Here is a 57671-nt window from a genome sequence, read left to right as displayed (position 1 = left end):
GTGGAGGTTGTCGTCGATGAACTGGAGGACACGCTGGAGCATCGCCTGGGCGTGCGCCTCGGCCGGTGTCCGAAGCGGCTGCTCGCCCTGGGACTGGGTGCCGAGTCTTTGTGCCAGGCAAGCGGTGGCAAGGTCGAGGGCGACTGAGCCCAGGTGGCGCAGCTCGTCGGGTTCGCACCGGGGGCCGTGGTGGTGCAAGGAGTGCAGGAAGTCGGCGAGGATCTTGGCCATGCCTCCGCCGGTTCCCGCAGGCGCGGGGCCCGGCTGTGCGAGGATGCGGTCCACCCTGTCGGGCCGTAGGGGCAGGACCGTGCGAGGGATTTGTAGCACGATCGCCTCGACCGCCCCGTAGTCGCTGAAGCCGATGTTCTCCATCGGACGTGAGGTGTCCGTCAAGACGAGGCCACCCGCCACCACGGACGCATTGCGCAACCGGGAGATGTTGAAAGCGCCTTGCGTGGCAAGGGCCAGTTGATACGAGCCGGGATCCTCCCGCCGGACCGGGGTCGCCATCCGGCGTGAGCACACCCGTGAGAACGCGACCGATGCAACCCTCACCGGGCCGAGATCCAGTCCGGTGTACTGGGCGTGGGCGTCTGACGTGCGCTGAGTGCTGGGCGGTGTGGACGTCAGCACGCTCGGCACCATCTCACAGAACCAGCCCGACCCGTCGGCCGACGTCCTGGTGTCGGCAGAGACCGCGGACCGCCCCATGGCATCCCCCCTTGCTCGCGGCGCGACACCGCCCGGCTGACCACCGGCGGGCGCGCATCCACACTTCCGCACTTGCACTGGAAGCAAAGATCGTCTGCCAGGCATCAACCCCGTTGCGGGGCCCGGCATTCCACCCGCTCGGGGCGACACCCTCGACCGTTCACCGGTCACCGGTCGCGCGGTGCTCGTCCCGTACGGGTTCGTGCTTGCTTGCGGTATCCGTCCAGCACGTCCCGGCGCAGCAGGAATCGGAAGCCGGCGGACTCCAGGCGCAGACCCAGCTGGGCCTCGTCGATGCCCAGGCCCACCGCCGCGTCCGCCAGGTGCCAGTCATGGGCGGCAAGCACGCTCAGCAGGTGACCCCGTCGGACCTGGGTCTCCGACAGACGGAAGGTCTTGAGGTAGGCGATCCTGCCGCTGGCGTCGGTGATGGCTTCGCCGATGTGGTTCTCCTGCTTGGGGCGGAACTCCGGCAGGAAGCGGCAAAGCGTGAAGCCTCCCATCCGGTAGACCGTCTGCCAGGTGTACGCGGATTCCAGCAAACCGATTGCCATGGTCGTGTCGTGGAAGTGCGTCCACGCCCGCTCCTGTTCGGCGACGGCCGTACGCAGGTCGGCGAGGGAGCGGATCCGCGCGTCGGGGATACGGGCACGGAAGTCCCCCACCGGCGGCATCAGCGTGGCGTAGTGGTGGATCAGTTCACCGTACAGGTCCTGGACGAGCGTGGCGTGGAGCGCACGGTAGTCGTCCGGGTGAGGGACCACGAACGCGGCGGCCGGCGCGTCGGCGACGTAGAGCAGCACACCGCACTGGCCGGGGTGGATCTCGAAGACGCGCAGGGCGTCCGTGAGCCCGCGTACCTCACCGCCCACGTAGGCTTCCTCGACGCGCGGCGAGAGTCCTTGGCGGAGCGCGCGCTGTGACCACTCCTCCCAGGCCACGGACGGACCGCCGAAGTGCAGGGCCAGATAGCCTTCCAGCGCCAGGTGCAGGGGCAGGAACCGCAGCCGGTCCTTGGCCTGGCGGCGGGCCATCCGGTGGTGGAAGCGAAGGCCCATGGTGGCGGCCGGGGCCGCGTTGCCGTCGGCGGACAGATGGGTGCCGTAGGCGGCTGCGGGCGTGCCGTCCTCGGTCCACGAAGCAACGAATCCGTGCGGGATGTAGGACGTATAGGTCCCGCGCGCACCGAGGTCCACCAGTCCGGCCCCAGCTCCGTAGAGCTGCGCGCCCAGACGCAGGCCGTGGACGGGCTCGTCGCGTACGAGCGGCACCAGTCGCACGGCATTCCACACCTGGGAAGGGCGAGGAGTCAGCCCGTTCAGGTTCAAGGTGGTCATCGCGCCTCCTCCTGGGGGTGTGCCTGCGTCATGCGGGCCGCGCGGGTGTCCATGTACGCGATCAGTTCGGCCAGACCGGTACGGCCCTCCGCGAACTGGGCCAGTTCCACAAGGGCGGGAAGGTCCTCGGCGTCGCGGATGCCCGCGGTGGGCACCGTCGGTGACAGTCGGCGTACGTCGAAGTCGGCGGCGTCGTAGACGGGGTTGAGATGCACGATGCTGGTGCGGCGTTCGGAGTCGAGCCGGGTCCGCCAGATACGCAGCACCTCGGCGGCCAGGCCGGGAGGGGCGTTGTCCCAGCCGTCGGAGACGATCACCAACCGGGTCGGGGCGGTGTCCAGTGCGTCCAGGATGCGCCGTCCCACCGGCGACGGCCCGTACGGGTAGGTCAGCAGCGCATCCGTCCGACCGGACGTCCACAGCGCGATGTAGTCATCGGCAAGAGCCGCGAGCAGATAGTGGCAGGCCAGAGCCACGGCCAGGGGCCGACGACGCTTGTGCGCCGATCCGGAAGTGGAGAAGCTGTCGTCCAGGGCGGCGGTGACCTTCCCCCAGCTCCCCCGGTGGGAGCCGGCCACCCGGGCGGCGGCCGACTCCAGAGCACGGCTCAGCTCGGCACGCCGACGCCCGCGCTCCTCGAGCGGCAGCGACAGCACATACGTCGCCAGGCGGGTGAGCGGCATCCTCGCCAGATCCGCCTGCACCCCGGTGATCTCGCGAGCCCGCGCGGACTCCTGGAGCCGCAAGGTCTCCAGGCGCGTCAGCCGCGGAGTTATGCGCTCCAGGAAGACGTTCCGGGGGATGCCGTGCTTGGCGGCGAAGCCCTCGGCGACCGTATAGGGCAGCTCATAGAGGGCGGACTGCTCGTAGTGGGCACGGCGCCACGTCTCCAACAGGGGTGTCGCATAGTGCGCGTGGGCCGCCGGCGCGAACATGAACGTCCCCAGCTCTTCGGTGCCAGGGGTCAGGTGCGCATGACGAAGGGCTCGTTTGAGGCTGCCGCGGTACTTCACGGCATCGAACGCCAGGTCCTGGCGGGCGGAGAGCCAGTCACGCATGATCGCGCGGGTGCGTCGGTTGTTCACCTTGGCCCGGCGCAGGGCGTCGAACAGTTTGTAGACGCGTTGGGGCGGCATCCGCGCGAGGCGCGATGCGATGAGGCGGCCCTCGCTGCGGCGCTGGTCGGCCGTGGCCTCACCAGGGGTCTCCAGCAGCCCTCGGATGATGAGGACGGCGTTGTGGTCGTTGATGTCGAGCGCGAGGACCCCGGCATACAGGTCGCGGTAGTTCCCCAGCATGTACGCGTGGAGGAAGTCCAGGGACAGCCGCTGCCGGTCCGCGTCGCTGTGGAACTCACGCTGGCCGGTGGAGGTGATCGCCGCGTTGACGAAGAGCAGCACATCATCGGCTGCGACGAGGTCCCCGTACGACTCCGAGTCCATTCGCATCCTTCCCCCAGGAGTGCTGATGCCGGCCGGGGAAGGGGAGCACGAGCAGCGAATCATTGCTTTATAGGCAGGTTCCGGAAGTCGCACTGGAGTCCCGCGGCCGGCCCCCGAACCGTAACAGGCCAGGCCACACGCCCTCCACCGACTTATCCGTCGACTGACGCGGGCCGCAGCCCCTCAGCGGTGCGGGCCCCAGCCGGTGCGGGCCCCTGCCGGATCGACAGGGGCCCGCACCTCGGAGGGCACGAAAGGCCAAGAACGCCCCTCCGTGAGCCGCGTCCTCCCCCGGCCCGCCTTCCGCCGGTGTGGGCGGCCCGCCCGGCCTTACTTCAGGTGCCGGACCAGGAACTGGGCTGCCGTGTCCCCCGCGAACTGCGGGACACCGCTGTGGCCGCCCAGATTGGCGTGCAGTGTCTTCTCCTTGGAGCCGAAGGCGTCGAACAGGTCCAAGGCGGCCTGCCGGTCGTTGCCTTCGTCGTCCCACTGCAGCAGGACGTGCAGCGGGATCGTGACCTGCCGGGCCTCGTCGAACATGGCGCGTGGCACGAGGCTCCCGGCGAACAGCACGGCGGCCGCGATGCGCGGCTCGACCCCCGCCAGCCGGATTCCGATGGAGATCACTCCTCCTGAGTAGCCGACCGGGCCGCCGATGTCCGGCAGCGACAGGAGGGCGTCCAGGGCGGTCCGCCATTCCGGGACCGACCTCTCGACCAGCGGGAGGACGAGCCGGTCCACGATCTCCTCGCCGACCGGCTCCCCCGCCCGCATGGCCTGGCGCAGGTCCGCGCGGGCCTGATCGAGACCGGGCCAGCGGGGCCGGTCACCGCTTCCGGGCAGTTCGATGGTGGCCGCGGCGAGACCGTCCGCCGCGGCCTGCCGAGCCCGGCCTACCAGCCGGGGGTACATCTTCTCCAGTCCGAGCGGGGGATGGCCGAGGAGGATCAGCGGTGCCGGCGCGGATGCGGTGGCGGACGGAGGCGTCCAGAGGATGCCGGGGATCTCACCGAGGGTGAACGGGCGCTCGAGGACGCCGTCGTCGAAGCGCTGTTCGGAAGTGAAGTGCAGGGGCATGGTCATGCCTTTCGGGAGTGCGGAAAGGCGCTCCCGGACGACCTATCGCCCGACCGTGACCCCGGAGGAGAGCACCCACGTCGATACTGCGTTCACGGGTACCACCTCCTCGTTCTCTCGCACGGCCTCGGGCAAAGTAGCAGAGACCGCAGCGGCCCACCAATGGGTTTTCGCCCCCGCCTCGCCGCCGGATGCCAAGGCGTCGGCCACTGCTGAGCGGGCGTGGACCACGGTCCTTCTGCATCACCGTGGTCCCCTGGGCTTGCTCCGGGACGGTCGGGTTCCACCTCTCACCCAGCCGGATACGCCAGCAACCCCCTGTCCGTCTCCTCCCACGCCGACTTCAGCTCGCCCAGGAGCCTCGGCTCGTCCGCGGCTCGGTCGGCCTGCTCACGCTGGTCCTTCGACAGATCGAACAGGTGGTCCTGGCCGTTCTTGCCCTGGTAGTACTTCCACTTCCCGCGCCGCAGTGCACGCTCCCCGCGCACACGCCAGAACAGGTCACGCTCGGCGAGCGGCCGACCCTTCAGTAGATAGGGAGCCAGGCTGGTCCCGTCCAACTTGTACGCCGGGTGCGGGCGCGCCCCTCCGATCTCCAGAAGCGTCGCAGTCCAGTCCGGTGTGAAGACCGGCTCATGGCTGACCTGCCCGCCGTCGAGGCGTGCGGGCCACCGCACGATGGTCGGCACGCGGATTCCGCCCTCCTGGAGCGAGGCCTTGTTGCCCGACAGGGGCCAGTTGTACGAGAAGCGCTCACCGCCGTTGTCCGAGGCGAAGAACACCGCCGTGTCCTGCGCCTGGCCGGACTTCTCCAAAGCGCGCAGCACGACACCGACCGACCGGTCCAGGTCCTGCACCATCTGCGCGTACTTCTCGACGGAACCGCCGTCCTGGTGCCAGAGCGCACCTTTCGCACCCGCCTTGATCCTGCGGACGATCTCGGCGCTCTCCTCCTCGTCCCCCTCCGCGATCCAAGGCCAGTGCGGAGTGGTGAAGTTGAGGTTCAGCAGCCAGGGTCGGCCGCCGTGGTCGCGCTGGACGTACTCGCCGGCGCGCTCGGTGAGGATGCGCGTGTAATACCGCAGGTCCTTGTACTCGGCATCCCCTTCGTGTCTGTCGCCCGCGTACAGGTCGTACTCCCCGCCGAGCCCCAACTTCGAGTAGTACTCCAGGGCCCCGCCGAAGTTCCCGAAGAACTCCTCCCAACCGGACTTGGTGGGCGAGTAGTCGGGCAGATATCCGCAGTGCCACTTGCCGATGAGCGCGGTCGCGTAACCCGCCTCCCGCAGCAGCGAGGCAAGCGTGGGGTGGGAAGGGTCGAGCCCGACGGACCTGTCCGCGATCGGCTCCGCGAGACCACCCTTCGTACGTCCGGGCAGGCGCCCCGTGTACAGGCTGAACCGGGTCGGCGAGCAGGTGGCGGACCCGGCGTAGGCATCCGTGAACCGCACCCCCTGCCGCGCGAGCCGGTCCAGGTTCGGGGTCTTGATGTGCGGGGCGCCGTAGCAGGACAGATCGGCCCAGCCGAGATCGTCGCCGAGGATGAAGAGAATGTTGGGCCGCTTGGCCCGTCGGTGCGGCGCCGCCTTGAACGGCTGCTCGCGCTCCGGGGTTTGCGCTTGGGCGTCGGCGGCGGGCACGCCAACGGCCGCAGCGGTGACGCCTGCGGCGACAGCGCCGCCGAAGGACCGCCGGGACAGCGGGGACGATGGGGACGGTGGGGACGGTGGGGACAGCCGAGTCAGGGGGGAATCGTCGTACGAGGACACAGTGCGCTCCTGAGCAGGGCACGGCGCACCACGGCGTCACGTACCCGAGAGAGTCGAAAGAAAGGGAGTCGGTTCAGACAGCGCGACGACAGATGGCGCTCGCGACACGTACCAGGTCGACGTGGCGGCGCTCCACAAGCGTGGCCGTCTGGCCACCGGGCATCTGCATGGGTCAGGAGCCTCATCGAGCGCCTGTGTATCTGTCAACGAATGCGCCCACGCGTTCACAAGCGCTTCGTATCGGCGAAATCCTGCGCACACGCCCGCCCCGCGCAGGCGTGTTGGGGTGGGCGTGTTGGTGGTGGTCGCCACCATTTCTCGCACGCCCGGCCAACAGCCAGCTCTCGGCTCTCGGCTCTCGGCTCTCGGCTCTCGGCTCTCGGCTCTCGAACAAGGCGAGGCGGATCGGCGCCACGCCGCACCGGCTGGGCACGTGGCCAGGGATAGATCGCGGTACCAGGGGGAAGTCTGCTCCCGATCGCTACGGTCGTCCTGCGAGGGAGATCACTGACGTGCGCACATTGACCTTCGTCGTCGGAACAGGCCGTAGTGGGTCGACCGCGCTGTCGGGCATCGTCCACGCGCATCCTGATGTCCTCAGCCTCAACGAACTGCTGTCGTCGGTGCAGAGCCGGGGTTTCCCCGAAGGCCGCGTGAACGGTGAGGAGTTCTGGCGGCTGCTGACTGAGCCCAATCCGCAGTTCGAGACGATGATCCGCAGTGGGGTTCCGATGCCGGAGTTCCTCTATACGCGCCGTCCTGGACGCTTCGCGACCGAAAGCACAGGCATCCCCGCGATCTCGCTGATGGTGCTTCCGCACCTCACCGACCGGCCGGACGAACTGTTCGACGACCTGGAAAAGCAAGTGCGCGGGTGGCCGCCGCGGACTGCCGCGGACCAGTACGCAGCCCTGTTCAGCCTCCTGGGCAGCCGCGAAGGGCGCACTGCGGTGGTCGAGCGATCGGGCTACTCCCTGCACCGGGTGCCGTTGCTGCACAAGGTCTTCCCGCACGCACGTTTCGTGCATCTGTTCAGGGACGGACCCGATTGCGCGCTGTCCATGAGCCGGCACACGGGCTACCGACTGATCTTCCTGCTACGGGAAATCCTCGCCCGCAGCGGGGCCGACCGGATCGAGAACCTCACCGAGGAGCAGATCCGTGCTCTGCCACCCGCCCTGTCACCGCTGCTGACCGAACGCTTCGATTCCGCGCTGGTCCTCGACTCTGACCTGCCGCTTCCCGGCTTTGGCGCACTGTGGTCACAGCTCATCGTCCAGGGCGTGGCCGACCTTGCCGCCGTGCCCTCACCCCAGCGGACCACCCTCGCCTACGAAAACCTCCTTGCCGACCCCCGCAACGAGCTGACCCGCCTGGCGGACTTCATCGGTGTCGAACCACTCCCCCAGTGGCTCGACACCGGCGTCGCCCGCCTGGACGGCAGCCGCCAGGGAACCTCCCTGCGACTGCCCGCAGCAGAGTTGGCGGCGCTCCAGGCTGCCTGCGCCCCGGGCACACGGGCCCTGGCCGCCGACCAGACACCGACGACGTGACCGGGGCGCTGTCCCCGGGCGCTTGGCTCCGTGCGGGCCCGGTGCTTATTACGAGCGTCCCCAGTGCAGCTTTCCGAACTGCACGTACCGGGCCTCTTTGCAGCCTCGCAGCCACTCCTTCCGGTCTTCCGCACCGACGAGCACCGCGTATGCCTGACACCCGGCGGGCGACGGGTCGTAGATACTGCGGAGGTCCACGGAAGCCCCGGAGGGAACGGCGACAGACGACGCTGACGCGGACGCGCTGTACCCGTTTCCGTCAGACGTTCCCTCCCCGCTGTTCTTCGCCCATGCGTAGCCCTGGGCATATGCGGCGGCCTTGGAACCGTCGCTGTTGAAGACAGAGCCATCAGCCATGGTGACCACTACCGCGGCCATGACTCCAGACACGGCCGTCACCGCGGACATGCAGGCCAGCGTGGTACGAGTTGCGTTGCGCAACAGAAAAACCTCTCAGTCGTCAAGGGTGTTCAGCAGGTGAGTGCTTCTTGCTAGCAGACACCCAGACGACTCCCGGCTCATCCAAAGGGTTGTACTGACCGTGACGGACGAGGTACGGCATGAATGGCCGTCCGTGCCGGAGGCGCGCCCGCGGCGAGGACGCGGAAATCGGTCGGGGTGGTGCCGGTGTGCCGGCGGAAGAAGGCGCTGAAGGCGGTTGGGTGGGTGAAGCCGATGCGGTCGCCGACGGCGGCGGGGGGCAGGGTGGTGTGGACGAGGAGACGTTTGGCTTCCAGGAGGACCCGGTCGTCGATGAAGCGTTTGGCTCCGCATCCGGTGGCGGCGCGGGTGGACCGGGTGAGGGTGCGCGTGCTGTAGCCGAGTCGGGCGGCGTAGTCCTCGACGCGGTGGGTATGGACGAAGTCCTGCTCGACGGCCTCGCGGAAGCGGTGGAAGGGTTCACGGGCCGCGCCTCTCGCAGGTGCGGAACCCTCAAGGTGGGCGAGGCGGATCAGGAGGGCGGACAGCAGGTGTCGCATCGTCTCGATGTGGGCCGTCAACGGCAGGTCGGACAGGTGGGCGTAATCGTCTTCGAGCGCGCCGAGGATGCGGATCAGTGACTCGGCCTGCCGGGTGGCAGGCGTTACGCGGCCGGTTCGGGTGAGTTCGACGGCGCTGGTCAGCGATGTGGCGCTGGCGCTGAGGAAACCGGCCGGGAAGACGACGACGGTGCCCTCGGCCTCCTCCAGCGGGGCAAGGAACCGCAGAACCTGCCCAGGTCGCACCCAGAGCCAGTCGCCGGGCCGGATCGTGTCGGTACGGAAGTCGGCTGAGCAGCGCATGGTGCCGGCCCGTACGTGGAGGAGCAAGTGGAAGAACGGGCGGCTGAGGCGATAGGGGTCGATGCCGTGGCTGTGGGCGCGCTCGGCCAGGCGGTCGAACGGCACGACTTCGATTCCCGGCGGAGTGCCCGGCGTCGGACGGTAGGGGACGGCCGCGATCTCCCCTGGGGATGAGCCCCGCGAAGTGTGTCCGTTTTTCTTCATGGCGTGTCCCAAGTGTAGGGGCTCGGGGCAGCGCCCGGATCTAGCGTGGGTGGGGCGAGGAGCGCGCCGGGGCGACCCGAGGGGAGCGGCCGGGCACGGTCCATGCAGATGTCCGAAACCCACAAACGGGCCGATCAGGCCCCGGGCTCCTCGTGTGCCGCCGCCGGGGCGCGGGACGCGGCACCCCCGCGGCCTTGTCCGCCTGCCGTCCATTCCTTCCATGACGACCGGGAGATCGCAGATGACCATCGAGTACGCCACCCGCTACCGCACCCGCTCCCACATCCCCGCGGAGTCGGGCACGCCCTACTTCATCGAGAAGGGGCACGGCGACCGCGCCCACCTCTTCGGCGACCTGGTGACGGTCTACGCGGGCGGCGAACAGACCGAGAACACCTTCAACTTCTTCACTGTCGAAGGGCCCAAGGGCAACATCATCCCGGCGCACTCCCACCCCGACACCCACGAGGTCTTCTACATCACCGACGGCGCGGTACGCCTGTTCGTCGAAGACCTGCAGGGGAACCAGCACGAGAAGCTGCTGACCCCGGGAGACTTCGGCTTCGTACCCAAGAACTGCCCGCACGCCTACCGCATGGAACGCCACCACAGCCGGGTTGTCGGCGTGGCCGCCGGCCCCGGCGGCACCTTCGAGCGGTTCTTCGACCACCTCGGCGCCCCCACCCAGGAGCTCGCCCTGCCGCGCGAACCGGTCGTCCCCGAACCCGGCAAGTTCCGCACCAGCGCCCAGCACTACGACGTGACCTTCCTGCCCGACCACGAGTGGCGCACCGGGAGCTGACCCCCGCAGAGCCACACTCACCGGCAGACGCCGAGGTGATCAGACCGACCGCCCGGCGAGCACCAGCTTCCGCAGGGGTTCGGTGTCGGGCGTGTCGGCGACCGTGGCGTCCAGCGCCTGTTCGAGCTGGTCCTCGAAGTCGTCCGCCGGGTAGCGCAAGGTGGCCGAGTCGGACCAGGAGAGTTGCCAGCGTGCGGCGCCGCACGCCGTCAGTTCTACGGTGACCAACTGGTTCAGGGCGCGCCGCACGACCGCGCGGGCCGCCTCGCGGTCCGCGTGGCCGGTCGCGGCCGCTGCCTGTTCGGGCTTCGGGAGGCGGTCGGCCATCCGCCAGCGCACCGCCGGGTCCGCGTCAATCGTGTCGAGCACGGCGGTGAGCCCGGGGCCGGCGCCCTCGGCGGCGAAGGCGTCGCGAACCTCCTCCACGCCCTGGCTGACGTACACGGTCATCGACTGGTGGACGAGGTCCTCCCAGTCCACCCGCTGGAGAGCACGCGCCTCCGGGGTGAGGACGGCCTGCTCCACCGCGACCAGCGCCGCGTCCGCGTCGGCCAGCAGCTCCACCGCCGGGCGGGCTCTCTGCCCGGCGCGGCCGTCGTCGGGCAGGGCCTCGATGCGGGCCACGCGTTCGGCGAGCGCGGGGTGGGAGTCGTACGGGGAGGTGGGTTCGGTCGAGAGCTCCCGGCGCAGCTCCCCCAGCTCCTCCGCGCGGGCGTCGAGCAGCTTGCGCAGTCCGCCGAAGACCTGCCCGGGGCGGGGCAGCAGGCCGGCGCCGACGCCGAGGGTGGCGTACGCGCTCATGTAGTAGTCGAAGGCCGGGACGAGGGCGTTGATCTCGCGTAGGGCGGACGCGGCGGAGTCGCGGCCGGCCACCCGGACGGAGGCCACGTCGGCCGCGAGTTCCTGGCTGCGGGCGGTGGCGTGGGTGGTACGCAGGTAGAAGTTGCCGTACGCCGTGTAGATCGCGGCCATGCCGCGGTACGTCGCGCCCAGGCCCGGGGTGTCGACCTTCGTGGCCCTCCTGCCCTTGGCGATCCGCTTGGCGGCATGTTTCTCCTGCCTCGCGCGCTCGTTGGCGATCTTCTTGTCGGAGCGCTCGTGGAAGTGGGCGATGGTGCGGATCAGTTGGGCGCGTCCGCGGGCGATCAGGGGGGTGAGGCGGGTGTCGAAGTTGGCGTAGTGGCCCATCTCGTGGGCGAGCACGGCGCGCAGTTGCATCTCGTCCAGGCCGATCATCAACGGCAGGCCGAGGTAGAGGCGACGGGTACCGGGCCGCAGGCCCAGCAGCGAGGAGTCCTCGCTGACAGCCGCGTTCACCTTCTCCATCAGCACGATCTCGTCGGGCGCGCGGGTGCCGACCTGCCGGGCGACGTCGCGCACGGTCTCCCACAGCGCGGGCTCCTGGGAGTCGGTGACGCCGAGGGGGGTGCCGGTCGGCGCAGCATCGCCCTTGGGGGTGCGCAGCATGAAGAATCCGCGCACGATCGGGATCGCGAGGACGACCGAGCCGATGACTACGTCGTAGACGATCGAGCCGTGCAAGCGGGTGCAGACGGCGTAGTCGGCGCCCGCGAGGGCGGCGAGCAGGAAGACGCCGAGCAGATAGAAGCCGGCGAGCAGGACGAGAGCGCGCAAGGCGCGCAGCGAAGCGCCCATATGGACAGATCCCCCCACGGGATGAAAGCGGTGCCGACGTAGGTGGCGGGAGCCGCCTGCCGCATCATGAGGCCCGGCGGTCACTCACGGCAACTCTGCGAGCCGGGGATTTGGGTCAGCGAGTGAAGTGGCTGGGCCTTGGAACTGTGGCTTCGGTGGCGGGGCGGTGATGACTGGGGGTGCAGGGGGAAGAAGAACGGTCCGGAACTGAGGGAGGTCGCTGTGGGGCGTGATCGGATCGGGCTTGCGGACGTGCTGACGGCGGCGGAGGCTGCGGCGCCGGTGCGCTCGCTGGATGTCGTGGCGCACAATCTGCGCGAGCGGTTCGGCGCGCGTTATGTGTCGTTCCTGTTCGTCGATGTTGTCGGCAGACGTCTGCTGCGGGTCAATGAGGAGGGGGCAGCACCACGGGAGCATGGCGCTGACCAGGTCCCATTGGACGGCAGCGTCTACAACGAGGTCCTGCGCACCCAGAAAGTGGTCGTGAAGGCGAACGGCGCCCCCGAGCAACAGGTGTTCGCGCCCGTTTCCAACCGCGGCGACACGATCGGGGTGCTGGAAGTGCGCCTGGCTCACCTGACCCAGGACATACTGGAGCAGGTCGAGGAGGTCGCGCACGCGCTCGCGTACATCATCGTCACCGACCGCCGCTTCACCGACCTCTACCACTGGGGCAACCGCACCGCCACGGTCACGCTGGCAGCGGAGATCCAGCGTCAGCTCCTGCCCTCGGCGCCCTCGTGCGAGTCCGCGGAGTTCGCCCTCGCCGGTGCCCTGGTCCCGGCCTCCGACATCGCCGGTGACACCTACGACTACAGCCTCGACGAGAACACGCTGCACCTGTCCATCACCGACGCGATGGGCCACGACGTCGACGCCGCCCTGATGGCCACCCTCCTGGTCAACGCCTCCCGCGGCGCCCGCCGCGCCGGTGCCGACCTTGCCGAACAGGCCCGCCAGACCCACCAGGCCCTCCTCGACCACGGCCGCCGCACCTTCGCCACGGGCCAGCTCCTGCGGATCGCCCTGGACGGCAGCGGTGCCCAGCTCGTCAACGCCGGCCACCTCTGGCCGCTACGACTGCGTGAGGGCGAGGTCGAGGAGGTCAAGCTGCACGTCAACCTGCCGTTCGGCGTACCCGTGCAGTATCCGTATGAGGTGCAGGACATCGACCTGCGTCCCGGCGACCGCCTCGTGCTCTTCACCGACGGCATGCAGGATCGGAAGGCGGCGAGCGTCGATCTGCGCGGCCTTGTGCGTGACACCGCCGCTGAGCATCCTCGTGAGGCTGTGCGGGCCATGGTCGGCGCGGTCCGCGACGCGTGCGCCGGCCAAGTGCAGGACGACGCGACCGTCATGTGCCTGGACTGGTACGGACCTCAAGCCCACAGGGTGAACGCCGGCGCCTGAACCAGTAGGGACCCCTGTCGGCGCTGCCGGTCGGGGAGCCTCACCTGGCGGCGGGCATGCGGCGCCGAAGTTCTTCCTCCGGGACGTCTTCCACGTGGGTGAGGAAGACCCCCATGCGCGACTAAGGGTCATCGCCGCCTGAGAACGCCGCGCACAGCGGATGTTTCGCGGTTGCGCACCGCTTGCCCGGCCGGTCGCGAATCGGTTGCGTCGACTTCTGTGTCCAGCAGATCCCGGTGGCGGGTCTCGTCGGCGCAACCGAGAGCGATGATCGTCAGCAGAGCCGCGGCCATGACGTAGACGACGATCGGTGTGGGGCTGTCGTACTCGGAGAGCAGGGCTGTGGCGATGAGCGGGGCGGGGGCGCCGGCGGCCACGGAGGAGAACTGGGCGCCGATGGATGCTCCGGAATAGCGCATGCGGGTGGCGAACATCTCCGAGAAGAATGCCGCTTGCGGCGCGTACATCGCGCCGTGGAAGAGCAGGGCCACCGCGACGGCCGCAGTCATGGCCGCGAAGGAATGCCGGTCGACGAGCGCGAAGAACGGGTGGATCCACAGCCCCATGCCGACGGCGCCAATGAGGTAGACGGGGCGACGTCCCCACTGGTCCGACAGGGCGCCCCACAGGGGGATGGTGACGAAGTGGATGGCGGAGGCGATCAGGACGGCGTTGAGGGCTGTCTGCTTGCTCGCATCCGCGTGCTCGGTGGCGTACACCAAGGTGAATGCCGTGACGACGTAGTAGGAGATGTTTTCCGCCATGCGGGCGCCCATGGCGATGAGGACATCGCGCCAGTGGTCGCGCAGGACAGCGAGTACGGGCGGCTTCTCCCTCGCGGCGTACGGCGTCCTGCGGCTATCGGCCGCCGCGAGGGCCGCTTTGAACACGGGTGACTCGTCGACGGAGAGCCGGATCCACAGCCCGATGAGGACCAGCACGCCGGAGAGCAGGAACGGCACCCGCCACCCCCAGGAGTCGAACGCCGCGTCGGACAGTGTTGCGGTCAGCGCCGCGAGGACGCCCGTGGCCAGCAGTTGCCCCGCCGGCGCTCCGGTCTGCGGCCACGAGGCCCAGAAGCCGCGGCGTCTCGCGTCCCCGTGTTCGGCCACCAGCAGGACCGCGCCTCCCCATTCTCCCCCCAGAGCGAAGCCCTGGACCAGGCGCAGCGCGGTGAGCAGGAACGGGGCGGCCGAGCCGACGGCGGCGTGGGTGGGGAGCAGCCCGATGAGGAACGTTGCGCCGCCCATCATCAGCAGGCTGTATACCAGGAGCTTCTTGCGTCCCAGCCGGTCGCCGAAGTGGCCGAAGACGAGGGCGCCGAGGGGACGGGCGGCGAAGCCGACGGCGTACGTCAGGAAGGACAGCTCGCCGCGCAGCTTCGGCCGACCGGCAGAACCTGTCGACCGCCTGGACCTGCTCCGGTCCGTCGCCCGGAGTGACACGTCGTCCACCGTCACCCAGTGCCGCGACCGCGAGCTCCCTCGTCACCGCGATGACCGTGTCACGGTGCCCAGGGGCCGCGAGGTACCCCCAGTCGGTGAGTTGCTCAACGACGCGCGCCGCGACCTTCAACGGCGACCCGGACGCCAGCCCCCTGCGTACGCCGTTCGTTGAAGGACGGGTTCTTACCTGCTGCTACCCGATGGGCAATCCCTCGGACGAGGTACGACACGCCCCTTGCGGCCGTCGGTGAAGACGGCCCGCTGGGACGGAACGGGTAACGCCGGGCGGAGGTGTCGGTGACGGATCGCTGATGGTCACCGGCGGAGGCGGTCACGGGTGCAGCGGTCAGCAGCGGAAGCGGAGCCGGCAGACGACGGCGTTCGTGTCGCGGCGGACGGCGTGGGCGACGACCGCGCCCCGCTGGTTCTGCAGGGCTCGCTGCCACACGTGCTCGGGTTCGGCCTCGGGGACGAGGACGGTGACCCGGGTGCCCGGTTCGGTCGCCTCCAGTTCGCGTACGTACGCGGTGATGGGCCGGCCGAGCGAGCGGCGCTCGGAGGAGAGCCTGACGAGGGGCACGCCGGGACTCCACAACGCCCAGTCGCGTTCCAACGCCTCGGTCGCCTCTCGGTCCTCCGGATCCGGGTGACAGACCGTCACAGCCCTGACCTCGTCGCCGAGGGAGACGGCGGCGGTGAGGGCTTCGCTGGTGAGGCGGGTGAGGGAGGAGACGGGCACCAGGATGAGGGAGCGTTCGCGGTGCGGGGGCTCGGGGCTCCGGCCGATGCCGAGATTCTCGCCGATCCTGCTGTACGCCCGGTGGACGGCCTCGAAGGCGAGGACGAGGACCGGCAGGGCGATCACGATCAGCCACGCGCCGTCAGGGAACTTGGTAGCGGTGACGACCACTGCCGAGACGCCGGTGAGGACGGCGCCGAGGCCGTTGAGCAGGGCTTTCGCGGCCCACTTGGGTCCACGCTCGCGCTTCCAGTGCAGGACCATGCCGGTCTGGGCGATGGTGAAGCCGACGAAGACGCCGATCGCGAAGAGCGGGACGAGGGTGTTGGTGTCGCCGCCGGAGAAGACCAGCAGGCCGGCGGAGACGACGGCAAGCGAGACGACGCCGTGGCGATGCACCTGGCGGTCGGCCTTGAGTCCGAAGACGTGGGGCAGGTAGTTGTCGCGGGCGAGCAGTTTCAGCAGGACGGGCAGGCCGCCGAAGGAGGTGTTCGCGGAGAGGGCGAGCAGCACCGTGGTGGCGAACTGGATGAGGTAGAAGGCCCAGTTGTGTCCCAGGGAGGCGTCGGCGAGCTGGGCGAGGACGGTGACGCCCTCGACCGGTTGCAGGCCGAAGCGGGAGATCAGGACGGCCAGGCCGATGAGCATCAAGCCGAGCAGCGCGCCGAGCGCGACCTCCGCACGTATCGCCCGGCGGGCGGCCGGCGGGCGGAAGGACGGCACCGCGTTGGCGATCGCCTCCACGCCGGTGAGAGCCGAGCAGCCCGAGGCGAACGCCTTCAGCAGGAGCAGGGCGCCCACGGTGGTGGCGTTGTCGGCGAGGACGGAGGCGTGGCCCGCGGACGCCGCCGTGGAGACGGGGGTGTCACGGAGGAGACCGACGACGATCAGCACCAGGATCGCGCCGATGAAGACGGCGGTCGGGAGGATGAACAGGCGGGCCGACTCGACGATGCCCCGCAGGTTCACGCCCGTGATCAGCACGAGCACTGCCAGGCACATCAGCAGCCGGTCACCGTACAGCTCGGGGAACGCGGAGGTCAGGGCGGCGACACCGGCCGTCACGGCCACGGCGACGTTCAGGACGTAATCCAGGACGAGCGAACCGGCGGCGACCAGACTGGTCCGGCGGCCGAAGTACGCCTTGGCGACCGCGTACGAACCGCCGCCATCGGGGAACGCCGCGATGACCTGGCGGTACGAGGCGACGAGGACGGCGAGCAGGCCGGCGACGGCCAGCGTGACCGGGAGCGTGAAGCCGAGCCCGTATCCACCGGCCGACGCGAGGACCAGGACGATGGCCTCGGGGCCATACGCCACCGAGGCCATCGCGTCGAGCGAGAGAGCGGCGAGCCCGGTGACGGCCGTCAGCTTGTGGCGCGCCCCGGTGTCCGGGGGCTCCTCGACGGCGGACGCGGCACCGTTCTCGGCGGTCAGAGCAGACATACGGGAGTTCTCCTTCGTGCTGGTCCGCTCAGGGTGTGCTCCGATCAGCGTGTTCCCACCGTTCCTGGCGGGTTCTTGGCGCCCGACGCCGCTCTCTTCACATTTTCTTGACGCGAGCCCTCTCTTGGCGTGAGCCCTCAGGCCCCCCGGTCAGCGAGCATCCCTCGGGGCCCGAAGGAGCTGCGGTCATGCCAGGAACCGGTCAGGGCCGCGGATGAGCCCGGCCGGTGCATCTTGACGCTTTCCTGACGCGCCCGCCCGGATCGCTCGTTGACGCGTTGTTTACGCTGGCCCGGGCCGTCCACACGATGAGCGGAACCCGTTGTCCAGCAGCAGCTCAGGAGCACCATCATGGCCACCACACCGGACGCTCGCACCGGACGATTGCGCGCGTGGATGCTGGAGGGCCTCTCCGACATGGGGAAGGGCAAGCCCTCCCGGCCTGTGGAGTCGGCGCCGGACGCCGGACACCGGGGGCAGCGCTGGTGGCGGGTGATGTGCCTGACCGGTGTCGACTACTTCTCCACCCTCGGCTACCAACCGGGCATCGCCGCCCTCGCCGCCGGTCTGCTCTCCCCCGTCGCGACGATCGTCCTGGTGATCGTCACACTGGCGGGCGCGCTCCCCGTCTACCGTCGGGTGGCGGAGGAGAGCCCGCACGGCGAGGGCTCGATCGCGATGCTGTCGCGGCTGCTGTCCTTCTGGAAGGGCAAACTGTTCGTCCTGACCCTGCTGGGCTTCGCGGCGACCGACTTCCTCATCACCATCACGCTGTCGGCGGCGGACGCCTCCACCCACCTCGTGGAGAACCCCCACCTGGAGTCGGCGCTGCACGACAAGCAGGTGATCATCACGTTGATCCTGGTCGCGCTGCTCGGCGCGGTCTTCCTCAAGGGCTTCCTGGAGGCCATCGGCGTCGCCGTCGCGCTGGTGGGCATCTACCTCGCCCTGAACGTGGTCGTCGTGGTCACGGGTCTGTGGAAGGTCCTGACCGAGAGCCACCTCGTCACCGACTGGACCGCCGCCCTCACCCAGGAGCACGGCAACGCCTTCGTCATGATCGGCGTCGCGCTGGTCGTCTTCCCCAAGCTCGCGCTCGGCCTGTCCGGCTTCGAGACCGGCGTCGCCGTCATGCCGCATGTCCAGGGCGACCCCGGTGACACCGAGGACAAACCCACCGGCCGCATCCGGGACACGAAGAAGCTCCTGACGACCGCCGCGCTGATGATGAGCGTCTTCCTGATCTGCACGAGCTTCATCACCACCGTCCTCATCCCGCACAAGGAGTTCGAGTCCGGCGGCAAGGCCAACGGCCGCGCGCTCGCCTACCTGGCCCACGAGTACCTGGGCAACACCTTCGGCACCGTTTACGACGTCTCCACCATCCTCATCCTCTGGTTCGCGGGCGCCTCCGCCATGGCCGGCCTGCTCAACCTGATGCCGCGCTACCTGCCGAAGTACGGCATGGCACCGCACTGGGCGCGTGCCGTGCGGCCCATGGTGATCGTCTTCACCCTGGTCGCCTTCCTCGTCACCTGGCTCTTCGACGCCGATGTGGACGCCCAGGGCGGCGCGTACGCCACCGGTGTCCTGGTCCTCATCTGCTCGGCGGCCATCGCCGTGACCATCGCTGCCCGCAAGGCGGGCCAGCGCGGCTGGACCATCGGCTTCGGCGTGATCTCCGTCGTCTTCCTCTACACGACCGTGGTGAACGTCATCGAGCGTCCCGACGGCGTGAAGATCGGTGCCTGTTTCATCGCCGGCATCATCCTCATCTCCCTCCTTTCCCGCCTCGGCCGGGCCTTCGAGCTGCGCGTCACCCACGTCGAACTCGACGAGACGGCCGAGCGCTTCATCCAGGACATCTCCCGCCGCACCCCGCGCTTCATCGCCAACGAACCCGACCAGCGGGACGTCGCCGAGTACCGCGAGAAGATCGAGCAGATCCTGGCCGACAACGACATGCCGACCACCGAGGACTTCGTCTTCATCGAGGTCACCGTCACCGACCCGTCGGAGTTCGAGGCCGGGCTGACCGTCCGGGGCGAAGTCCTGCACGATCGCTATCGGATCCTGACCGTGGAGTCCTCCTCCGTCCCCAACGCGCTGGCCGCCCTGCTCCTCCACGCCCGTGACCTCACCGGCGTCCGCCCGCACGTCTACTTCGAGTGGACCGAGGGCAACCCCTTCGCCAACTTCCTCCGCTTCTTCCTCCTCGGCCACGGCGAGGTCGCGCCCGTCACCCGCGAGGTCCTGCGGGAGGCGGAGCCGGACCGCGACCGCCGCCCCCGCGTCCACGTGGGCTGACACCGGGTGCGTCGGACGGGTGCTCGAGATGACGAGAGGGGAGCAACCTCCCCGTTTCAGCGCCAAGCCCCCGACAACCCTCGGGCGACGACCGAGCTGAGGATCCGCACCCCGTGCGTGGAGCCCGGGCTGATGCCGGTGAGTTCCTGCACCCGGCGCAGGCGGTAGTCCAGGGTGCGGGGGTGGACGTTGAGTGCCGCCGCAGCCGTGCCGCGGTTCATGTCGTAGCCGTAGTACGCGTCCAGGGTGAGCAGCAGGTCCGGACCGGCCGCCAGGCGGCGGGCCACCATACGGAGCCACTCATCGGCGAACGGCACCTCCGCCACGGCGAGCTCGACGAAGACGTCGGCGAGCGTGTGCACCCGCAGGAGCGCGGAAGCGCGTCGCAACGGGGCCGCCCGGCTGATGCGCCGGGCCCGGTCGAGGGCGCCGGAGAGCTCGGACACCGGTGCGGTCGCGGTGCCGGCCGCACATGGGTGGCCGAGCGCTTCGGCGAAATCCCGTACGAGATCGAATACGGGGTCGGGGGCGGTGTGCCGCCGTACGGTCGCGGTGCCACCGGGAACCACGGGCACCAGGGGCACCAGGGGCACCAGGGCAATCAGCTCACCGCCCTCGCCCCCGTCCTGCGGGTGCCACACGAGGGGCACCTGGTGGGTCTTCGCCAGCGCCTCGATCGCTCGTTCCAGCTCACGCTTGTCGGCGGGGCCGTGCGGTACCCGGACCACCGTCACCGCGCAGTGGTCGGGCAGTTCCATGCCCACGGCTGCGGCGAGTTCCGTCGCCAAGGGGTCCGCGGCCAGCATCGATTCGGCCAGCAGGGCCACCTGTTCGACGTAGGGCAGGCGCCGGCGCAGCACCCGGACGAATCCCTGGCAGTAGGCGCCGATGCCGTGCACGCCCTGCGCGGCGAACCAGCTCATCATCTGCATGAGCTCGTCGACACCACCGCCGCGCTGGGCATCGGTCGCCTCGTTGATCTCGCGGAGCATGAGCGCGGTATGCAGCCGCAGCACCTGCTGCCGGGATTCCAGCGACATTCCCGCCTCGGCCCGTGCCTCGCCCATCGAGGCGATGCAGCCGAGGTCGTCCTCGCTCAACGCGCTGCTGCTGGGGGCGAGTTCGTTGGTGCGGTTTCTGAGCCACAGCGCGTACTCCAGTGTTTCGGCCCTGTCCCGGTGGTCCGCGTCCAGGTGTCCGAGCTCCGGAATCTCGTGGGTGTACGCCTCGACTTCCCGGCGCGCGTTGGCTGATGCCTGCCGGGCCAGTTCCGTGAAGAGGCTCCCCATGGACGGGAGCATGTCGTTCGTGGTGAACCTCCGGCAGTCGAAAACCGGACGACGTTCATCACTCCGCGTAAGTCCATGACGGGTATGTCGACGACACCCTTTGTCACAGGGGACAAAGTTCCCGGTGGATGGCGGCCTGGACGTTCCCTCTGCTTGTAGGGGCCCTGACAGGTGGGCTACACAGAAACCAGGTGCCCGTGCGTGCGTGGTACGCCCCGCACCGAACACCCGGATCGACTATCCGAAGTCAGTCGGTCAGCACGCCCCTCCGAGCACCACCTCCCACTTTTGCAGATCCGTATGCCATGCACTCACGCGAGTTCACACGGAAGGGAGACACAGTGAAGGCAGGAAGGAAAACCGGGGCCGGCACCAGGGTCAGGAGGACGGTCGCCGTGACCGTCGCGGTCATGTCCGTATCCACCACTCTGACGCTGGGGATGCCGGGCTCCGCCACAGCCGCCGCTCCCGGCCTGCGAGCGTTCGGGATCACCGGCGACGGCACCCTGATGGCCACGTTCACCACCGACCGGCCGACGGTGCTCGACTGGGTCAGAACCGTCACCGGGCTCACCGGCGACAGCAAGCTCATCGGGATCGACCACCGGGTGCAGGACGGCCTGATGTACGGCGTCGGTGACCAGGGCGGCATCTACACCATCAAGACTCCGCCGGTCACCCCGGACGTGGTCGTCACCAAGGTGTCGCAGCTCCAGGTCCCGCTGTACGGCACCACCTTCGACATCGACTTCAATCCGGCAGCCGACCGCCTGCGTCTGATCAGCGACAACGGCCAGAACCTACGGCACAACCTCAACGACCACACCACCGTCGAGGACGGCATCCTCACCACGCCGCCCGCCAACGGGCCGTCCCGGGGTGTCACCGCGGCCGCCTACACCAACAACGACCTGAACGGGGCGACCCAGACCACCCTGTTCGACATCGACACCAGAATGGACCAGGTCGTCATCCAGGCGCCGGCCAACAACGGCACCCTCTCCCCCACCGGCTCCCTCACCATCGACGCGGGGACCAATGCCGGCCTGGACATCTTCAGCGGCCTGACCAACGGCAAAGCCACCTCGAACACCGCCTTCGCCTCCCTCACCCCGTACGGCTCCAGCACACCGTCCCTCTACAGCATCAGCCTCCTCACCGGTGACGCCACCGCCGTCGGCCAGTTCCCCCTCAACATCACGGACCTGACCATCACCCTGACCGGAAGCTGAGTCCTTCCGGAACCCCTCACCGCGGGCCGGGCGCCCCGGTCCCGCGGCCCTCGCATGCGGGAGGAGCGCCCGGCAATGCCAACGGCCCGTATACGCAGCCGCCATCGGCCGGCTCGTCCTGCCCGCATCTGTGACGCGGCCCACAGACGCACAAAGACGCCCGGCCGGGGATGATCCCGGCCGGGCGTCTTCGTTCGTCAGCTGTTACTGGTGGCTCAGTACCAGTGGTGGGTCTGCCAGAAGTTCCAGGCGCCCACGGGGCTGCCGTAGCGGTCGTTCATGTAGTCCAGGCCCCACTTGATCTGGGTGGCGGGGTTGGTCTTCCAGTCCGCACCGGCCGAGGCCATCTTCGAGCCCGGCAGGGCCTGGACCAGGCCGTAGGCGCCCGAGGAGGTATTGGTGGCGGTGTGGTCCCAGCCACTCTCGTGGGACACGATGTTGTTGAAGGCGGCGAACTGCGCCGGGTCCTTGATCATCTGCTGGGCGATCGCCTTGGCGCTCGTCGGGGCCGCGGCCTGAGCGGGGACCGTGGCGAGCAGGGAACCGGCGGCACCGACGGCGACGACGGCACCCGCGAGGGTCTTCTTCGAAACGGCGATACGGCGGATGACAGCGTGGGACACGGAGAAACCTTCCGAAGGGGACGAGGGCGGTCGCCGCATGCCGAAGACATGCGTGAGCCACTCACGCGATGGAGAGGGGTTCGTCTGCGGCCGGGGAGAAACACCCGCACCGCTCGGCGACTCATCCAGTTCTACCGGCCACCCCCAGCCCTGGCAACGACCCCTCCTACTAGGCCGATTCGCAGCACAGGACCGTCGGCCCGAAGCGTCCGAGAAACGCTTCGCGCAGGTGAGAGGCGGCCTGAGGGGCCCTGAACGGGAACGGAGACCTACTAGTCTCATACGTATGTGACGTGGGCCCTATGGGACGAGTCACCCCAAACCCCCCTAAATGTCACTAAACGTAACCACCCATACCCCCGTGAAGTGCCGGTCGGGCGTGACGGGCGCCTGACAATCAGAGGGATATGACCCACTTCGTGCACCTATTCGCACCTTGTCGATCAGCTTGGGCGTGACGGCCAGCCCCACGTCGGTCCCACGACGGTCGTTCGAGAGCGAGTTCGCCGACAACAGCACCTGATCCTGGGCCCTGTGGTGCAATATGGGACATCTGCCCGGCACCGGGCCTGACGCCGGCCCTCGCGCGACAGGGGCGGAACCCTGAGAGTCAGCGAGCAGCGAGGAGCCACCGTGACCGTACATGGGCCGGACGGGAACGATGCGACTCGGCCCGACGGGAACGACGCGACTCCCCCTCATGCCCTGGAGAACGGGGGAGGCCGGGGCAGGGAGATGACCTTGGCGGGGGTGCTGGCGGCGGCGGAGACCGCGGCGCCCGTGGAGTCGCTCGACGTCGTCGCGCGCATGCTCAAGGAGCACCTCGGGGCCGTGTCGGCATCGTTCCTGATCATCGATTTCACCGGCGGCTCGGTGGTACGACTGGGGGCGGCGGGCAGCGTCGAAACCGATGAGCCCGCCCGGCACATCAAGGTGCGGGGCACCCTGTACGACGACGTGATCCGCACCCAGCGGCCGGCCGTGGAGGACACCGGCGACGGCGCGCTGGTGCGGGTCGTCGCCCCGGTGACCAATCGCGGGGACGCGATCGGGCTCCTCGAACTGTTCCTGCCCGCGGCGCCCGACGCGGGGGTGATGCGGGAGATCGGTGAGACCGCGCACGCCCTGGCGTACATCGTGATCGCGAACCGGTCCTTCACCGACGTGTACCAATGGGGTCGCCGCACCAAGCCGCTCAGCCTGGCCGCGGAGATCCAGCACCGGCTCCTTCCGGCGTCACTGGCGTGTGAGGCGGCACAGTTCGCGGTCGCCGGGGCGCTGGAGCCGGCCGACCACGTCGGGGGTGACACCTTCGACTACGTGATCGACCGCGACACGGTCCAGCTCTCCGTCACCGACGCCATGGGGCACGACGTCGACGCCGCGTTGCTGGCCACTTTGCTGGTGGGCGCCTTGCGCCGGGCGCGGCGGGCGGGCGCCGACCTCGCCGAACAGGCCCGCCAGGCCGACCGGGCCATGCGCGAGCACGGCCGCCAGGGGTACGTCACCGGCCAACTCCTGCGCATCAGCCTGCTCGACGGCAGCACCGAGTTCATCAACGCCGGCCACCCCTGGCCGCTGCGGATGCGGGACGGGAAAGTACAGGAGATCGCTCCGAAGGTCGATATGCCGTTCGGCTTCAGCGCCCCTCACGGCTATCAGGTCCAGTCCCTGGACCTGCGGCCGGGTGACCGGCTGGTGATGGTGACGGACGGCATGCTGGAGCGCAACGCCAACAGCCTCGACCTGTCGGATCTGATCGTCCGTACCCGCGCGCTGCATCCCCGCGAGGCCGCCCGCACCCTCATCGCGGCGATCGTCGACGCCAGCGAGGGCCACCTCCAGGACGACGCGACCGTCATGTGTCTGGACTGGCACGGCGTCGGCCAATCCCAGCGGGACGCCGACAACGGCGCCGACCTCGCCGACGCCTCCGCACCCTCAGGGGCAGGGACAGGGGCAGGGACAGAGCCGACCCTTCCCCAGCGATGACGCGAACGGCCCACGCGGCCCTCTTCAGCGGCGCTCGGACGGCCACTGCGGTTTCTGCCCCAAGAATGACCCCGGTCGGCGCCTGAGCCGTTTCCGCCGCACTGCACAGCGGACCAGTCCCCTGGGGCCTGCACAGCGGTTCGGGTGACACGCCGTCATGCCCCAGGGCGGTGCCGCCAGTCGTCGGATTTGGCCGCCTCTGGCTCCTCGCTCGGCATCAGGAGCCGGCCATCACGTCGTGTGGAAAGGCTGGTTCGTTGGAGCCGTACCTGTTAGCCTCCCGTCCCCCACCGATCATACGTTCACTCAGGCAATGTATGAATGGAGGACACATGCGGGGAGAGACAGCCGTAGTGCTCGGCGGCAGCGTGGCGGGGCTGTGCGCCGCGGGTGTGCTCGCGCGGCATTTCGACACGGTGATCGTTCTGGAGCGGGACCGGCTCCCGCCGGACGCGGAGCACCGGCGGGGCGTGCCGCAGAGCAAGCATCCGCACTTCCTTCTGAACTCCGGGCGCCGCGCGATCGGTGAGATCTTCCCTGGTTTCGAGGAAGCGCTGATCGCCGCCGGCGGGATGCATCTGATGCCGTCGATGGACGCGGCCTACTGTGAGAACGACGGATGGGCTCCGCGCAAATCCGGATCCATGACGATGATCTACAGCTCGCGCGTACTCATCGAGCGGGTCCTGCGCGACAAGGTCCGCGAGCTGCCGGCCGTCGAGGTCCGCGAAGGCGTCACCGTCACCGGCCTCCGCACCAGCGGCGGCGGCGGTGGCGGTGGCGGTGGCGGCACCGAGCGAGGGTGCGTCGTGGGAGTCGAATATCGCGTGGGCGACGACCCCGGCCGGTTGGCCGCCGATCTGGTCGTCGACGCGCTGGGGCGCGGGTCCTCCGTCGCCGACTGGCTGGTCGAGGCGGGCTGGCCGCCGCCGCCGGAGAAGACCCTCGACGCCAAGGTCACCTACACCTCGCGGTGGTACGACCTGCCGCCCGCCGGGCGGCGTCCGGAGTCATGGTGGTGGAAGCACCTGGTCGTCACTCCGACCCAGGACACCGGGGACCACCCCGAGGAGCACGAATTCCTCAGCAACTTCTTCCCGATCGAGGGCGACCGCGCCATCGTGTGCATGGGGGCGTGGGGCATCAGGATGCCGCGCGAGGCCGACGCCTTCGAGAAGGCCGTGGACCGCGTGCGGGCCCGCGCCTTCGGACAGGCGACGCGTGCCTGCACGCCCACCTCCGAGGTACACCTGACCCGCTCGACCGGCAACAAGTGGCGCCGCTACGACCTGCTGGAGCGGCCCCCGCTCGGGCTGGTGTGCGTCGGAGACTCGATCTGCGCGTTCAACCCGTTCTACGCTCAGGGGATGAGCTCGGCGGCTCGCTCCGCGCTCGTCCTCGCCGAGCTGCTGCACGGCCGCACCGCTCTCGACGCCGCCTTCTTCCGTGACTTCCTCGACCGGCAGAAGAAGTCGCTCGACGTACCGTGGATGCTCGCCCTGGCCCGCGACCAGGCGTACGACTTCGCGACCGGCAGCGAGGTCGTCGCGCCGTGGCGCCGCAGGCTGGCCGCACGCCTGAGCTGGCCGGTGTTCAACGCCATCACCGCCACCAGCCGCGAGGACGCCTACGTCGAGCGGACGTTCGCCGAGGTCTTCAACCTCGACACATCACTGCGGGACATGGCCACCGACCCCCGGTTCTGGTTCGGCATCGCGCGGTACAAGGTCCGCAAACGGCTCGGACGCACGGTCGTGCCGGGCGGATTCGACGACCAACAGGACCCGCCCGGCACCGACTACACCGACTACACCGATCGCACCGGCTCCACCACCCGCGCCCGCACCCGCGCCGGCCGTACCGGCACCACGCCGTCCTCCGAGGCCGATCTCGTCCACGACTGACCCGAGGAGCACGCCCATGGCCTCTTCATGCGACTTAGCGGCCGAGCACCTCGCGGGAAAGCTCGGCTTCTCCTGCCATGACGCCCGCCCCGTCGTGGACGTCCGCAACCCGTTCGGTCTTGAGAACAGCACCATGCCGTTTCTGGAACTCCTGGTCATCGGCGGCGCGGTGTTCGCCCTTGTCCATGCGTGGCGGCGATGGCGGCGCGACGGCGATCCGGTCAGCATCTCGCTGTGGTTCGCCTCGGTCGTCTACCTGGCGGTGATCGAGCCGCCGCTCTATTTCCCGGGCTGGTTCGGCCTGGAGGAACACGTCGGTCTCATCTTCTCCCACAACGTGTTCACCGTGCAGTTCATGTACGACCGGCTGCCGCTCTACATCGTGGCCTTCTACCCGGCCCTCTCGCAGCTCGCCTACGAGGTGGTCCGTGCCCTCGGAGTCTTCGCGCGGCGCGGGCCCCTGGCAGGTTCGCTGGCGGTCGCGTTCGTCTGCCAGGCGTTCTACGAGATCTTCGACCAGCTCGGGCCCCAACTGAAGTGGTGGGCCTGGAACCCCGAGAACAAGATGATCAACGAACCGGCACTCGCCTCGGTCCCGATGAACAGCATGTTCCTGTTCGCCTCGGTGTCCTTCGGCGCGATGACCTACCTCGTCGTCCGCCTGGTCGGCGCGTACGACGGGCGCCGGAACACGCCGGGCCGTCGCCAGATCACCTTGCGTACCATCGCCGCCGGCGCCCTGACCCCGTTGGCGATGGCGATCGCCGGCGTGCCGAGCAACGCCTTCCGCGGCGGCGACCACCTCGGGATCCAGCGGGCCGTCCTCGGCGCCGAGCTCGCCCTGGTCTGGATCGTCGGCCTCTGCCTTCTCGCGGACGCCTGGCGCGCGCGGCACACCGACCCGGCGCCGATGGCCTCACCACTGTTCGTGCGGACCTACCCGGCGCTCTACCTCGGCGTCCTCTTCGTCCTCTGGCTGAGTGCGTTGCCCGCCTACTTCGCGGCCACCGACGGCATCACCGCCCAGGGCACCCGGATCGGGAGCCTCTGGTACGCCGCGCTGTGCACCGTCGCCGCCACGGGGCTCACCATCGCCGCACTCCGCGCGACCATGTCCCAACAGGCCGAAGTGCCTGTGCGATCCTGAGACCATGGGGCACCACGGCTGGGGAGGCCGACCTCCCGCATCGGAGGCGGAGGCACGGCAGCGCATCATCGACGCGACCGCCCGCTGCATCGACCGGCACGGTGTCACCAAGACGACGCTGTCCGACGTCGCCGGCGAGCTCGGTGTCACCCGCCAGACCGTCTACCGCCACTTCGGCCGCCTCAACGACATCATCGCCGAGGTCGCCGCGCAGGGCGCCGAGTCGTTCGTCGACCAGATGATCGCTCATCTGCAGGGGATCACCGATCCGGCCGAAGCCGTGGTCGAAGGCATGGTCTTCTGCGTACGGACCATCCCCACCGAGCCACGCCTGAGCCTGCTGCTGCAACTCGGTGACACCACCGCCTTCGGCCGCAGCGCCACCACCCGGGACACCATCGCCTACGGGGCCAAGATGTTGCAGCGCTTTCCCGTGGACTGGGCCGCCGCCGACATCGGCGCCCCCGACCTCGACGGCCTCGCCGAGATCATCATGCGACTGCTGACCTCGCTGTTGCAGCACCCGGGCGAGCCGCCACAGGACGAGGCACACCTCCGCGCCCTCCTCAACCGCTGGCTGGCCCCAGCGCTGTCCCGGGCCGCGACCGCCACCGTGCCTCCGCGGTCTTGAGGCTCGCCCCCAGCGCCGAGGTCCGGTCACTTCCGCCGGAACAGGATCGGCCGGTGTCCGAATCGCCCCCTTGAGCCCGGCGGGACCCCTCCGCACACTGCACGGGTCGACAGAGGCGGACGTATGGACGCATCGGAGCAAGCGGGAAGTACGGCATCCAGTCCGACGGCCGGACTGCCGCTGCTGCGGCTGTACGACGCCGTACTGCTGGATCTCGACGGCGTGGTCCGCGTGGGCTCCCATCCCGTGCCGTATGCCGTGCCCGTGCTGCGCGGGCTGCGCGCGGCCGACCGACGCGGCGTCTACGTGACCAACAATGCCAACCTCTCCCCCGCCGGTGTGGCAGCGGCCCTGCGCCACCTCGGGCTGGTGGTCGACGACGACGAGGTGGTGACGTCGGCAGAGGCTGCCGCGCGCCTCGCGTCCGAGCGGTGCGGCCGTCACGCGCCGGTCCTCGTCATCGGCTCCCCGGCGCTGCGGACGGCGGTCGCCGCACACGGGCTGCGGCCCGTGACCTCCGCGCGGGACCGTCCCGCCGCCGTGGTCCAGGGGTTCGCACCGACGGTCTCCTGGCAGGAGCTGGCCGAGGCGGGTCACGCGGTGGCGCGGGGCGTGCCGTGGATCGTCACCAACACCGACCTGACCGTTCCCACTCCCCGGGGGGCCGTGCCCGGCAATGGTGCCCTGGTCGCCGTGGTGCAGGCCGCCACGGGAGCCGAGCCGGTCGTCGCGGGCAAGCCCTCACCCGCGTTGTTCCGGGAGGCCGCCCGGCGGGCCGAGGCCCACCGGCCCCTGATGGTCGGTGACAGCCTGGACACCGACGTCCAGGGCGCCCGCCGTGCCGGATACGACAGTCTCCTGGTCCTGACCGGCCGTACCCGCCCGGCCGACCTGTTCGTCGCACCGCCCCGCCTCCGGCCCACCCATCTGGGACGGGATCTGCGAGCGCTGTGCGCGCCGCCGCTCGTCGCCCACCCGCTGGGGCGGGGATGGCGGTGCCGGGGCTGGTACGCCCGGGTCGAGGACGGCGCCGTGCTGGTGGAGGGAAGCGGCGACGCCTGTGCCGGACTGTGGGCGGCCTGCACGGCCGCCTGGGCGGCGGCGCCCGAGCGGCCGGACCCGCTGCGGGCACTGGCAGTACTCGAAGGCGGATTCGGCCGCTGAACGCTCTACTGGCACGCGCCACGGAACGTGCCGTGCTGAGCCGTCGACGGTGTGCGGCATACGCGTCGCAGATCACGCGGTTCCGGAGCAACCCGTGTGTGGCGTACGGGACCGCGGCCCGGCTCCCCGGCTCCGGGCTCAGCCGCGCGGCCCGGAGCCGGTCCGGCCGAGCAGCCGCACCACCTCGGCTGTGGTGTAGCCGCGCTCGAAGTGTTCCGGAGCGGACAGCATCAGTGACACCAGCCGGTGCAGCGTCGAGGCGTACTCCTGCGTCGTGCCCTCCCAGCGCGTCGCGTCCAGCATCCACGGCGGTGTGTGCGGGGACAGCTCCGCCTTCCCCTCCCGCATCAAGGATTTGGACAGTTTGGCACCGGACGCGGACAGGACGACGGGCGTCAGGACGCGGGCCGGCGGACGGGCGCCCGGGAAACAGAGGTGTGCCTCGTCCAGCAGGCGGCAACCCGCCGCCCAGTCCGCGCCCTTGACGATGACGGGCAAGGCGGCCTCCCGGGCGGCCAGCCGCTCTTTGACGACGTTGCGGTGCAGCGTGGTGAGCCCCACGTACGCGTCCCCTCGCGGCCCTACTTCGGCCTCGTGGCGTCCGTGGTCGAGGCAGACGGCGGTGAACCGGGCACGGCTGCCGTCGAAAGCCAGGAGTTCGGTGTTCTCGCCGTGCTTTTGCAGCCAGCCGCAGCGCGGACACGGGAAGCAGATGGGCACGTGCCCGCTGGACGGGGCGAGGGTGAACCGCAGCCGGTCCCATTGAGCGAGGGAGTCCAGGAACTCCTCGCGGAAGGCGGGTGTCCGCTGCTGTCGCGTGTACGTCTCGACGGTGTACGGCACGCCGGTGATGGCGCTGAGCGCGTCGAAGAGACCGCTGTAGAACCGTTTCACCAGCTCCAGGATCCGGTCCGGACCGGCCGCGTGGTGGTAGGAGCGGGTGTAGAGGGTGCCGGTGCGCGGGCAGAGGCGGGTCTGGCAGGGGGCGTTGTCGAGCGCGCCGAAGCGGAGTTCGGCGTCGACGCCGAGCCGGTCACGGGCGGCCTCGGCCAGCAGGAAGGCCGCCGTCTGCAGGACGCCGGTGCCCAGATGCGGAGCTCCGTTGATCTGGACTCCCGCGTACAGGGCCACGTGTGTGGCCGCGTGCGCGCGCAGGTGGGGTCTGATGAAGTCCACGCTGTGTTCGACGGCACCCTCGGTGACGCTGACGGGAGAGACGGGCTCCGCGGGCTGCGGTGCCGCGGGAACGGACGAAGGCATGAGGCGGGCTCCCTGGGCGGCGGCATTACCAGTGGTGACGTGCGCTTGCTCGGGGCAGGTCCAGGACGCGTACGGGCCAGGGGCAGGGCGTCTCGCCCGGCGCGTCGAGGTTCTCCAGCCGGGTGGTCGTCGACCGCGCCGCGCTGTGCAGGAGGTCCATCAGCTCCTCGGCGCCGGCCGGGCGGCCTCCTCCCTCCGCCCGGCGGCAGGCCAGACCGACGATGAAGTAGGCGAGGGGGTCGGGTCCGCGGCGCCACAGGACGGCCTCCCCCGCTTCTTCCAGGGCCAGGACGCGCTCGGGATGGCGCCGGGTGAAGTCTCCGAGCGGCAACGGGCACAGGGTCACGGCGGCGATGCGGTACCCGGCCTCGGTGCATACGGCGACCGCGCGCCGGGGCGTGGAGTAACTGCCGAGGGTCAGGCCGAGGTCGGCGCCGAGGGCCCGGGCGTGCCCGGCGATCGGCCCGGCCCACTTCAGGCCGTCGGCCCCACCACTGATCGAGGGCCGGGCCCGGCCCGCGTCCGGGGGCAGCGGCACATAGGCGGGATTGCTGGTGACGACCAGGGGCCGGGGAAGCGGGCCGGGGGCTGTGGTCAGGAGCTGCGCCGCGCTCATCAGCGCGAAGTCACCCCGGGCGAAAGTGACTCTCCCGTCGCCGGGAGGGGAGGCGTAGCGGGTGTGGGCGTAGCGCAGGGTCTGCTCACCGGAGTCGATGCCGTGGACGCGGGCCGCGCCGGCCCGGGCCACGGCGGCCGCGGCGGCTCCGCTGCCCGACCCGAGGTCCAGCACGGTGCCTCCGCCGCCGGGCGGCAGCAGGTCCGTGGCGACCCACACGCCGGTCTCGGTGTCGGCCGGTTCGAAGAACACCTCCGGTTCCCCGGGCGGCTGGAGATCGTGTGGCGTCAGGTGGGTGTAGGCGGTGACCCGTGAGACGTACGGCATGGCGTGCCTCGCTCCTGGTGAACGGGTGGGAGTCCGGGGGTCGCGTCAGCGGGGCCGCAGCCCGATGGTGTGCTCCAACACGGCCATGGCGCTGGGAAGTTTCATCGCCGCCTGGGTCCAGGCCAGGGACCGGGGGCCGTCCAGCACCTCTGCGGCGACCTCGTCGCCGCGGTGCGCGGGCAGGTCGTGCAGGAAGACGGCGTTTGGATACCTGCGCAGCAGCGCGGCGCCGACGTGGAACGGTCGGAAGACCTCCCGCCAGGACGGGTCGGGTTTGCTGGTGCCGGTGGTCTGCCAGCGCGTGGTGTACACGACGTCGGCCTCGTCCGGCGCCTGCGCGAGGTCATGGATCTCGCCGATCCGCGCCCCGGTGGCCTCGGCGTTCTTGCGCGCCGCGGCCAGCGCTTGCTCGGGCAGGCCGTAGCCGGGCGGGGTGGCGAAGGTGACGTGCGCCGCGGGGATGGCCGCCAGGCCGTGGGCGAGGGCCGTGGCCGTGTTGTTCCCCTCCCCCACGTACAGCACCCTGATCCCGCTCAAGTCACCGAAGGCGAGGGTCAGTACGGCGAGGTCGCACACGCCCTGCGTGGGATGTTCCTCGGCCGCCATGGCGTTGACCACGCCGAGGCGGCCCGCACGGGACAGCTCACGCAGGTGTTCCAGCGGCCCGGCCGTGCGCGCCACCAGCAGGTCGAGCATGGTGGCGAGGACCCGGCCGGTGTCCGTCACCGATTCGCCCGTGTTCAGTTGGAGGTCGTCGGGCCCGTAGGACAGGGGTGAACCGCCGAGCCGGACGGCACCGCTGTGGAAGGCGGTGCGGGTCCGGGTGGAGGTGCGGGTGAACAGCACGCCGACGACGCTGCCCTCCAGCGGCCGGTCGTGTGCGTCACGGTCCCGGAACAGCTCGACCGATCGGGCCAGGAGACCGCTCAGCTGCTCAGGAGGGGACTCGGCCAGGGAGAACAGACCACGCTCCGGGCCGGAGGCAGGGACTCCGAGCAGGGAGTCCGGGCCGGTGATGTCACGCATGCGCGGTCCTGCCTTCCGTGTCTCAGTAAAGGCGTCTCAGTAAAGGCGCAGCCGTCGGCCCGACGCGCGCCGCACGGCGACCTCGTGGACGGCCGCGAGCAGAGCGACGTCCAGGACGGCCATGCCGAACGGGTTGCTGACGACGTGCCCGGCGCCGGGCCGCTTCGCCGCCACCTCGCCGGTGAGGACCTGGCCGAGCGTTCCGTCGAGGGCGCGTCCGCCCGCCGGTCCCGGCTCCCGGGCGGTGATCCTCCCTTCCCGCATCAGCGCGCCCAGGACGCGCCGCGGGTTGTCCCGGACCAGGCCGATGTCGTCGACGTACAGGGCCTGCGCCGTGAGCAGGGCGTCGGGCAGCAGGTCCGCGAGCGACACATGGGCGACGAAGGTGCCCGGACACAGCCAGGCCGCGGGCAGATAGCCCGTCCCGGTCGTGGTCGCCGTCACCACCACCGGGGAGGCCCGCACCGCCTCCCGCGCGGTGGCGTGGACCAGCGTGCGCAGCTCGGGCCGCTGCTGTGCGTTCCAGTGGGCGAGGGCACCGGCCCGCCGGGGATCCACGTCGTACATGTGCACCGTGCGCACCCGTGGAAAGGCCGCGCCGAGCAGCTCCAGATGCATACGGGCCAGGGTGCCGCAGCCGATGAGCGTCAGTTCCTGCCAGCCGGGCGGGCCCAGGTGGCGCAGGCTCACCATGGTGTACGCCGCGGTGCGGGCCGCGCTGAGCCAGCCGGCCTCGGCCAGTACGAGCGGGCGCGCGGTGTCGTGATCGAACAGGAGGCTGACGCCGGCTGCCCGTTCCCGGCCGAGCGCTGGGTTGCTGGTGGCGGCGTTGATCAGCTTCATCCCGCGCACGGGTGGGGCGCCGTCGCCCTCCAGCGCGCCGAGCATGGCCAGCGAACGGCAGGAGCCGCCGCGGTCGTTGGTCCAGGGCAGATGGCCCTCGGCGGGCAGGGTGCCCGCGCCCCGGGCGTGCCGGACCAGCGCGTCGGTCACGACCTGGCACACGTCGATGGCGGCCGCGCACTCCCGTACGGCCGTGCGGTCCAGGAAGAGCACGTCCTCGCTCACCCGACGCCCTCCTTCCCGTCGGTCAGCAGACCCGCCGCGTGGAAGGCGTCGCGGGCGCCCTCGACCGCGAGTACCCCTGTCTCCTCGAAGAGCCGTAGAGCGTGCCGCGCCGCCACGCGCGTCCCCCGTTGGTCCCCGGCCCGCCCATAGCAGTCCGCCACCACCTCCTCCACCTGCGCCGCGCCGAGACCCGCGATGCTGAGCATGGTCCGTACCGGGCGCAGGTCGGGCAGCAGGCTGGAGCGGATCAGCCGCGGCAGACAGCGGGCGATGCGCACCCGCTGGGCCGGGGAGTTCTGGGCCCACAACTCCCGGAAGAAGCCGGCGAAGAAGGCGTGGTGCCAGCCTTCGTCCCGGGCGTGGTCGCGTACGGTCTGCCGGACCACGCCGAGTACCCGCTCGTCCTTGGGCACCTCGCTGAGGATGGCGGTGACGAGCGTTTCGAAGACGACGACCTGGAGCAGTTGCGCGAGTACCGGCTGACCCGGCAGGGCCTCGGCGCCGATCGCGTCGAGGGCCGCCCGGAACGGTGTGAACACGTACGGCACCGGTTCGACACCGCAGGCGTCCGCGATCTGCCGGATGACGTCGAAGCTGTACAGCGCGTGATAGCCCTCGTCGCAGTAGATCCGGAAGGCGTCGAGCCTGGTGTCCGCGGTGATGTCGACGCCGCAGCCGCCCGTGGCGATGAGCTGGGTGGCACGGTTGACCACCTGCGTCTCGAAATGCGTCGTGAAGCCCAGATACTGGAACAGGTGCCGGGCGGCCAGCGCCTCCTGCGCCCGCGCGGGCAGCGCACGCACCAGGGGATGAGCACCGTAGGGGATGAGGGCGGGTGGAAAGTACAGCCGCCCGGCGCGCAGTTCGTCGCGCAGCAGCCGACGCGGATCCCTGCGCACGCCCGCCTTCGCGTACCAGTCCCGCTCGCCGCCGTCGGTGTTCACCTATCCCGCCTCCTCGCTCACCGCGCCGGCGGCCTCGCCGACGGCGAGGATGCGGACCCCTGGCTCCCCCGCGTGCCCGGTGAGGCCGTGCGTCCGGCGCCATGCGGCGGAGTACACCGTGTCGAGGTAGCGGTCCGCGCCGTCGGGGCACAGACAGGCGGCGCTGGTGCGCCGGGCGTCGGCCCGGAACAGACGCAGCGCCGCCGCCACCAGGGCGCCCGCACTGGCGCCGACACCGATCCCGGTGGTGTCGCGCAGCCACAGACAGCCCCTGACCGCCTCCGCCGGGCCGACGTGGACCGTGGGCCGGTGGCCGCCCGGGAGGAAGGCGGACGGACGGCTGGAGCCGATGCCGGACAGCAGGCGGGGTCCGACCCGCCCGCCCAGGGCCGCCGAGCCGACCGCGTCCACCCCGATCAGCTCCCAGTCGGCGCCGGACGTGGCCGCATACCGTCGGAAGCCGGCGAGAGTGCCGCCGGTGGACACCGCGACCAGGACGCTCATCCGCTCCCCGGACGTCTGCCGGTGCAGCTCGGGCGCCGTGCCGGCCTCGTGCGCACCCGGATTGGCCGGATTGGCGTACTGGTCGGGCCAGACCAGCCCGGGCCGGGCGCCGAGCAGGTCCCGCACCCGGGCGAGACGGTTCAGGAGATAGCCGCCGGCCCCGTCCGGGGCGTCCACGGTCACCACGCGGGCCCCCAGGGCGCGGATGTCGTACAGCAATGCCGCACTGGCACGCGGGTCCACCACCGCCGTGAACGGCACGCCGTGGGCGGCGGCCAGTGCGGCCAGCGCCAGACCGAGATTGCCGGACGTGGACTCCACCAGCCCCACACCCGGATCCACCCGGTCGGCGACGTCCCGCCACAGCGCCAGCGCCGTGCGTCCTTTGATGGACCCGTAGGGGTCGCAGCCCTCCAGCTTCAGCCACAGTCGCCGGGGTGTGCCGGCCACCTCGACGCCCAGCCGGAGCACCGGCGTCCACGCGGGCTCCTCCCCCGGTGGCCGGGTCATAAGGCCGTGCCGCCGGTCGCCTCCCGCCGCACGTACCCGGCGACCTGGGCATGTGTCGCGTACCAAACGTCACCACGGGCGGCGATGTGCTCCAGCAGTTCCTCCAGGACCACCATCCGGGAACGGTGCCCGATGACGTGCGGGTGCAGGGTGAGCTGGAAGAGACCGCCGTCCGCGTGGGCCGCGTCGAACTCGTCGCGCCACAACGGGATCAGCTGCCGGGGCGGGGTGTAGGGACGTACGGCCGTGTGGCGGTCCATGTTCAGATACGCGGCGTCGTCACGGATCCACTCCGGCGGGATCTCGACCACGCCCGTGGGCTCGCCGTACGCAAGGAGTTCGTACGGCTCGTCGTCCGCCATGAGGGAGGAGTCGTAGAGGAGCCCCAGCTCGCGGATGATGTCCAGGGTGTGCTCGGTGAAGTCCCAGGAGGGCGTGCGGATGCCCACGGGCCTGTGGCCGGTGACGCGTTCCAGGGTGTCCGCGCACCGGAAGGCCAGGTCCCGCTCGTGCTTGTACTCCAGCCCCATGGCGCGTTCATGGATCCAGCCGTGGACGGCGACCTCGTGCCCGGCGTCGACATAACCTCGGGCCTCGCCCGGACGCAGCAGGGCGCACACCGCCGGCATGAAGAACGTGGCCGGTACGGCGTGCCGCGCCAGCAGGCGCAGGATGCGGGGGACGCCGACGCGGGCGCCGTACTCCCCCTGCGACAGCTTCCCGGGCGTCACCTCGCCGTCCCGCAGCGGAATGGTCTCGTGGTCGGGGTCGAAGGAGAGCGCCACCGCGCAGCGCGCGCCCTCGGGCCAGGACGCGGGCTTGAGAGCGCGCCCGGCACGGACCCGTTCGACGTGCCGCCGCCATTCGGCCTCGCCCCATTCCCACGGGCGTTCAGGTCTCGCTCCCGCGGACGCGGACATCGTCATGGGTCGGTCCTCACCCTCGCTCGGGTTGGCGGGCTGACTCGGTCGAGCATCTCAGCGCGTCGGCCCCCGGTCAGCACAGGGAATCCGCCATCCTGTCCGCACGCGGTCGTGTCCTGATCCCGTCCGCCGCGGCGCACGGGGGCTGTCCAGCCCCGCCCGCGGTCCCTACGGTGAGACAGGACGGCCGCCTCCCTCGACGCCGCCGCGGGCCGGGCCGCCACAGGCCGGGCCCGGGAAGGAGAACGGCTGCATGACCCCTGCGCCTCGGGCTCCGCACGGTGCACAAGACGCCGCCCTCTCCCAGCAGTCCGCCGGGGCTCCCGCGGGCCCGCCCCTGCTCGACGCGGCTCGCCGGCTGGCCCCCGAAACCGTCGCCCTGCGCCGTGCGCTGCACCAGTGTCCGGAGGAGGGCCTCGACCTGCCGAACACACAGGGCCTGCTGCGCGACGCCCTCGGCGGACTCGGCCTGGACATCCGCGGCGGCCGCACGCTCACCTCCCTCACCGCGGTCCTCTCCGGGGCGGCCGACGGGCCGACGATCCTGCTGCGCGCCGACATGGACGCCCTGCCGGTGACCGAGGAGACCGGTCTGCCCTTCGCCTCACGGGCCCCCGGGCTGATGCACGCGTGCGGCCATGACGCCCACATGGCGATGCTCGTGGGCGCGGCACGGCTGCTCGCCGAACGCCGCGCACAGATCGCCGGGCGCGTGGTGTTCATGTTCCAGCCCGGTGAGGAGGGACATCACGGCGCCCGCCACATGATCGAGGAAGGTGTCCTCCAGGCGTCCGGACACACGGCCGACGCCGCCTTCGCCCTCCATGTCCACCCCCGACTGCCCGCGGGCGCACTGCGGTTGCGCCCCGGTCCGCAACTGGCCGCCTCCGACCGGTTCCGCGTCCTCGTCCGTGGCCGCGGCGGTCACGCCTCCGCGCCGCACACGACGTGCGACCCGGTACCGGTGGCGTGCGAGATCGTGCTGGCACTGCAGACGATGGTCACCCGCAGTCTGTCCGCGGACGATCGTGCCGTGCTCAGCGTGACGCGCCTCGCCGCCGGTACGGCGACCGGCGTCATCCCGGACACCGCGGAGCTGGGCGGCACTCTGCGCACCCTGTCCGAGCCCACCCGGACGATGTTGCACGAAAAGATCATCAGGGTGGCGCAGGGGGTGGCCGCGGCCCACGGAGCGCGAGCCGAGGCGGTCGTCGAGCCGGGCTATCCGGTCACGGTCAACGACCCCGGGTTCACCGACTTCGTCGTTCGCGCGGCTACGGGGGCGCTGGGGAGGAACGCGGTGGACGAACTGACGGCCCCGCAGATGACCGCGGAGGACTTCGCCTACGTCCTTCAGGCGGTTCCCGGCGCCCTGGCCTTCCTCGGTGTGTGCCCGCCAGGCCTGGAACCGCACGAGGCCCCCTCGCTGCACTCGCCCCGTATGGAAGTGGACGAGGACGCGATCGCCTCGGGCATCGCCTGCCACGCGGCCGTGGCACTCGCCTTCCTCGCAGGAGGCGCGACGGAGCCCACGCCATGACGGCCCCCGACATACGCACCGCCCTCCCCGGTGACCTCGACCAGGTGGAGGGCCTGTGGCTGGAGGGAAGCCGCTGGCTGGCCGGCCGCGGCCTCGACCAGTGGCAGTATCCGCCGCGCCGGTGGCGCATGGAGGAGGCGATCGGGGCGGGCGACTGCTACCTCGTCTTCCGCGACGGCAGGGCCGTCGCCACCCTCACCGTCCACGAGCGTGCCGACCTCGCATGGTGGAGCGAGGACGACCCCGCATCAGCGCTGTACGTCCATGACCTCGTGGTCAGCCGGGCGGCCGCCGGACAGGCGCTAGGCGCACACCTGCTGGACTGGGCAGGCGCCCTGGCCCACCGACGGGGCAAACCCTGGTTACGGCTGGAAGCGTGGAAGAGCAACCACCTGCTGCACCGCTACTACCTCGACCAGGGTTTCGCGCTCCTGCGGATCGTCGACCTGCCGCACCGCAACTCCGGGGCTCTCTTCCAACGAGCCGCCTCCCCTGCCGCGGCCCTGCGGCCGGTCCTGTCCCCCGAGGCAACGGAGAGCCGACGATGACGACCACCGTGCGCCCCTCCGACTCCGGGGACTTGTACCCGACCCGCACCCCGCACGCCATCGCCCCCTTTCCGCGCCGGCACCCCGTCGTCTGGAGCGCCGACGCCGAAGGCCCGCTGTCCTCCGCCCGGCTCAACGCCTATGAGCGCGACGGCTGCCTGCGCTTCGACGCGCTGCTGTCCGAGGAGGAGACAGCGGCCTGCCTGGAGGAGACCGGGCGTCTGAAAGCCGACCGCTCGCTGAACGCGTCGGGACGCGTGGTGCCGGAGCCCCACGGCGGCGGGATCCGCTCGGTGTTCGAGGTGCACGCGCTCAGCGATACGTTCGCCCGTATCGTCCAGTCCGCCGGGCTCGTCGGGATCGCACGCCAGATCCTGGGCTCGGAGGTGTACGTCCACCAGACCAGGGTGAACCTGAAGTCGGCGTTCACCGGCTCGGGCTTCGGCTGGCACTCGGACTTCGAGACCTGGCACTCCGAGGACGGCATGCCGGCGCCGCGCGCACTCAGCGTGTCCATCGCCCTGAGTGAGAACGCCCCGCACAACGGCCCCCTCATGATCATCCCTGGGGCACACCGCACCTTCGTCCCCTCCACGGGCCGGACGCCTCCCGACTACCACCACACCTCCCTTCAGGGAAGGGACCTCCCGGCCGGCCCGCCGGATCGCGCCGAGGTCGCGGCCCTGGCCCGCGACCTCGGCATCCGGCAGTTCACCGGCCCGGCGGGTTCGGCGGTCGTCTTCGACTCCAACAGCCTGCACGCGTCCGCCTCCAACGTCTCGCCCTTCCCGCGCACCAACCTCTTCGTCGTCTACAACAGCGTCGAGAATCCGATCGGCACCCCGTACGCGGCACCGCGCGCACGCCCCGCCTATCTGGCGAGCCGCACCTTCACCCCGCTCCCCCGCCCGTCCGTGAGGTGACGTACGGAGGTCAGCCGCGGACGCCGAAGTCGACGCGGTCGGCGAGACCGGCGGCGGCGAAGGCGGCGGCGAGCTCTTCGCGGCCTTCGGTGAAGTGGGCCCAGCTGTCGTAATGGACGGGGACCACGCGCCGGGCGTCGAGGATCCGCGCGGCCCGGGCGGCCTGGGCGCTGTCCAGGACGAGCACCTCGCCGTCGAATATCTGGGCGAAGCGGGGCGCCCCGGCGAAGAGCAGGGCGGTGTCCACCGGGGCGAAGCGTGCGGCGATCTCCCTGACGGCGTCGAGAGAGGCGTTGTCGCCACTGACGTAGACGGTGGGCAGGCCTTCCCCGGTCAGGACGAAGCCGACGACCTGGCCGGTGATCGGCTCGACCTCCTCGCGCGGGCCGGGGCCGTGGATGGCGGGCACGCCGGTCACGGTGACCGTGCCGGGTCCGCCGTCCCGGCGCTCCAGCTCGACCGACTGCCAGTCGGCGAGGCCGGTGGCAGTCACCCCCAGACGCTCGCCTCCGCCCGGGGTGGTGAGTGTCAGCGGGACGTCGGCGAGCAGGGCCCGGCCGGAGGTGTCGAGGTTGTCGGCGTGCTCGTCGTGGGAGAGCAGGACCACGTCTACGCGGCCGAGGTCGTCCGGGCTGCCGTCGGCCGCCGCCGTCTTGGTCAGCACGGTGGCCGGCGCCGGGTGGTCACCGGGGCCGTCGAAGGTCGGGTCGGTGAGAAAGCTCAGGCCGCCGTACTCGAAGAGGGCGGTCGGGCCGCCGAACACGCGGACGGGGAACGAGGCGGACTGCTGGGGCAGGGAAGACATCAGATGCGATCCTCACGGATAGACAGCACATTAACCGTGAGATGACTGTACGCACGCCTCACGGATGAAGGCAAGCCGTACCATGAGAAGCGTGGAAGAGTTCGTGACGGAAGAAGCCGCCCCGCCCTCGGCGCCGGGCGAGGACGAGCACCCCGCCCTGGCCCTGGCCAACAGCGCCCTCGCACTGCCCGGCGGACACACGGCCGACCTCCTGGCCACCCCGGCGCAGGCCGAGCAGTGGCTGGCGCGGCGCGACCTCGCCCCGGCCGACGCAGGCCTGGCGGAGGTATGCGCGGCACAGTTGCGCTCACTGCGCGAACAGGTCAGATCCCTCCTGGCCTCCCGCGTCGCCGAACAACCCGCCCTGCCCGCCGCCGTCACGGCGATCAACGACGCGATGACCCGCGTCCCCACCGCGCCCCTGCTGCTGTGGGACGAGAAGACCGGCCCCTACCGCGCCACACCCCACCCCACCACCGCGATCGTCGAGCATGCCCTGGCCGTCATCGCCGCCGACGCCGCCGACCTGCTCACCTCGCCCGACGCCGCCCGCCTGACCGCCTGCGCCTCCCCGCCCTGCAACCGCTTCCTGCTCAAGCACGGCCGCCGCCAGTGGTGCTCCACCCGCTGCGGTGACCGCGCCCGCGCCGCCCGCGCCTACGCCCGCCGCACCACGCCGTAGTAACGCGGTGTCCGGCACTCCCGGACATAGCACTGTGCGGGAACCACCCCACCGCCCCTCGCCTGTCCTGTGCACCGCCTCCTCCCGGACACCCGGCGGCAGCTCGGGGCGATGGGGTCAGGCGCTCCGCGTCTCCGCGTTGGAGTGGAAGGTGATGTGCGGGGCAAGCGCGCGCAGGAAGTCCGGGGCGTCGAAGATCTCGCCCGCCGAGGCGACGCCGGTGGCCTTGGTGCGGCCGCTCAGGACGCGTTCCAGGGCCTCGACGACCAGGGGCGCGGTGGCGGCGTAGATGTCCTGACCGCCGGCCGTGGCCCGGCGTTCGGCCCCACCCGAGCGCACGACGGCGTCGACGAGGAAGGTCTGGTCCGAACGCCCGCTCTCGTCGGTGGCGGTCGGGGCGGGGGTGTGGGGGGCGGCGATGTCGCGGACCGCCTCGGTGGTCATATAGGTGGTCACCTCGGGGATGGACAGGTGCTGGGGGACGGTGACGACGTCCGCCATCGTGAACTCCCCGATCACCTCCCGGGGCCCGATCGGGTCCGGGAAGGACCACTCCAGGGTGGGGGCCTGGTCGGTGCGGCGCTCCCACTGCCCGCCGCTGTAGCGCAGGCGGTGGTCGCCCCGCCGCTCGCGGGAGACCGCGCCCGAGAGCCGGGTGCCGGCGGTGGGGTGCCAGCTGCTGAGCGCGTAGGCGATGTGGGCCTCGTCGGCTTCGGTCCAGTCCCCCATCGCCGCGGTGGCCAGCAGGTCGCCGAGACCGCCGAAAAAGGCCATGGCCGGGACGATCACCGCTCCCGCGTCCCGGGCCCGCTCGCGGTAGTGGGCGAAGGTGTCGAGGTTCGCCTCCAGTTCGGCGGCCACGTCGAGGTACGGGATGCCGGCGCGCAGCGCGGCCTCGATGACCGGGCCGGTGGTCGAAGCGAAGGGGCCGGCACAGTTGATGACCGCCACCGTCCCCGCCAGAGCCCGGTCCAGCGAAGCCGGGTCCGCGACCGACGCGATCCGGGCCTCCAGCCCGCGCCCGTCGGCCAGTTCCTCAAGCGCCTGCGCGTTGCGCCCGGACGGTACCGGGACGAACCCCCGCGCGGCCAGTTCCGCGACCACGAACCGCCCCGTGTGACCGTACGCGCCGAAGACCGCAACCAGTTGACCTGATCCCATGAGACTGCTCCCCGTACTCGAACGCCCGCTGCGATCTCGATCCGCCGCGGCCTGATGCGCCCATCCTGTCCTGCGGCGACACCCCCCACGAGCGTCGGAAACGACACGCGGCGTACAGTTTCGGACATGACCTCCGTCGCGTTGGCCGTCACCGAAGGCATGCTCCACTACGAACTGTCCGTGGCCGTCGAGATCTTCGGGTCCGACCTGACCCACCTCGTGGACCCCTGGTACGACTTCTCCCTCTGCGGGAACGGCCCCGTGCGCGTCGGCCGCTTCACCCTTGAACCCGACCAGCCACTCGACCGCCTCGCGGACGCGGACACGGTGATCGTCCCCGGCTGGGCCGACACGGATCGCGAACCGCCTCCCGAACTGGTCGAGGCGGTGCGCGCCGCTCACAAAGCCGGTGCCCGCGTGGCCTCACTGTGCACGGGCGCCTTCGTCCTGGGCGCCGCGGGACTGCTCGACGGCCGGCGCGCCACCACGCACTGGGGCCACACACGGGAATTGGCCCGGCGCCACCCCGCAGCGACGGTCGATCCCGACGTCCTCTACGTCGACAACGGCGACGTCCTCACCTCCGCGGGCAAGGCGGCCGCCATGGACCTGTGCCTGCATCTGGTCCGCCTCGACCACGGCTCGGCGAACGCCAACAAGATCGCCCGACGTCTGGTCATCCCGCCCCACCGCGATGGCGGCCAGGCCCAGTTCATCGCCACGCCCCTCCCCGCGCCCGGCAACCATCCCCTGGGCGAACTGTTCCCCTGGGCGCTGGAGCGACTGGACCAGCCGCTCAGCGTGGAAGACCTGGCCCGCCAGGCCCGTATGAGCTCACGCCACCTCGGTCGGCACTTCAAACACCTCACCGGCACCACGCCGTTGCAGTGGCTCCACACCCAACGCATCCGCCACGCCCAGCAACTCCTGGAAACCACGAACGCCACCGTGGACACCATTGCCGCAGCCACCGGTATGGGAACCGCCACCACCCTGCGCCGCCACTTCCACCGCAGCGTCGGGGTCCCGCCCGACACCTACCGCCGCACCTTCCGCTCCTGAAGGGTCTGGAGCACCGCCCACTGGCCGACCGGCGACCTCCGCCCTCCGACCGCCGGCCGCCGACCGCGAAGGTGGGGACATCCACTGCCCGTACAGCAGGGACTGGGGACGCTAGTGCACACGTGTTGACACTAGGGAGCAGGCACTCCAGACTCCTGCTTGGGAGCGCTCCCATCCGTCAACCGGGCACCACTCGCGCCGAGTTGAGGAGTATCGCTGTCGGCCGCGCGACGCCATCGGCGGTCGCGGCGTCCTGCTCCGCGGCCGCCGGCCGGTCAAGCCAACTCCCCCAGCGCGGCCGTTTCCATCCCCCACCGAAGGCCGCGGCACCGCCGACGGTACGTACCGTCGCACGCTTCGGCGCTGCGGACCGTACCGCCCGTGCTGCCGGCCGTTGAGAAGGAGACCATGCGTACGACACACAAGGCGGCCGCCCTCGCGGCATGCGCGGTGCTGCTGGCAGGCGCCGGGACGGCGCAGGGTGACGACCTCGGGCCCGGCCGTTCGATACGGGCAGCCGATGCTTCCTCGGGTCCGGCGATCACGGTGGACGCCACCACCGGGCGGCACGCCATCGACCCCCACATCTACGGCATGAACTTCCCCGACGAGGCACTGGCCGCGGAACTGCGTCTGCCGACGGGCCGCTGGGGCGGCAACGCCACCACGCGTTACAACTACAAGCTCGACGCCTACAACGCCGGGTCCGACTGGTACTTCGAGAACCTGCACTACACCAATGACACCAAGAACCTGCCCGCGGGATCGCAGGCGGACAAGTTCGTCGACCAGAACCGCAGGACCGGCACCGACACGCTGATGACCGTGCCGATGATCGGCTGGACGGCGGCAGGACGCGATGACCGCTGCGGGTTCAGCATCGCCAAGTACGGCCCCCAGCAGGACACCGACGCGCAGTGGCGACCGGACTGCGGCAACGGCAAGAAGCCCGACGGCACCCTGATCAAGGGCAACGATCCGGCCGAGACCAGCACGCCCGCCGGCCCGGACTTCGTCAAGGGTTGGGTGCAGCACCTCAAAAGCACCTACGGCGCCGCCGACAGCGGTGGGGTGCGCTTCTACGACCTGGACAACGAACCCGACCTCTGGTCCGGCACCCACCGCGACGTCCACCCGACGGGGGCGGGGTTCGACGAACTGCGCGACAGCACCTACGCCACGGCCGCGGCGGTCAAGGACGCCGACCCGACCGCGCAGACCCTCGGCCCGGTCGGCTGGGGCTTCAACTCGCTGATCTACTCCGGCCTCGACCAGCAGGTGTGCGGCGAGCAGGGGGGCAGTTGCTGGTCCAACCCGCCGGACGCCGCCGCGCACGGCGGAGCGCAGTTCGCCCCGTGGTATTTGGGGAAGATGAAGGAATACCAGCAGGCGCACGGGCGCCGGATCCTGGACTACTTCGACGAGCACATCTACCCCCAGCAGGCCGGTGTGTCCGGCAGCGCGGACGACGCGGCGACGCAGGCCCTGCGGCTGCGTTCCACCCGGCAGTTGTGGGATCCCTCCTACGTCGACGAGAGCTGGATCAACCAGCCGATCCAGTTCATCCCCCGTATGCGCTCGCTGGTCGACCAGAACTACCCGGGGACGAAGCTGGCCATCTCGGAGTACAACTGGGGCGCGTTGGACCACATCGACGGCGGCCTGGCCGAGGCCGACGTGCTGGGGATCTTCGGGCGTCAGGGGCTGGACCTGGCCACCTTGTGGTCACCGCCGAAGGCGACCGACCCCGGAGCGTACGCCTTCCGCATGTTCCTCAACTACGACGGCCACGGTGGCACCTTCGGTGACACCTCCGTCCGGGCCGCGAGCGCCGATCAGGACAAGCTGTCGGTGTACGCGGCCGAGCGCAGCGGCGACCACGCCACCACGGTCATGGTGATCAACAAGACCACCGGCGACCTGACCGCACCCGTTTCCCTGACCACCAGCACCGCGCTTCCGGCGGCGGCGCAGGTCTACCGCTACGGCCAGGCCGACCCCGCCGCGATCCAGCACCCGGCGGACCAGCCGCTGAGCGGCGGCTCCTTCACCGCGACCTTCCCGGCGTACTCCATCACCGAGTACGTCATACCCGCCGGCTCGGCCCAGAGCACCCCGCCCTCGGCACCCGGCGCTCCCACGACTTCCGCGACGGGACCCGACCGCGTGACGCTGACCTGGCCGGCCGCCCTGCCCGGGACCTCCCCGCTGGCGGACTACCGCGTGTACGCCGGTGACCCGGCCGCCACCGCGCCGCTGATCACCGTCCCCGCCTCGACGACCACCGCCACGGTCACCGGCCTGAGTCCGGCCACCGCCTACACGTTCCGCGTCGTCGCCACCGACACCGCGGGCCGCAGCTCGCCTCCGTCGGCTTCGCTTCAGGTCACCACAGGGCCTGCCCCGACGAGCGGCTGCACGGTCGCCTATCAGATCGGCAACGACTGGGGTACCGGCTTCACCGCGAACGTGAGGATCACCAACCAGGCCGCACCGGTCAATGGCTGGAGCCTCGGATTCACCTTCACCGGCACGCAGAAGGTCACCCAGGGCTGGAACGGAACCTGGTCGCAGACCGGCCCCGCGGTCACCGTCAAGGACGCCGGCTGGAACGCGTCCCTGCCTACCGGGGGTTCCACCACCCTCGGCTTCAACGGCGCCTACTCCGGCGCCAACGCCGCGCCCGGCGACTTCACCCTCAACGGCACCAGGTGCACCGCCGCGGGTACCACGGCAGCCGCCCCCTCCCCGGCCGTCGGACACGCACCCGCACGCAACGCCCCCCACTGACCCACCGGGCCCAGGCTCGGCCGACCCTGACACCAGGGTCGGCCGAGCGTCACCGTCCGGATGGAACCCGCCACTCGACCGGGTGATACCGGAGCGCGCACGGCCTCATGTGGGTAGCCCGGACACCGACCATTCGTTGGTTGAGTGTGCCAGGTGATGCGAGGTCTCCGAAGGCCTCGCGCTGCGCACCATTCCGGGAAGGCCGACGTGTCCCAAACCGACGATGCCCGTATCTATGACGTCCACGACCTCCCGGGTCTGGCCTTCGACCCCTTCCTGTGGGAGTCACTGTCCAACGCGCCGGTCTCCAGGATCCGTCTTCCCCATGGCACAGGAGAGTGCTGGCTGGTCACCAGGCACGAGGATGTCCGCCTCGTCACCTCCGACCCGCGCTTCAGCCGGGACATCCTGGGCCGCTCCGTACCCAAAATGACCCGGCACTTCATCCCTCTGGACCGCGCCGTCAGCTTCGTCGACCCGCCCGACCACGCCCGCGTACGCTCTGTCGTCGCCCCCCACTTCACCAAGCGCAGCATCGACCAGCGCCGCCGCCGCGCCCACCTCGTCATGGAAGGGCTCTGCCGGGACCTGGAAGCCGCAGGCCCGCGCGCCGACCTCGTCAGCCGTGTCATCTCCCCCTTCGCCCTGGCGATGATCGGCGAGGTGATCGGCGTCCCCGCCGAGGACCGACCCCGCATCCGGGACTGGGCGCAGACGCTCCTGACACGGGCCGGTGACGACGCTCAAGCACTGCGGGCGGAGGACGCCAAGCAGGCGGCCCGCTCGTATTTCCGCGAACTGGCGGGCCGGCGACGCGTCCGGCCCCGCCAGGACGTGATGAGCGCCATGGTGGCCGCCGTCGACGCAGGGCGTATCGACGAGGAGGAACTGCTCGCGCTGGCCACGCTCATGGGGCTCAACGGCTGGCACGCGGTGTGCAACAACACCGCGAACATGATGTACGTACTGCTGACGCAGCCGCATCTCATGGAACGGCTCCGCGGGGAGCCCGGCGATCTGATCGGGCCGGCGGTGAGTGAACTCCTGCGCTGGATCCCCCACAAGCACGGCGTGGGGCAACCACGTATCACCACCGAAGCCGTGGAGGTCGGCGGCGTGTTGATCCCCGAAGGAGAACTCGTCTACGTCTCCTACGTAGCCGCCAACTGGGATGAAGCCGTCTACCCCGATCCGGGGCGCATCGACTTCGAACGTCAGGGGCCGCCCCACCTGGCATTCGGATTCGGCCCCCATTCCTGTGTGGGCCCCCTGTTGGCCCGGATGGAAGCAGAGGTCCTGCTCTCCACCCTGGTCGGGAGATTCCCTTCGATGCGGCTCGCCGTCTCCCCCGAAGACATGAAGTGGCAGACCGACGTCCTGATCCGAGGCCCTGTCGACCTGCCCGTCACATGGTCGTCCACCACCGTGGAGTAATCGCAAGCGAACAAAGCCGGGCGTGTTCTGTTTCCCGGCCGAAGCCAGGTCGGTCGGGCGCCGTTGACACAGCGCCGTGAAGTGGCCGAAGGCAGCTCAGGGATTGGTCCAGGCTTCCGGGTCCTGCGTTAGGTTCACGACCTCGTCCGGCAGTTTGGCCGCGGCAACGTGAGCCAGAGTGACCTCGCCGAGGATCTTGCGGACGTTGGCGCGGACGGCGATCCACAGGGGCAGCAGCGACTCCGCCGGTCCGCCGTAGGAGAGTTCGGGCGGGCGTACTCCCCGTACCGACACCAAGGGGCCGTCCGCCATCCTGATGACGTCCGCGATGGCGATCGAGTCCGCCGGACGGGCCAGCCGGTAGCCGCCGTTGCCGCCTCGCTGGCTGACGACGAGGCCGCCCCGGCGCAGGTCGCCGAGGATGCCCTCCAGGAATTTGTGCGGGATGCCCTGCGCCGTCGCGATCGCCTCGGCCTTGAGGGAGACACCGTCTCCCGCCGCGGCCAGTTCCAGCGCCGCCCGCACCGCATAGTCCGCCCGCGCCGAGATCCGCATACCGTGATTATCCCTCATCGCCTTCTCCGCCCGACGGGGGTCGCGGCGTCAGGCGGGGAAGGTGAAGGACGGGTGCGCGCCGTTGAGGAAGTAGTCCCCGATCTCACGCAGCCTGTGGGCGACCGGCTCACGAAGGGTGTGTGTGCGGGCGTTGCGCCAGAAGCGGTCGAAGCCGTGGCGCGCGGAGGCGGCGTCGGCGCCGATGACGTCCAGAGCACGGGTGGTGATCTCCTGGGCCGCCCGGGAGGCGGCGGCCTCCGCCACGCTCGCCAGGACGGCGATCTCCGCACACTCCTCGTCGTCCAGGTCATCCCACCGCCCCAGGCCCTGGAGCAGGGCATCCACCGCCTGACCCGCGAGGGCGGATGCTCCACGCGCGGCGACGGCGAGTTCGCCGTAGACGGTCAGCGCGTGCGGATCCTGTGGCGGGCCGCCCGGCCAGGGGTGGGGCGACAAGGGCTGCCAGGGTGAGCGCACGGTCCTTCCGTGCTCGTGGACCTCGGCCAGGAGTCCCTCGGCGATGCCGAGACAGTACTGGGTGGAGACCAGGCGTGCGGTCGGCACGGCCAGGGAGGCGGAGGGCCGCAGGACGGCCTCGTCCGGCGAGAGCGCGCCCAGCACCTCATCCGCCGCGATCAGTACCGCGTCGCACTCCACGGCGCCTCCGGCGGCCAGACGCTGGCCGAACGTGTCCCCACTGCGGCCGCTCACGACACCGGGGTGCGTGGGATCGACGAGGACGGCCAGCGGCTCACCGGTGCCGTACTTGGCGGCTCGGACCACCAGCCTGTCGGCAACCCCGACGCCCGTGGCGAACCGCTGGTACCCGTCCAGGAGATACCCGTCCCCCCTGGGGGTCAGGATGAGCGGCGGCTCGTGGGCGGCAATCCCCCCTCCCCAGCACCATCGCTCCTCCGTCGCCTGCCGCTCGACGCGGGCGGCGTGGCCGGGGTCGGCGAAGAAGCGGGCGCTGAAGGAAAGGAAGTAGTGGCTGCCGAGCAGGTGGCCGATGGCCCCGTCGGCCGCGGCGACGGTTCTGACGACCGCGTAGGCGGTACGCCAGTCCGCGCCCCCTCCGCCGTGTTCGGCCGGTGCCAACAGGGTCAGCAGCCCCGACTCGCGCAGCCGGGCGACTTCGTCGAACGGCGGATCGCCGCGCTGTTCGCGTTCCACCGCGTCCGTGGCCAGGTCGTCCGCGATCTCACCGGCGATGTGCAGCCAGCGGGCCTGCCCGGTCTCGATGTCCATGACTTCATCCGCTGCGACCGTCATGCCCGTATCCCCTTTGTATGCGGACGACGGTCACCGCGGCTACGACCACGGCGGCAACTACAGCTCACTGCTGGGCTCATGGCGTCTTCCTCCAAGGGTCCGAGGACGACGCGGTGCCCGGCGTGGCGGCGCGGGAGGTGCAGCGGTGCGGGGTGACGCGTCGGCTTCCTCATCCTCACTCTCTGCCTCGATCACCGTCAATGCTTCCCTAGTAATTCGATAGGAATACTGGGGATAGCGGTCCACCCCGGCCGATTCGCCCTCCTGCGTGGCCAGTTCACGGTGCCAGGAAGCCGGACACAGAGCGAGCGGCTCGGCCTTCACACGAAGCGGTGCGCACCGCAGGACGTCTTTCCAGCATGTTGCGGACTCCTGTGCTCCCCATGTCGGCGCGTATCAGGGCCTTGTCCATCCCATGACGCGGCAGGCCGCAAATCCGGCATGCGCCACCGAACCCTCTTTTATGCCGCGTGACATGTGCGCGACGGGCTGCGAGTGTCCCTCCCCATCAAGGCAGTCCCTCCCTCCCTGGACGACTGGGCGGCCCAACCGCCCCACTCCTCATGACTCTCTGGAGCAACCACATGTCTTCGCTCTCCCCCACCGGCGACCGTGCCCGCCGACTCGCCCTCACATCCGGCGCCGCCGTCCTCACCGGCGCCCTGCTCGTCGCCGGTGCCGCCACCGCATCAGCGGGTGCCGCCGCGGAACACCCCGGTGGCACCTCCGTCGCGGCCACCACCCAGGCGCTCGGCCTCGGCGCACAGGAGAAGTTGGTCGTCAAGGACGTCATCAAGGATGCCGACGGCACGGTCCACACCCGCTACGAGCGCACCTATGCCGGCCTTCCCGTCCTCGGCGGCGACCTCATCGTCCACCGCGCCGCCGACGGCACCGTCAAGGACGTCACCAAAGCCGTCAAGGCCCCCATCAAGGTCGCCTCGCTCGCCCCGAAGCTGACCCCGACTGCCGCCACGTCCGCCGCGATCAAGGCGGCCAAGGCCGCGAAGACGGCTGATGCCGCCGCCGAGAACGCCCCCCGCAAGGTCGTCTGGGCCGTCGGCGGCAAGCCCGTCCTCGCCTATGAGAGCGTCGTCACCGGCACCCAGCGCGACGGTGTCACGCCGAGCAGACTGCGTGTCATCACCGACGCCGACACCGGCAGGAAGCTGTACGAGATCCAGCTGATCAACGACATAACCGAGGGCGTCACCGCCAAGGGCGGCGCCGGGGCGGCCGCACCGGGCGGCTCACAGGTCGCCGCCGTCGGCACCGGCGCCAGCCAGTACAGCGGCACCGTCAGCCTGAACACCACCAAGTCGTCCACGGGCTACTCCCTCGTCGACAGCGTGCGCGGCGGTTCCAGCACCGTCGACCTGAAGCACCGTACGAGCGGCAAGGGCGGCGTCTTCACCGACGCGGACAACAAGTGGGGTACCGGCAGCCCCGCCAACAATCAGACGGCCGCCGTCGACGCCGCCTACGGAGCCGCCCAGACCTGGGACTTCTACAAGAACGTCCTGCACCGCAACGGCATCAAGAACGACGGCCGCGCCCCCGTCTCCCGCGTCCACTACGGCAACGCCTACCAGAACGCCTTCTGGGACGACGCCTCCTTCACCATCACCTACGGCGACGGCGCGAGCAACCAGCACCCGCTGACCCAGCTCGACGTGGCCGGCCACGAGTTCAGCCACGGCGTCACCTCCGCCACCGCGAACCTGCAGTACTCCGGCGAGTCCGGCGGCCTGAACGAGGCGACCTCGGACATCTTCGGCACCGCGGTGGAGTGGAACGCGAACAACGCCCAGGACAAGGGGGACTACCTGCTCGGCGAGAAGATCGACATCTTCGGCAACGGCAAGCCGCTGCGCTACCAGGACAAGCCGAGCAAGGACGGCCGCGGTTCGGCCGACTACTGGAGCTCCGGCGTCGGCGACCTCGACGTCCACTACTCCTCCGGTGTCGCCAACCACTTCTTCTACCTGCTGTCCGAGGGCAGCGGCGCGAAGGACATCAACGGTGTGCACTACGACAGCCCCACCGTGGACGGCTCCACGGTCACGGGCATCGGCCGCGACAAGGCGGTGCAGATCTGGTACAAGGCACTGACCACGTACTTCACCTCCACCACCGACTACCACGGCGCCCGCCAGGGCACCTTGAAGGCGGCCGCCGACCTCTACGGCGCGAACAGTGCCGAGGCGAAGGCCGTGGAGGCCGCCTGGGCCGGGGTGAACGTCAAGGCCTGAATCCTGTGAACGACGCAGTGCCGCACCGGCCGCTGAACCGGTGCGGCACTGCCGCGACACCCGGGCCGGCCCCAGCGGCCGAGAAGGAAACGCGCTACGGACCGAGAGGCGGGGTGGCGGACGCGGCCGCCTGCCGGACCGTACGTTCCGTCGCCTTCACATCACCCGCGTCGCTGCGGCGCAAGACCACGATCTTGAGCACCGCCAGGAGGCTCGGGCCACAGAGGCCCGCGGCGAGCCAGGGCTGTGACGGCGCCACCGCCACTCCAGCGCCCAGGAGCGACAGCGCGAGCACCGCCCCCGTGATCAGACCGCTCATGCGGAACACATGGTTGCGGTGCTTCTCCGCGTCCCGCGCGGCACGCTCACCCTCTGCCTTCGCCAGAGCCGCGGCTCGCTCGCGTTCGGCTTCGCGGCCGGCGGCCTCCTGCTCGGCGCGATACCGCTGGTTGTCCAACTGCTTTATTCGTAGCTGGTGTTCACGCTTCAGCTGCGGCTCCATGGCCTTCAGCGCGATCTCCAGCTTCTCCGCGCCGAGGACCTCACCCCACTGGGCCGCGATCCCCAGACCCGCGGTGATGATGGGGTCTTCCTGGGGTGCCGGCAGGCTGCCGGCCGGTCCCGTTGTCATCCCTGCGCCCCTCCGCCGTCGGACCCCACTGGTTGAATCTCCCTCTCAGCCGACTCAGGCGGTGGCCCCAGCCGCAGGAACAGACGGGCGAGAGCTTCGTCGAGGGTCGCGGCGGCCGGGGCCGCATCCTCGTCCGCGTCATAGGGTTCTGGGGACGGGGGTGGGGACGACATGCTCTGTTGAGCCTGAAAAAGCACCATCCCGGTCCCCGACACCGGGTCGACCTCTCGACTGTTCTCCGTGTCGAGCATCTCCGCGCGCACCGACCGGTAGGTGTCCGACGCGACTTGTTGCAGGGCGTTCTTGAGGACGGTGACGTCGACGTCCCCTTCCGCCGAAGCCGGCGAACTGAACCCCGGGTCGGGAAAAGCCTCCACCATGAATCTTCGAAGCAGGCCGAGGACCGCCTCAGCGCTCCTCGGCCTGTCCTTGGGGTCCTTGGCGAGCAGGCGCAGTACCAGTTGATCCACCTCGGCCGGAACCGCCGGCCGGAACGTGCTGGGCGGTTCCGGCACGGCATCGATCGCCCTCCGCGGGCGCCCGCCCTGCTCATCCCCCTGCCCGAACGGCGCCGCGCCCGTCAGCATCTCGTACATCACACAGCCCAGCGCGTACACGTCGACGCTGCGGTCGAGATCCCCCGCGGCGGCCTGCTCAGGGATCGCGGAGGTCAAGGATTCCGTATCGAGGTCCGGACCGGCTCGGGTGTCATCGAGCCGCGCGACTCCGAAGTCCACCACCTTCACGTTTCCGGAATCCTCGATCACGATGTTCGCCGGGTTGAGATCGAGGTGGGCGACATCCCTGCTGTGCGCGGCATGGAGCGCATGGAGGATCTGCACGGTGAACGACAGCACCTGGGGCAGCGTCGGCAGCGCTTCCTTGGTCTCCTCGGCCAGGGTTCGTCCATGTACGAGCTTCGACACCACGTACTCGACGGGCCCGTCACTGGTGGTGCCGCGCCTGTAGTCGTACAGGGGAGCGATGTGGGACTCGTCCACGGCCGCCAACCGTGCGGCCTCGATCTGGAACCGGGCGGCCAGCTCGGTGCGCGCCCGGCTCTCCGCGCGGCGGCGCAGCAGCCTGATGGCCACGTCCTGCCCCCGGGTCAGGTCGCGTCCTGCCCAGACTTCGAGGCCGCGGCTGTCCTCAAGACGCCGTACCAACTCGTAGCGACCATTGAGTACTTCGCCGCTCTTCACCTGGTGCCCTCCCCCTGGCTCCACCCAGCGTAACGCTCCTCGGATCACGACGTGGGGTAGTCGCCTCAATCGCCGTCCGAACGCAGGGCCTGCGGCAGCCGAGCTGATCCGTTGCCTGGGCGCGGCCCACCAGGGCGTCGGCCGCGCGTCGGACGGCATTCACCCCCTGGACTCATCGCGTTCGCGACGAGCCACCAGCTTGGCCGCAGTCACATGCCCCGCCGGCCAGGAGGCCCGATGTCATCCCTCGCGCACACCCAGCGCACCGTACGCCGCTCACTCGCGGCGGGCGTCCCGCTCGCCCTGCTCGCGACCGTCACGGTGGCCGGGACCGCCACGGGCGTGCCCACCGCGGCGGACGGTCGCGTGCCCGGGGGCGCACGCGTCGTGGCGACCGCCACGCTCGGGGACATCCCGCTCGGCTCGTTCAGCAACCTCCTGCTGCCCGGCTCGGTCGCGGACGACCGTGGTATCGACCTCGGCGGCATAGGCAGCGACCTCTACCCCGCTGGGCACAAAGGGGAGTTCTGGACGGTGACCGACCGCGGGCCCAACGGCCAGATCAAGGTCGCCGGCGCCAAGCGCCGCACCTTCCCGGTCCCCGGCTTCGACCCCGCGATCGTCCGCATCCGCGTGTCCGGCCCCCGCGTCCAGGTGCTCCAGGCGATCCCGCTCACCACCCGCTCCGGCAAGCCCGTCACGGGGCTGCCCAACCAGGCCTCGCGGGACGAGGCCCCGTACACGTACGACGCGAAGATCCCACTCGGTTACGACCCGAACGGCCTGGACACCGAGGGGATCGTGCGCGCGGCCGACGGTACCTTCTGGCTCGTCGACGAGTACGGGCCGTCACTCGTGCACGTCTCGGCACGCGGCAGGGTCCTCACGCGGTACGTCCCCAAGGGACTCGGGCTCAAGGGCGCCGACTACCCCGTCGTGGAGTCTCTGCCCGGCATCCTCCTCAAGCGCAAGACCAACCGGGGCTTCGAGGGCCTGGCCCACCTTCCCGGCGGCGATCTGGTCCTGGCCGTGCAGAGTCCCCTGTCCGTGCCGGACGCGGGCGTCGGCAACGCCTCCCGCAACACGCGCCTGCTGCGGTTCTCACCGAAGCAGCGCGCGGTGACGGCCGAGTACGCCTACCGCTTCGACCCTGTGGAGGTGGTCGACCCCGGCCAGCACGACACGTCCGAGTTGAAGATCTCCTCCCTCGTGGCCGTCGGCCGCGACACGCTCCTGGTGCAGGAGCGCACCGACAAGACCTCCCGCGTCCACCGCGTACGGCTCCCGCACGGCCCCGGCATCCTCGGCAGCGCCTGGGACGACCCCACGACCTCCCCCTCGTACGAGCAGCTGGACGACTCCGCACCGGCCGGTACGCCGTTCCTGCGCAAGACCCTGGTGGCCGACTTCGGCCAGGTCCCGGGCGTCCCCGGCAAGATCGAGGGCATCGCCCTGACCGGCCCGGACACCCTCGCGCTCATCAACGACAACGACTTCGGCATGACGGACGGCCCCGATGCCTTCGACGCACACGGACGACTGGTGGACAGCGGCATCAAGACGACCGTGACGTCTGTACGACTGACCAGGGCACTGCGGGGCTGAGAGCCGGACCGGACCGCGAGCGGATGCGTTGCCGGGCACCCGGCGGGGCGGCGGCGTCCGTAGGCCGTACCGGGACGGCACGTCGGCACAATCGCCCCCGATCGACGTAGCGTTGTGCCATGACCACTGCTGACGACACGGTGTACCGGTTCCGCGCCGCCGTCCCCGAGGACAGCGAAGCCATCTCCGCGCTGGACGGCTCCTTCACCACCGACACGGTCTTCCGGGTGAGCCTCACCGCGGACGGCTTCACGCTGCGAGAAGTGCCGGTGGACCCGCCCCTGACCAAGGTGTTCCCCCAGGACGAGCCGGACGACGGTGACGAGGGCGGCGAGGACGACCAGGACTCCCGCACGTTTGTCGCTCTCGGGTCCGGCGGGGGCCTGGCGGGGTTCATCGCCGTCTCGTACGCACCCTGGAACCGCCGACTCGTCATCGAGGACATCGAGGTGGCTCCGGAGCACCGGGGCCGGGGCGTCGGGAGGGCGCTCATGGGGCTGGCCGTGGGCTTCGCCCGCGAGCGGGGCGCCGGACACATCTGGCTGGAGGTCACCAGCGTCAACGCCCCCGCGATCCACGCCTACCAGAAGCTGGGCTTCGCCTTCTGCGGCCTGGACACCTCGCTCTATGACGGCACCGCCTCCGAGGGCGAGCAGGCGCTCTACATGAGCATGCCCTGCCGCTGAGCAGACGGCGGGCGGTTGAGGGCGGAAAACACCCGACGGCAGCGACACCGGCGTCCAGAGCGCCTCCGGGTGTCGCTGCCGTCGAGCCGCCGAACGCTACGCGGTCCCCGCGCAGTTGGTGAAGGTCGGCCGGGTCCATGCGCTGTAGGTGTTCGCGCCGCCGTTGGCGGGCGTAGGTCGCCGGTGCGTCGAGCCAGCACGCGCTGTTCTCGCGGATGACCGCGCCAGGCGGTGGTCCACCGAGGGGGTCCGCAGTCCGGCACGGGCGGCGCGTTCACCGGCCAGGCAGGTATGGGTGTCCGGTGAGCCGACGACGTAGCCGCCTCCGTGGAGGTACAGCAGCCGTCCGCGGTCGGCGGCTCCGATCGGTTCCGGGTCCACGGCGGGGCGTCCGCCGAGGACGGTTCTGCGGATGGTGACGCCAGCCGGCGCCGGTCGCGTCATGACCGGGGCGAACGACGTGCGCAGTTCGTCGGGGGTGAGTGTCGTCTCGCTGCGAGGGGCGGAGCGGGGCAGGGTGCCCAGGGCGTGGCGCTGCTGTCGGGAGTACAACGCCGTCGGCGCCCGGCTGCGCGCCGAATGCGGCCTGGCCCTGGGCCAGTTCGAGTTCCTGCACATCATCGAACGGGTCGACGGGTGCCGCGTACTCGACATCGTGGGCGAGGTGGCCCTCACCGTGGGGGCCGTCAGCAAGGCGGTCGACCGGCTGGTGGCCACGGGCTGGTGCGTGCGTGTCGCGCACCCGCAGGACCGCCGCTCCTCGGTACTGCACCTCACGCCCGAGGGCGAGAAGGTGCTGGCGGCCTCCCGGCCCGTGGTGGAAGGCGCGCTCGCCTCCCTGACCGCGACGGTTCCGGCCGCCGACCTGAAACTCCTTGTCCCCGCCCTCGCCGCTCTCCGCGCGAACCTGGAGGTGGACGGTCAGGGCCAACCGGGCTGAGGGACGCTCGTCCCGCCACCGGTCCGCCGGTCCGCCGGTTTTCCGGTCCGCCGGTTTTCCGGTTTTCCAGGGAGTGGTCTCTTCAGCACGGCCTCCCCAGGAATCTCGTCCTGGGCCTGGTCAAAGCGGGGCCGCGTACGCGAGGATCGCCGCCGCACCCCCCACGCCACCTCCCCGCCACCGCCCCACCGGAGGATTTGTATGGCTCGCCGCACATCCCGTGGCCTCGTCGCCGCGGCCGCTGCCACCGTGGCGCTCCTCACCCAGGCCGGCCCGGTCTCCGCCCTGCCCGCAGGGACCTCCGCCGCGTCCGACACCGCGCTTCCGCAAGCCCGGCTGTTCATGGTCAACCCCGTCCAGTCCTCCGGCGACCAGTCGCTGACCGACGGCAAGGACGGCAACGCCGCCGTGCCCGCGTCCGCGTACGCCGTGGCCGCGCTGCGCAATCTGGACGGCAGCGGCTCGCTGTCGGGCAGGTGGGCGACCGTACGTTCGGACACCGGCGCCTCGGCACGGCTCACGGACGTCGGGACCTACAGCCGCAACGACGACCAGTTCGAGCAGGTCATGGCGTACTTCTGGGTCAACGAGGCCCAGGAGTACCTGCAGGGCCTGGGCTTCGGCGGCGAACTGCCCGGCGCCAACGACCGCGCGCAGCCCGTACGGATCAACCAGTGGGGTGCGGACAACTCCTTCTTCACCGACAAGAAGGCCGAGATCCGCTTCGGCAAGGGCGGGGTGGACGATGCCGAGGACGCCGAGGTCATCGTCCACGAGTACGGGCACGCGGTGCACAACGCGCAGGTTCCCGGCTTCGGCGCGTCACCGGAGGCCGGTGCGATCGGCGAGGCGTTCGGCGACTATCTGGCCGTCACGGTCGGCGCGTACGCCGACGCCAAATACAGGTGGCCGCTCAAGACCGACCTGGCCTGCGTCGCCGACTGGGACTCGGTCGCCTACAGCGCGGCTCCGCACTGTCTGCGCCGCATCGACGGGACGAAGGTGTACGCGGACCGGGTCGGGGAGGTGCACGCGGACGGCGAGATCTGGTCCCGGGCGTTGTTCGACATCCGCAAGGCCCTCGGCGCCCGGACCGCCGACCGGATCATCGTGAACGCGCAGTTCGGCTTCCGCGCGGACACCAGCTTCCAGGACGCGGCGCTGACGACGGTCGCGACCGCGCAGCGCATGTACGGGGCGAGCGCGGCGGACGCGGTGCGCGCGGCGTTCAAGGCCCGG

Annotated in this window: 49 protein-coding genes (2 of these 49 cut by a window edge); 22 read left to right on the top strand and 27 right to left on the bottom strand. The window is 70.6% G+C overall.

Annotation, left to right across the window (positions count from 1 at the left end; genetic code table 11):
* The 6 genes from AC069K_RS03465 to AC069K_RS03440 all read right to left on the bottom strand — a co-directional run.
* Positions 1–636, bottom strand: partial view of a helix-turn-helix domain-containing protein gene (locus AC069K_RS03465; protein ID WP_478611701.1) — the 5' portion only. The gene continues 282 nt to the left of window position 1, outside the view; 636 of the gene's 918 nt are visible here — the first part of the coding sequence; it begins with the start codon at positions 634–636; its stop codon lies off the left edge, out of view.
* 245 nt (positions 637–881) lie between these two features.
* Entirely contained in the window at positions 882–2051 is a 1170-nt protein-coding gene (locus AC069K_RS03460) for an ARPP-2 domain-containing protein (protein ID WP_478611699.1), read from the bottom strand.
* Positions 2048–3499: a hypothetical protein gene (locus AC069K_RS03455; RefSeq protein WP_478611697.1), complete on the bottom strand. Its 1452-nt coding sequence runs from the start codon at positions 3497–3499 to the stop codon at positions 2048–2050. Before AC069K_RS03455 ends, AC069K_RS03460 begins: the two co-directional genes overlap by 4 nt.
* 324 nt (positions 3500–3823) lie before the next feature.
* On the bottom strand, positions 3824–4564 hold the full coding sequence (locus AC069K_RS03450) for a dienelactone hydrolase family protein (RefSeq protein WP_478612019.1): 741 nt from the start codon (positions 4562–4564) through the stop codon (positions 3824–3826).
* A gap of 296 nt (positions 4565–4860) precedes the next feature.
* Positions 4861–6315 carry a sulfatase family protein gene (locus AC069K_RS03445; RefSeq protein ID WP_478612017.1) on the bottom strand — a complete coding sequence of 485 codons (1455 nt, stop codon included), beginning with the start codon at positions 6313–6315 and terminating at the stop codon, positions 4861–4863.
* Positions 6316–6412: 97 nt separating this feature from the next.
* Positions 6413–6502, bottom strand: a complete 90-nt coding sequence (locus AC069K_RS03440; RefSeq protein ID WP_478612014.1) for a putative leader peptide — start codon at positions 6500–6502, stop codon at positions 6413–6415.
* A gap of 349 nt (positions 6503–6851) precedes the next feature.
* Here AC069K_RS03440 and AC069K_RS03435 point away from each other — a divergent pair, with 349 nt between their 5' ends.
* The gene (locus AC069K_RS03435) at positions 6852–7892 is read left to right on the top strand and encodes a sulfotransferase family protein (RefSeq protein WP_478611695.1); all 1041 of its coding nucleotides are present in this window, start codon (positions 6852–6854) and stop codon (positions 7890–7892) included.
* A 48-nt stretch (positions 7893–7940) separates the two neighbouring features.
* Here the strand turns inward: AC069K_RS03435 and AC069K_RS03430 are convergent, their stop codons facing one another.
* Together AC069K_RS03430 and AC069K_RS03425 are read right to left on the bottom strand one after the other, a co-directional pair.
* The gene (locus AC069K_RS03430) at positions 7941–8300 is read right to left on the bottom strand and encodes a hypothetical protein (protein WP_478611693.1); all 360 of its coding nucleotides are present in this window, start codon (positions 8298–8300) and stop codon (positions 7941–7943) included.
* Between the two features lie 110 nt (positions 8301–8410).
* Positions 8411–9391, bottom strand: a complete 981-nt coding sequence (locus AC069K_RS03425) for a helix-turn-helix transcriptional regulator (protein WP_478611691.1) — start codon at positions 9389–9391, stop codon at positions 8411–8413.
* A 229-nt stretch (positions 9392–9620) separates the two neighbouring features.
* Here AC069K_RS03425 and AC069K_RS03420 point away from each other — a divergent pair, with 229 nt between their 5' ends.
* Entirely contained in the window at positions 9621–10181 is a 561-nt protein-coding gene (locus AC069K_RS03420; protein ID WP_478612012.1) for a quercetin 2,3-dioxygenase, read from the top strand.
* Between the two features lie 39 nt (positions 10182–10220).
* Here the strand turns inward: AC069K_RS03420 and AC069K_RS03415 are convergent, their stop codons facing one another.
* Positions 10221–11837 carry a M48 family metallopeptidase gene (locus AC069K_RS03415; RefSeq protein ID WP_478611689.1) on the bottom strand — a complete coding sequence of 539 codons (1617 nt, stop codon included), beginning with the start codon at positions 11835–11837 and terminating at the stop codon, positions 10221–10223.
* A 222-nt stretch (positions 11838–12059) separates the two neighbouring features.
* On the opposite strand from AC069K_RS03415, the gene AC069K_RS03410 reads away from it, so the two are divergent.
* On the top strand, positions 12060–13247 hold the full coding sequence (locus AC069K_RS03410) for a PP2C family protein-serine/threonine phosphatase (protein ID WP_478611687.1): 1188 nt from the start codon (positions 12060–12062) through the stop codon (positions 13245–13247).
* 128 nt (positions 13248–13375) lie between these two features.
* On the opposite strand, the gene AC069K_RS03405 is transcribed toward AC069K_RS03410, so the two are convergent.
* Entirely contained in the window at positions 13376–14692 is a 1317-nt protein-coding gene (locus AC069K_RS03405; protein WP_478611685.1) for an MFS transporter, read from the bottom strand.
* A gap of 346 nt (positions 14693–15038) precedes the next feature.
* Positions 15039–16877 (bottom strand): APC family permease, encoded by a 1839-nt coding sequence (locus AC069K_RS03400; RefSeq protein WP_478611683.1) that lies wholly within the window; start codon positions 16875–16877, stop codon positions 15039–15041.
* A 351-nt stretch (positions 16878–17228) separates the two neighbouring features.
* On the opposite strand from AC069K_RS03400, the gene AC069K_RS03395 reads away from it, so the two are divergent.
* On the top strand, positions 17229–19184 hold the full coding sequence (locus AC069K_RS03395) for an APC family permease (protein WP_365112121.1): 1956 nt from the start codon (positions 17229–17231) through the stop codon (positions 19182–19184).
* Between the two features lie 56 nt (positions 19185–19240).
* On the opposite strand, the gene AC069K_RS03390 is transcribed toward AC069K_RS03395, so the two are convergent.
* The gene (locus tag AC069K_RS03390) at positions 19241–20473 is read right to left on the bottom strand and encodes a PucR family transcriptional regulator (protein WP_478611680.1); all 1233 of its coding nucleotides are present in this window, start codon (positions 20471–20473) and stop codon (positions 19241–19243) included.
* Positions 20474–20883: 410 nt separating this feature from the next.
* Between AC069K_RS03390 and AC069K_RS03385 the strand changes: the two genes are divergently transcribed.
* The gene (locus tag AC069K_RS03385; RefSeq protein WP_478611678.1) at positions 20884–21705 is read left to right on the top strand and encodes a DUF4394 domain-containing protein; all 822 of its coding nucleotides are present in this window, start codon (positions 20884–20886) and stop codon (positions 21703–21705) included.
* A gap of 215 nt (positions 21706–21920) precedes the next feature.
* On the opposite strand, the gene AC069K_RS03380 is transcribed toward AC069K_RS03385, so the two are convergent.
* Positions 21921–22328 carry an aggregation-promoting factor C-terminal-like domain-containing protein gene (locus AC069K_RS03380; protein ID WP_478611676.1) on the bottom strand — a complete coding sequence of 136 codons (408 nt, stop codon included), beginning with the start codon at positions 22326–22328 and terminating at the stop codon, positions 21921–21923.
* A gap of 735 nt (positions 22329–23063) precedes the next feature.
* Here AC069K_RS03380 and AC069K_RS03375 point away from each other — a divergent pair.
* From AC069K_RS03375 to AC069K_RS03355, 5 genes are all read left to right on the top strand, one after another.
* Positions 23064–24320, top strand: coding sequence for a PP2C family protein-serine/threonine phosphatase (locus AC069K_RS03375; RefSeq protein ID WP_478611674.1), 1257 nt, complete (start codon positions 23064–23066; stop codon positions 24318–24320).
* 332 nt (positions 24321–24652) lie between these two features.
* Positions 24653–26224 (top strand): FAD-dependent oxidoreductase, encoded by a 1572-nt coding sequence (locus AC069K_RS03370; RefSeq protein WP_478611672.1) that lies wholly within the window; start codon positions 24653–24655, stop codon positions 26222–26224.
* Positions 26225–26240: 16 nt separating this feature from the next.
* On the top strand, positions 26241–27371 hold the full coding sequence (locus AC069K_RS03365) for a hypothetical protein (protein ID WP_478611670.1): 1131 nt from the start codon (positions 26241–26243) through the stop codon (positions 27369–27371).
* 4 nt (positions 27372–27375) lie between these two features.
* Entirely contained in the window at positions 27376–28002 is a 627-nt protein-coding gene (locus AC069K_RS03360) for a TetR/AcrR family transcriptional regulator (protein ID WP_478611668.1), read from the top strand.
* 123 nt (positions 28003–28125) lie between these two features.
* A complete protein-coding gene (locus AC069K_RS03355; RefSeq protein ID WP_478611666.1) occupies positions 28126–29166 on the top strand; it encodes an HAD-IIA family hydrolase in 1041 nt (346 codons plus the stop codon).
* A gap of 138 nt (positions 29167–29304) precedes the next feature.
* Here the strand turns inward: AC069K_RS03355 and AC069K_RS03350 are convergent, their stop codons facing one another.
* Genes AC069K_RS03350 through AC069K_RS03320 form a run of 7 tightly spaced genes read right to left on the bottom strand, consistent with a single transcriptional unit; the run spans position 29305 to position 36341 of the window.
* Complete coding sequence (locus AC069K_RS03350) at positions 29305–30426, bottom strand: hypothetical protein (protein ID WP_478611664.1); 1122 nt, start codon at positions 30424–30426, stop codon at positions 29305–29307.
* Positions 30427–30451: 25 nt separating this feature from the next.
* Positions 30452–31369: a methyltransferase domain-containing protein gene (locus AC069K_RS03345; protein ID WP_478611662.1), complete on the bottom strand. Its 918-nt coding sequence runs from the start codon at positions 31367–31369 to the stop codon at positions 30452–30454.
* 45 nt (positions 31370–31414) lie between these two features.
* Positions 31415–32395, bottom strand: coding sequence for an ornithine carbamoyltransferase (locus tag AC069K_RS03340; RefSeq protein ID WP_478611660.1), 981 nt, complete (start codon positions 32393–32395; stop codon positions 31415–31417).
* A 36-nt stretch (positions 32396–32431) separates the two neighbouring features.
* Positions 32432–33463, bottom strand: a complete 1032-nt coding sequence (locus tag AC069K_RS03335; protein WP_478611658.1) for an ornithine cyclodeaminase family protein — start codon at positions 33461–33463, stop codon at positions 32432–32434.
* The gene (locus AC069K_RS03330; protein WP_478611656.1) at positions 33460–34407 is read right to left on the bottom strand and encodes a diiron oxygenase; all 948 of its coding nucleotides are present in this window, start codon (positions 34405–34407) and stop codon (positions 33460–33462) included. Before AC069K_RS03330 ends, AC069K_RS03335 begins: the two co-directional genes overlap by 4 nt.
* Complete coding sequence (locus AC069K_RS03325) at positions 34408–35421, bottom strand: pyridoxal-phosphate dependent enzyme (RefSeq protein ID WP_478611654.1); 1014 nt, start codon at positions 35419–35421, stop codon at positions 34408–34410.
* Positions 35418–36341 (bottom strand): polysaccharide deacetylase family protein, encoded by a 924-nt coding sequence (locus AC069K_RS03320; protein WP_478612010.1) that lies wholly within the window; start codon positions 36339–36341, stop codon positions 35418–35420. The genes AC069K_RS03325 and AC069K_RS03320 overlap by 4 nt, the downstream gene beginning before the upstream one ends.
* 256 nt (positions 36342–36597) lie before the next feature.
* Between AC069K_RS03320 and AC069K_RS03315 the strand changes: the two genes are divergently transcribed.
* Genes AC069K_RS03315 through thpD form a run of 3 tightly spaced genes read left to right on the top strand, consistent with a single transcriptional unit; the run spans position 36598 to position 39355 of the window.
* Positions 36598–37884 carry a M20 metallopeptidase family protein gene (locus tag AC069K_RS03315; protein ID WP_478611652.1) on the top strand — a complete coding sequence of 429 codons (1287 nt, stop codon included), beginning with the start codon at positions 36598–36600 and terminating at the stop codon, positions 37882–37884.
* A complete protein-coding gene (locus tag AC069K_RS03310) occupies positions 37881–38432 on the top strand; it encodes a GNAT family N-acetyltransferase (protein WP_478611650.1) in 552 nt (183 codons plus the stop codon). Before AC069K_RS03315 ends, AC069K_RS03310 begins: the two co-directional genes overlap by 4 nt.
* Entirely contained in the window at positions 38429–39355 is a 927-nt protein-coding gene (gene thpD / locus AC069K_RS03305) for an ectoine hydroxylase (protein WP_478611648.1), read from the top strand. The genes AC069K_RS03310 and thpD overlap by 4 nt, the downstream gene beginning before the upstream one ends.
* Before the next feature lie 10 nt (positions 39356–39365).
* Here the strand turns inward: thpD and AC069K_RS03300 are convergent, their stop codons facing one another.
* Complete coding sequence (locus tag AC069K_RS03300; protein WP_478611647.1) at positions 39366–40160, bottom strand: MBL fold metallo-hydrolase; 795 nt, start codon at positions 40158–40160, stop codon at positions 39366–39368.
* An 82-nt stretch (positions 40161–40242) separates the two neighbouring features.
* On the opposite strand from AC069K_RS03300, the gene AC069K_RS03295 reads away from it, so the two are divergent.
* The gene (locus tag AC069K_RS03295; RefSeq protein ID WP_478611645.1) at positions 40243–40842 is read left to right on the top strand and encodes a CGNR zinc finger domain-containing protein; all 600 of its coding nucleotides are present in this window, start codon (positions 40243–40245) and stop codon (positions 40840–40842) included.
* 117 nt (positions 40843–40959) lie between these two features.
* Here AC069K_RS03295 and AC069K_RS03290 read toward each other — a convergent pair whose 3' ends face one another.
* Positions 40960–42003 carry a saccharopine dehydrogenase family protein gene (locus AC069K_RS03290; protein ID WP_478611643.1) on the bottom strand — a complete coding sequence of 348 codons (1044 nt, stop codon included), beginning with the start codon at positions 42001–42003 and terminating at the stop codon, positions 40960–40962.
* A gap of 126 nt (positions 42004–42129) precedes the next feature.
* On the opposite strand from AC069K_RS03290, the gene AC069K_RS03285 reads away from it, so the two are divergent.
* The 3 genes from AC069K_RS03285 (at position 42130) to AC069K_RS03275 (ending at position 47289) form a co-directional block, all read left to right on the top strand.
* The gene (locus AC069K_RS03285; RefSeq protein WP_478611641.1) at positions 42130–43065 is read left to right on the top strand and encodes a helix-turn-helix domain-containing protein; all 936 of its coding nucleotides are present in this window, start codon (positions 42130–42132) and stop codon (positions 43063–43065) included.
* 408 nt (positions 43066–43473) lie between these two features.
* Positions 43474–45855 carry a glycoside hydrolase family 44 protein gene (locus AC069K_RS03280; RefSeq protein ID WP_478611639.1) on the top strand — a complete coding sequence of 794 codons (2382 nt, stop codon included), beginning with the start codon at positions 43474–43476 and terminating at the stop codon, positions 45853–45855.
* Between the two features lie 207 nt (positions 45856–46062).
* Positions 46063–47289 carry a cytochrome P450 gene (locus AC069K_RS03275; protein ID WP_478611637.1) on the top strand — a complete coding sequence of 409 codons (1227 nt, stop codon included), beginning with the start codon at positions 46063–46065 and terminating at the stop codon, positions 47287–47289.
* Positions 47290–47385: 96 nt separating this feature from the next.
* Here the strand turns inward: AC069K_RS03275 and AC069K_RS03270 are convergent, their stop codons facing one another.
* Both AC069K_RS03270 and AC069K_RS03265 read right to left on the bottom strand, forming a co-directional pair.
* Entirely contained in the window at positions 47386–47844 is a 459-nt protein-coding gene (locus tag AC069K_RS03270) for an RrF2 family transcriptional regulator (protein WP_478611636.1), read from the bottom strand.
* Between the two features lie 48 nt (positions 47845–47892).
* Positions 47893–49116 (bottom strand): acyl-CoA dehydrogenase family protein, encoded by a 1224-nt coding sequence (locus AC069K_RS03265; protein ID WP_478611634.1) that lies wholly within the window; start codon positions 49114–49116, stop codon positions 47893–47895.
* A 584-nt stretch (positions 49117–49700) separates the two neighbouring features.
* Here AC069K_RS03265 and AC069K_RS03260 point away from each other — a divergent pair.
* Positions 49701–51368: a M4 family metallopeptidase gene (locus AC069K_RS03260; protein ID WP_478611632.1), complete on the top strand. Its 1668-nt coding sequence runs from the start codon at positions 49701–49703 to the stop codon at positions 51366–51368.
* 94 nt (positions 51369–51462) lie between these two features.
* Here AC069K_RS03260 and AC069K_RS03255 read toward each other — a convergent pair whose 3' ends face one another.
* Positions 51463–51999 carry a hypothetical protein gene (locus tag AC069K_RS03255; RefSeq protein ID WP_478611630.1) on the bottom strand — a complete coding sequence of 179 codons (537 nt, stop codon included), beginning with the start codon at positions 51997–51999 and terminating at the stop codon, positions 51463–51465.
* The gene (locus tag AC069K_RS03250) at positions 51996–53201 is read right to left on the bottom strand and encodes a serine/threonine-protein kinase (protein WP_478611628.1); all 1206 of its coding nucleotides are present in this window, start codon (positions 53199–53201) and stop codon (positions 51996–51998) included. The genes AC069K_RS03255 and AC069K_RS03250 overlap by 4 nt, the downstream gene beginning before the upstream one ends.
* A gap of 237 nt (positions 53202–53438) precedes the next feature.
* On the opposite strand from AC069K_RS03250, the gene AC069K_RS03245 reads away from it, so the two are divergent.
* Together AC069K_RS03245 and AC069K_RS03240 are read left to right on the top strand one after the other, a co-directional pair.
* On the top strand, positions 53439–54806 hold the full coding sequence (locus AC069K_RS03245) for an esterase-like activity of phytase family protein (RefSeq protein ID WP_478611626.1): 1368 nt from the start codon (positions 53439–53441) through the stop codon (positions 54804–54806).
* Between the two features lie 119 nt (positions 54807–54925).
* Positions 54926–55492 carry a GNAT family N-acetyltransferase gene (locus AC069K_RS03240; protein WP_478611624.1) on the top strand — a complete coding sequence of 189 codons (567 nt, stop codon included), beginning with the start codon at positions 54926–54928 and terminating at the stop codon, positions 55490–55492.
* Between the two features lie 96 nt (positions 55493–55588).
* Here AC069K_RS03240 and AC069K_RS03235 read toward each other — a convergent pair whose 3' ends face one another.
* Positions 55589–55936, bottom strand: coding sequence for an alpha/beta hydrolase fold domain-containing protein (locus AC069K_RS03235; protein ID WP_478611622.1), 348 nt, complete (start codon positions 55934–55936; stop codon positions 55589–55591).
* Between AC069K_RS03235 and AC069K_RS03230 the strand changes: the two genes are divergently transcribed.
* Both AC069K_RS03230 and AC069K_RS03225 read left to right on the top strand, forming a co-directional pair.
* Complete coding sequence (locus AC069K_RS03230; protein WP_478611620.1) at positions 55935–56432, top strand: MarR family winged helix-turn-helix transcriptional regulator; 498 nt, start codon at positions 55935–55937, stop codon at positions 56430–56432. The two genes, AC069K_RS03235 and AC069K_RS03230, sit on opposite strands and share 2 nt — an antisense overlap.
* Positions 56433–56633: 201 nt before the next feature.
* On the top strand, positions 56634–57671 hold the 5' portion of the coding sequence (locus AC069K_RS03225) for a M4 family metallopeptidase (protein ID WP_478611618.1). It continues 18 nt past the right edge of the window; the window shows 1038 of its 1056 coding nt (coding positions 1–1038); the start codon lies at positions 56634–56636; its stop codon lies off the right edge, out of view.

The sequence above is a fragment of the Streptomyces sp. NPDC043908 genome, from assembly GCF_056435525.1.
The sequence above is the reverse complement of the archived record's forward strand: the minus strand, read 5'-3'. Positions and strand labels throughout refer to the sequence as shown.

Coding starts and splice junctions, on each gene's coding strand:
- AC069K_RS03440 (WP_478612014.1), bottom strand. CDS start 6,502: ATGCCCGGTGGCCAGACGGCCACGCTTGTGGAGCGCCGCCACGTCGAC.
- AC069K_RS03455 (WP_478611697.1), bottom strand. CDS start 3,499: ATGCGAATGGACTCGGAGTCGTACGGGGACCTCGTCGCAGCCGATGAT.
- AC069K_RS03390 (WP_478611680.1), bottom strand. CDS start 20,473: ATGGGGAGCCTCTTCACGGAACTGGCCCGGCAGGCATCAGCCAACGCG.
- AC069K_RS03340 (WP_478611660.1), bottom strand. CDS start 32,395: ATGCGTGACATCACCGGCCCGGACTCCCTGCTCGGAGTCCCTGCCTCC.
- AC069K_RS03290 (WP_478611643.1), bottom strand. CDS start 42,003: ATGGGATCAGGTCAACTGGTTGCGGTCTTCGGCGCGTACGGTCACACG.
- AC069K_RS03385 (WP_478611678.1), top strand. CDS start 20,884: ATGTCCGTATCCACCACTCTGACGCTGGGGATGCCGGGCTCCGCCACA.
- AC069K_RS03260 (WP_478611632.1), top strand. CDS start 49,701: ATGTCTTCGCTCTCCCCCACCGGCGACCGTGCCCGCCGACTCGCCCTC.
- AC069K_RS03245 (WP_478611626.1), top strand. CDS start 53,439: ATGTCATCCCTCGCGCACACCCAGCGCACCGTACGCCGCTCACTCGCG.
- AC069K_RS03235 (WP_478611622.1), bottom strand. CDS start 55,936: ATGACGCGACCGGCGCCGGCTGGCGTCACCATCCGCAGAACCGTCCTC.
- AC069K_RS03265 (WP_478611634.1), bottom strand. CDS start 49,116: ATGACGGTCGCAGCGGATGAAGTCATGGACATCGAGACCGGGCAGGCC.
- AC069K_RS03420 (WP_478612012.1), top strand. CDS start 9,621: ATGACCATCGAGTACGCCACCCGCTACCGCACCCGCTCCCACATCCCC.
- AC069K_RS03240 (WP_478611624.1), top strand. CDS start 54,926: ATGACCACTGCTGACGACACGGTGTACCGGTTCCGCGCCGCCGTCCCC.
- AC069K_RS03370 (WP_478611672.1), top strand. CDS start 24,653: ATGCGGGGAGAGACAGCCGTAGTGCTCGGCGGCAGCGTGGCGGGGCTG.
- AC069K_RS03460 (WP_478611699.1), bottom strand. CDS start 2,051: ATGACCACCTTGAACCTGAACGGGCTGACTCCTCGCCCTTCCCAGGTG.
- AC069K_RS03300 (WP_478611647.1), bottom strand. CDS start 40,160: ATGTCTTCCCTGCCCCAGCAGTCCGCCTCGTTCCCCGTCCGCGTGTTC.
- AC069K_RS03395 (WP_365112121.1), top strand. CDS start 17,229: ATGGCCACCACACCGGACGCTCGCACCGGACGATTGCGCGCGTGGATG.
- AC069K_RS03375 (WP_478611674.1), top strand. CDS start 23,064: ATGACCTTGGCGGGGGTGCTGGCGGCGGCGGAGACCGCGGCGCCCGTG.
- AC069K_RS03360 (WP_478611668.1), top strand. CDS start 27,376: ATGGGGCACCACGGCTGGGGAGGCCGACCTCCCGCATCGGAGGCGGAG.
- AC069K_RS03325 (WP_478611654.1), bottom strand. CDS start 35,421: ATGACCCGGCCACCGGGGGAGGAGCCCGCGTGGACGCCGGTGCTCCGG.
- AC069K_RS03400 (WP_478611683.1), bottom strand. CDS start 16,877: ATGTCTGCTCTGACCGCCGAGAACGGTGCCGCGTCCGCCGTCGAGGAG.
- AC069K_RS03315 (WP_478611652.1), top strand. CDS start 36,598: ATGACCCCTGCGCCTCGGGCTCCGCACGGTGCACAAGACGCCGCCCTC.
- AC069K_RS03270 (WP_478611636.1), bottom strand. CDS start 47,844: ATGCGGATCTCGGCGCGGGCGGACTATGCGGTGCGGGCGGCGCTGGAA.
- AC069K_RS03320 (WP_478612010.1), bottom strand. CDS start 36,341: ATGTCCGCGTCCGCGGGAGCGAGACCTGAACGCCCGTGGGAATGGGGC.
- AC069K_RS03230 (WP_478611620.1), top strand. CDS start 55,935: ATGACCGGGGCGAACGACGTGCGCAGTTCGTCGGGGGTGAGTGTCGTC.
- thpD (WP_478611648.1), top strand. CDS start 38,429: ATGACGACCACCGTGCGCCCCTCCGACTCCGGGGACTTGTACCCGACC.
- AC069K_RS03350 (WP_478611664.1), bottom strand. CDS start 30,426: ATGCCTTCGTCCGTTCCCGCGGCACCGCAGCCCGCGGAGCCCGTCTCT.
- AC069K_RS03285 (WP_478611641.1), top strand. CDS start 42,130: ATGACCTCCGTCGCGTTGGCCGTCACCGAAGGCATGCTCCACTACGAA.
- AC069K_RS03355 (WP_478611666.1), top strand. CDS start 28,126: ATGGACGCATCGGAGCAAGCGGGAAGTACGGCATCCAGTCCGACGGCC.
- AC069K_RS03345 (WP_478611662.1), bottom strand. CDS start 31,369: ATGCCGTACGTCTCACGGGTCACCGCCTACACCCACCTGACGCCACAC.
- AC069K_RS03365 (WP_478611670.1), top strand. CDS start 26,241: ATGGCCTCTTCATGCGACTTAGCGGCCGAGCACCTCGCGGGAAAGCTC.
- AC069K_RS03310 (WP_478611650.1), top strand. CDS start 37,881: ATGACGGCCCCCGACATACGCACCGCCCTCCCCGGTGACCTCGACCAG.
- AC069K_RS03280 (WP_478611639.1), top strand. CDS start 43,474: ATGCGTACGACACACAAGGCGGCCGCCCTCGCGGCATGCGCGGTGCTG.
- AC069K_RS03415 (WP_478611689.1), bottom strand. CDS start 11,837: ATGGGCGCTTCGCTGCGCGCCTTGCGCGCTCTCGTCCTGCTCGCCGGC.
- AC069K_RS03295 (WP_478611645.1), top strand. CDS start 40,243: ATGAGAAGCGTGGAAGAGTTCGTGACGGAAGAAGCCGCCCCGCCCTCG.
- AC069K_RS03255 (WP_478611630.1), bottom strand. CDS start 51,999: ATGACAACGGGACCGGCCGGCAGCCTGCCGGCACCCCAGGAAGACCCC.
- AC069K_RS03430 (WP_478611693.1), bottom strand. CDS start 8,300: ATGTCCGCGGTGACGGCCGTGTCTGGAGTCATGGCCGCGGTAGTGGTC.